At 41.5% G+C, this 57,671-nt stretch carries 58 protein-coding genes, 1 tRNA gene and 1 pseudogene (1 of these 60 running past the window's edge); 26 read left to right on the top strand and 34 right to left on the bottom strand.

All coding sequences use genetic code 11. From position 1 onward, the window contains the following. Positions 1-122: the 3' portion of a hypothetical protein gene (locus V7K79_RS13210; protein WP_335048269.1), read on the top strand. 16 nt of this gene lie to the left of the window's left edge; the window shows 122 of its 138 coding nt (coding positions 17-138); the start codon falls outside the window, past its left edge; its stop codon occupies positions 120-122. Positions 123-190: 68 nt separating this feature from the next. Here V7K79_RS13210 and V7K79_RS13205 read toward each other — a convergent pair whose 3' ends face one another. The 3 genes from V7K79_RS13205 to V7K79_RS13195 form a co-directional block, all read right to left on the bottom strand. Further along, positions 191-535, bottom strand: coding sequence for a DUF1815 family protein (locus tag V7K79_RS13205; RefSeq protein WP_335048267.1), 345 nt, complete (start codon positions 533-535; stop codon positions 191-193). Between the two features lie 1,157 nt (positions 536-1,692). Beyond that, positions 1,693-1,908 (bottom strand): DUF2839 domain-containing protein, encoded by a 216-nt coding sequence (locus tag V7K79_RS13200; protein ID WP_335048265.1) that lies wholly within the window; start codon positions 1,906-1,908, stop codon positions 1,693-1,695. Between the two features lie 220 nt (positions 1,909-2,128). Further along, positions 2,129-3,751: an ATP-dependent DNA helicase gene (locus tag V7K79_RS13195; RefSeq protein WP_335048264.1), complete on the bottom strand. Its 1,623-nt coding sequence runs from the start codon at positions 3,749-3,751 to the stop codon at positions 2,129-2,131. A 146-nt stretch (positions 3,752-3,897) separates the two neighbouring features. Between V7K79_RS13195 and V7K79_RS13190 the strand changes: the two genes are divergently transcribed. After that, a complete protein-coding gene (locus V7K79_RS13190; RefSeq protein ID WP_335048262.1) occupies positions 3,898-4,860 on the top strand; it encodes a M48 family metallopeptidase in 963 nt (320 codons plus the stop codon). 128 nt (positions 4,861-4,988) lie between these two features. Here V7K79_RS13190 and V7K79_RS13185 read toward each other — a convergent pair whose 3' ends face one another. Together V7K79_RS13185 and V7K79_RS13180 are read right to left on the bottom strand one after the other, a co-directional pair. After that, positions 4,989-5,864, bottom strand: a complete 876-nt coding sequence (locus V7K79_RS13185) for a CPBP family intramembrane glutamic endopeptidase (RefSeq protein ID WP_335048260.1) — start codon at positions 5,862-5,864, stop codon at positions 4,989-4,991. Between the two features lie 147 nt (positions 5,865-6,011). Continuing rightward, entirely contained in the window at positions 6,012-6,449 is a 438-nt protein-coding gene (locus V7K79_RS13180) for an AbrB family transcriptional regulator (protein WP_335048259.1), read from the bottom strand. Positions 6,450-6,597: 148 nt separating this feature from the next. Here V7K79_RS13180 and V7K79_RS13175 point away from each other — a divergent pair, with 148 nt between their 5' ends. Together V7K79_RS13175 and V7K79_RS13170 are read left to right on the top strand one after the other, a co-directional pair. Beyond that, complete coding sequence (locus V7K79_RS13175) at positions 6,598-6,759, top strand: hypothetical protein (RefSeq protein WP_335048257.1); 162 nt, start codon at positions 6,598-6,600, stop codon at positions 6,757-6,759. A 1,165-nt stretch (positions 6,760-7,924) separates the two neighbouring features. After that, positions 7,925-8,932 carry a succinate dehydrogenase/fumarate reductase iron-sulfur subunit gene (locus V7K79_RS13170; protein WP_335048302.1) on the top strand — a complete coding sequence of 336 codons (1,008 nt, stop codon included), beginning with the start codon at positions 7,925-7,927 and terminating at the stop codon, positions 8,930-8,932. Positions 8,933-9,057: 125 nt separating this feature from the next. On the opposite strand, the gene V7K79_RS13165 is transcribed toward V7K79_RS13170, so the two are convergent. The 4 genes from V7K79_RS13165 to psbX form a co-directional block, all read right to left on the bottom strand. Beyond that, entirely contained in the window at positions 9,058-9,582 is a 525-nt protein-coding gene (locus tag V7K79_RS13165) for a TolB family protein (protein ID WP_335048255.1), read from the bottom strand. Positions 9,583-9,675: 93 nt separating this feature from the next. Then, entirely contained in the window at positions 9,676-10,236 is a 561-nt protein-coding gene (locus V7K79_RS13160) for a TolB family protein (RefSeq protein WP_335048253.1), read from the bottom strand. A 47-nt stretch (positions 10,237-10,283) separates the two neighbouring features. Beyond that, positions 10,284-11,204, bottom strand: coding sequence for a Ycf66 family protein (locus V7K79_RS13155; protein WP_335048252.1), 921 nt, complete (start codon positions 11,202-11,204; stop codon positions 10,284-10,286). A gap of 248 nt (positions 11,205-11,452) precedes the next feature. Then, positions 11,453-11,572 carry a photosystem II reaction center X protein gene (psbX, locus tag V7K79_RS13150; RefSeq protein WP_335048250.1) on the bottom strand — a complete coding sequence of 40 codons (120 nt, stop codon included), beginning with the start codon at positions 11,570-11,572 and terminating at the stop codon, positions 11,453-11,455. 370 nt (positions 11,573-11,942) lie between these two features. On the opposite strand from psbX, the gene V7K79_RS13145 reads away from it, so the two are divergent. Continuing rightward, positions 11,943-12,236, top strand: a complete 294-nt coding sequence (locus V7K79_RS13145) for a YggT family protein (RefSeq protein ID WP_335048248.1) — start codon at positions 11,943-11,945, stop codon at positions 12,234-12,236. A 64-nt stretch (positions 12,237-12,300) separates the two neighbouring features. Here the strand turns inward: V7K79_RS13145 and accC are convergent, their stop codons facing one another. Beyond that, complete coding sequence (gene accC, locus V7K79_RS13140; RefSeq protein WP_335048246.1) at positions 12,301-13,644, bottom strand: acetyl-CoA carboxylase biotin carboxylase subunit; 1,344 nt, start codon at positions 13,642-13,644, stop codon at positions 12,301-12,303. A 488-nt stretch (positions 13,645-14,132) separates the two neighbouring features. Between accC and V7K79_RS13135 the strand changes: the two genes are divergently transcribed. From V7K79_RS13135 to V7K79_RS13110, 6 genes are all read left to right on the top strand, one after another. Beyond that, positions 14,133-14,213: transfer RNA gene (locus V7K79_RS13135), tRNA-Leu, on the top strand. A 199-nt stretch (positions 14,214-14,412) separates the two neighbouring features. Beyond that, complete coding sequence (locus tag V7K79_RS13130; RefSeq protein ID WP_335048245.1) at positions 14,413-15,042, top strand: chorismate lyase; 630 nt, start codon at positions 14,413-14,415, stop codon at positions 15,040-15,042. A gap of 489 nt (positions 15,043-15,531) precedes the next feature. Next, positions 15,532-17,301 carry a DUF3352 domain-containing protein gene (locus tag V7K79_RS13125; protein ID WP_335048243.1) on the top strand — a complete coding sequence of 590 codons (1,770 nt, stop codon included), beginning with the start codon at positions 15,532-15,534 and terminating at the stop codon, positions 17,299-17,301. 164 nt (positions 17,302-17,465) lie between these two features. Further along, positions 17,466-18,527 carry a c-type cytochrome biogenesis protein CcsB gene (gene ccsB / locus V7K79_RS13120; RefSeq protein ID WP_335048242.1) on the top strand — a complete coding sequence of 354 codons (1,062 nt, stop codon included), beginning with the start codon at positions 17,466-17,468 and terminating at the stop codon, positions 18,525-18,527. 284 nt (positions 18,528-18,811) lie between these two features. Further along, positions 18,812-19,120 (top strand): KGK domain-containing protein, encoded by a 309-nt coding sequence (locus tag V7K79_RS13115; protein WP_335048240.1) that lies wholly within the window; start codon positions 18,812-18,814, stop codon positions 19,118-19,120. 486 nt (positions 19,121-19,606) lie between these two features. After that, positions 19,607-22,189 carry a CHAT domain-containing protein gene (locus tag V7K79_RS13110; protein ID WP_335048238.1) on the top strand — a complete coding sequence of 861 codons (2,583 nt, stop codon included), beginning with the start codon at positions 19,607-19,609 and terminating at the stop codon, positions 22,187-22,189. Between the two features lie 66 nt (positions 22,190-22,255). Here the strand turns inward: V7K79_RS13110 and V7K79_RS13105 are convergent, their stop codons facing one another. Continuing rightward, the gene (locus tag V7K79_RS13105; RefSeq protein ID WP_335048237.1) at positions 22,256-22,459 is read right to left on the bottom strand and encodes a hypothetical protein; all 204 of its coding nucleotides are present in this window, start codon (positions 22,457-22,459) and stop codon (positions 22,256-22,258) included. A gap of 178 nt (positions 22,460-22,637) precedes the next feature. Between V7K79_RS13105 and V7K79_RS13100 the strand changes: the two genes are divergently transcribed. Then, a complete protein-coding gene (locus V7K79_RS13100; protein ID WP_335048235.1) occupies positions 22,638-25,934 on the top strand; it encodes a two-partner secretion domain-containing protein in 3,297 nt (1,098 codons plus the stop codon). An 82-nt stretch (positions 25,935-26,016) separates the two neighbouring features. Next, positions 26,017-26,919 (top strand): ABC transporter ATP-binding protein, encoded by a 903-nt coding sequence (locus tag V7K79_RS13095; RefSeq protein ID WP_335048233.1) that lies wholly within the window; start codon positions 26,017-26,019, stop codon positions 26,917-26,919. 2 nt (positions 26,920-26,921) lie between these two features. On the opposite strand, the gene V7K79_RS13090 is transcribed toward V7K79_RS13095, so the two are convergent. Further along, positions 26,922-27,602: a tetratricopeptide repeat protein gene (locus tag V7K79_RS13090; protein ID WP_335048231.1), complete on the bottom strand. Its 681-nt coding sequence runs from the start codon at positions 27,600-27,602 to the stop codon at positions 26,922-26,924. 640 nt (positions 27,603-28,242) lie between these two features. Here V7K79_RS13090 and V7K79_RS13085 point away from each other — a divergent pair. Both V7K79_RS13085 and V7K79_RS13080 read left to right on the top strand, forming a co-directional pair. Next, on the top strand, positions 28,243-28,569 hold the full coding sequence (locus V7K79_RS13085) for a YbjQ family protein (RefSeq protein WP_335048229.1): 327 nt from the start codon (positions 28,243-28,245) through the stop codon (positions 28,567-28,569). Positions 28,570-28,940: 371 nt separating this feature from the next. After that, on the top strand, positions 28,941-29,573 hold the full coding sequence (locus V7K79_RS13080) for a hypothetical protein (protein ID WP_335048228.1): 633 nt from the start codon (positions 28,941-28,943) through the stop codon (positions 29,571-29,573). Between the two features lie 587 nt (positions 29,574-30,160). Here V7K79_RS13080 and V7K79_RS13075 read toward each other — a convergent pair. Together V7K79_RS13075 and sufR are read right to left on the bottom strand one after the other, a co-directional pair. Further along, positions 30,161-30,421, bottom strand: coding sequence for a hypothetical protein (locus V7K79_RS13075; RefSeq protein ID WP_292867787.1), 261 nt, complete (start codon positions 30,419-30,421; stop codon positions 30,161-30,163). Positions 30,422-30,514: 93 nt separating this feature from the next. Next, positions 30,515-31,213: an iron-sulfur cluster biosynthesis transcriptional regulator SufR gene (sufR, locus tag V7K79_RS13070; RefSeq protein WP_335048226.1), complete on the bottom strand. Its 699-nt coding sequence runs from the start codon at positions 31,211-31,213 to the stop codon at positions 30,515-30,517. A gap of 250 nt (positions 31,214-31,463) precedes the next feature. On the opposite strand from sufR, the gene sufB reads away from it, so the two are divergent. From sufB to V7K79_RS13050, 4 genes are all read left to right on the top strand, one after another. Next, the gene (gene sufB, locus V7K79_RS13065) at positions 31,464-32,903 is read left to right on the top strand and encodes a Fe-S cluster assembly protein SufB (protein WP_335048224.1); all 1,440 of its coding nucleotides are present in this window, start codon (positions 31,464-31,466) and stop codon (positions 32,901-32,903) included. A 108-nt stretch (positions 32,904-33,011) separates the two neighbouring features. Then, positions 33,012-33,803, top strand: a complete 792-nt coding sequence (gene sufC, locus V7K79_RS13060) for a Fe-S cluster assembly ATPase SufC (protein WP_335048222.1) — start codon at positions 33,012-33,014, stop codon at positions 33,801-33,803. Next, positions 33,803-35,176 carry a Fe-S cluster assembly protein SufD gene (gene sufD / locus V7K79_RS13055; protein ID WP_335048220.1) on the top strand — a complete coding sequence of 458 codons (1,374 nt, stop codon included), beginning with the start codon at positions 33,803-33,805 and terminating at the stop codon, positions 35,174-35,176. Before sufC ends, sufD begins: the two co-directional genes overlap by 1 nt. A 93-nt stretch (positions 35,177-35,269) precedes the next feature. After that, entirely contained in the window at positions 35,270-36,532 is a 1,263-nt protein-coding gene (locus V7K79_RS13050; protein ID WP_335048218.1) for a cysteine desulfurase, read from the top strand. A gap of 149 nt (positions 36,533-36,681) precedes the next feature. Here V7K79_RS13050 and V7K79_RS13045 read toward each other — a convergent pair whose 3' ends face one another. Then, on the bottom strand, positions 36,682-36,816 hold the full coding sequence (locus V7K79_RS13045) for a hypothetical protein (protein ID WP_335048216.1): 135 nt from the start codon (positions 36,814-36,816) through the stop codon (positions 36,682-36,684). A 168-nt stretch (positions 36,817-36,984) separates the two neighbouring features. On the opposite strand from V7K79_RS13045, the gene V7K79_RS13040 reads away from it, so the two are divergent. The 3 genes and pseudogenes from V7K79_RS13040 to V7K79_RS29990 all read left to right on the top strand — a co-directional run. After that, positions 36,985-37,248 (top strand): hypothetical protein, encoded by a 264-nt coding sequence (locus V7K79_RS13040; protein WP_335048214.1) that lies wholly within the window; start codon positions 36,985-36,987, stop codon positions 37,246-37,248. Beyond that, positions 37,239-37,433, top strand: a complete 195-nt coding sequence (locus tag V7K79_RS13035; RefSeq protein ID WP_335048212.1) for a hypothetical protein — start codon at positions 37,239-37,241, stop codon at positions 37,431-37,433. Before V7K79_RS13040 ends, V7K79_RS13035 begins: the two co-directional genes overlap by 10 nt. A 21-nt stretch (positions 37,434-37,454) precedes the next feature. Beyond that, positions 37,455-37,658 (top strand): annotated as a pseudogene (locus V7K79_RS29990) (PIN domain-containing protein); the annotation flags it as partial. 103 nt (positions 37,659-37,761) lie between these two features. Here the strand turns inward: V7K79_RS29990 and V7K79_RS13030 are convergent. The 15 genes from V7K79_RS13030 to V7K79_RS12960 all read right to left on the bottom strand — a co-directional run bounded on the left by V7K79_RS13030 (position 37,762) and on the right by V7K79_RS12960 (position 53,565). Continuing rightward, a complete protein-coding gene (locus tag V7K79_RS13030) occupies positions 37,762-38,163 on the bottom strand; it encodes a hypothetical protein (protein WP_335048210.1) in 402 nt (133 codons plus the stop codon). Positions 38,164-38,301: 138 nt separating this feature from the next. Next, the gene (locus V7K79_RS13025) at positions 38,302-38,556 is read right to left on the bottom strand and encodes a GIY-YIG nuclease family protein (protein WP_335048208.1); all 255 of its coding nucleotides are present in this window, start codon (positions 38,554-38,556) and stop codon (positions 38,302-38,304) included. Between the two features lie 323 nt (positions 38,557-38,879). Further along, the gene (locus tag V7K79_RS13020; protein ID WP_335048206.1) at positions 38,880-42,866 is read right to left on the bottom strand and encodes a magnesium chelatase subunit H; all 3,987 of its coding nucleotides are present in this window, start codon (positions 42,864-42,866) and stop codon (positions 38,880-38,882) included. A 430-nt stretch (positions 42,867-43,296) separates the two neighbouring features. After that, positions 43,297-44,574, bottom strand: coding sequence for a hypothetical protein (locus V7K79_RS13015; RefSeq protein ID WP_335048204.1), 1,278 nt, complete (start codon positions 44,572-44,574; stop codon positions 43,297-43,299). Positions 44,575-44,633: 59 nt separating this feature from the next. Beyond that, on the bottom strand, positions 44,634-44,978 hold the full coding sequence (locus V7K79_RS13010) for a hypothetical protein (RefSeq protein WP_229462062.1): 345 nt from the start codon (positions 44,976-44,978) through the stop codon (positions 44,634-44,636). 229 nt (positions 44,979-45,207) lie between these two features. Then, complete coding sequence (locus tag V7K79_RS13005) at positions 45,208-45,333, bottom strand: hypothetical protein (protein WP_335048202.1); 126 nt, start codon at positions 45,331-45,333, stop codon at positions 45,208-45,210. A gap of 101 nt (positions 45,334-45,434) precedes the next feature. After that, positions 45,435-46,037: a hypothetical protein gene (locus V7K79_RS13000; RefSeq protein ID WP_335048201.1), complete on the bottom strand. Its 603-nt coding sequence runs from the start codon at positions 46,035-46,037 to the stop codon at positions 45,435-45,437. A 189-nt stretch (positions 46,038-46,226) separates the two neighbouring features. Continuing rightward, the gene (locus V7K79_RS12995) at positions 46,227-47,528 is read right to left on the bottom strand and encodes a sensor histidine kinase (RefSeq protein ID WP_335048199.1); all 1,302 of its coding nucleotides are present in this window, start codon (positions 47,526-47,528) and stop codon (positions 46,227-46,229) included. 111 nt (positions 47,529-47,639) lie between these two features. Further along, positions 47,640-50,060, bottom strand: coding sequence for a hybrid sensor histidine kinase/response regulator (locus tag V7K79_RS12990; protein ID WP_335048197.1), 2,421 nt, complete (start codon positions 50,058-50,060; stop codon positions 47,640-47,642). 292 nt (positions 50,061-50,352) lie between these two features. Continuing rightward, positions 50,353-51,723 carry an IS110 family transposase gene (locus V7K79_RS12985; protein WP_335048195.1) on the bottom strand — a complete coding sequence of 457 codons (1,371 nt, stop codon included), beginning with the start codon at positions 51,721-51,723 and terminating at the stop codon, positions 50,353-50,355. A 322-nt stretch (positions 51,724-52,045) separates the two neighbouring features. Continuing rightward, complete coding sequence (locus V7K79_RS12980; RefSeq protein WP_335048193.1) at positions 52,046-52,288, bottom strand: hypothetical protein; 243 nt, start codon at positions 52,286-52,288, stop codon at positions 52,046-52,048. A gap of 76 nt (positions 52,289-52,364) precedes the next feature. Beyond that, positions 52,365-52,571 (bottom strand): hypothetical protein, encoded by a 207-nt coding sequence (locus V7K79_RS12975; protein WP_335048192.1) that lies wholly within the window; start codon positions 52,569-52,571, stop codon positions 52,365-52,367. 90 nt (positions 52,572-52,661) lie between these two features. Continuing rightward, entirely contained in the window at positions 52,662-52,841 is a 180-nt protein-coding gene (locus V7K79_RS12970; RefSeq protein WP_335048190.1) for a hypothetical protein, read from the bottom strand. Positions 52,842-52,943: 102 nt separating this feature from the next. Continuing rightward, positions 52,944-53,351, bottom strand: a complete 408-nt coding sequence (locus V7K79_RS12965) for a hypothetical protein (protein WP_335048188.1) — start codon at positions 53,349-53,351, stop codon at positions 52,944-52,946. Between the two features lie 22 nt (positions 53,352-53,373). Then, positions 53,374-53,565, bottom strand: coding sequence for a hypothetical protein (locus tag V7K79_RS12960; RefSeq protein ID WP_335048186.1), 192 nt, complete (start codon positions 53,563-53,565; stop codon positions 53,374-53,376). 280 nt (positions 53,566-53,845) lie between these two features. Between V7K79_RS12960 and V7K79_RS12955 the strand changes: the two genes are divergently transcribed. The 4 genes from V7K79_RS12955 to V7K79_RS12940 all read left to right on the top strand — a co-directional run bounded on the left by V7K79_RS12955 (position 53,846) and on the right by V7K79_RS12940 (position 56,105). Beyond that, positions 53,846-54,247 carry a hypothetical protein gene (locus tag V7K79_RS12955; RefSeq protein ID WP_335048184.1) on the top strand — a complete coding sequence of 134 codons (402 nt, stop codon included), beginning with the start codon at positions 53,846-53,848 and terminating at the stop codon, positions 54,245-54,247. A gap of 130 nt (positions 54,248-54,377) precedes the next feature. Continuing rightward, positions 54,378-54,605 carry a hypothetical protein gene (locus V7K79_RS12950; protein ID WP_335048182.1) on the top strand — a complete coding sequence of 76 codons (228 nt, stop codon included), beginning with the start codon at positions 54,378-54,380 and terminating at the stop codon, positions 54,603-54,605. A gap of 68 nt (positions 54,606-54,673) precedes the next feature. After that, complete coding sequence (locus V7K79_RS12945; protein WP_335048180.1) at positions 54,674-55,414, top strand: hypothetical protein; 741 nt, start codon at positions 54,674-54,676, stop codon at positions 55,412-55,414. A gap of 61 nt (positions 55,415-55,475) precedes the next feature. Next, entirely contained in the window at positions 55,476-56,105 is a 630-nt protein-coding gene (locus V7K79_RS12940) for a hypothetical protein (protein ID WP_335048178.1), read from the top strand. A gap of 71 nt (positions 56,106-56,176) precedes the next feature. On the opposite strand, the gene V7K79_RS12935 is transcribed toward V7K79_RS12940, so the two are convergent. The 4 genes from V7K79_RS12935 to V7K79_RS12920 are packed head-to-tail and all read right to left on the bottom strand — an operon-like array spanning position 56,177 to position 57,435. Next, positions 56,177-56,503 (bottom strand): hypothetical protein, encoded by a 327-nt coding sequence (locus tag V7K79_RS12935; protein ID WP_335048176.1) that lies wholly within the window; start codon positions 56,501-56,503, stop codon positions 56,177-56,179. Beyond that, complete coding sequence (locus V7K79_RS12930; protein WP_335048174.1) at positions 56,440-56,709, bottom strand: hypothetical protein; 270 nt, start codon at positions 56,707-56,709, stop codon at positions 56,440-56,442. The genes V7K79_RS12935 and V7K79_RS12930 overlap by 64 nt, the downstream gene beginning before the upstream one ends. Further along, positions 56,678-56,830, bottom strand: coding sequence for a hypothetical protein (locus V7K79_RS12925; RefSeq protein ID WP_335048172.1), 153 nt, complete (start codon positions 56,828-56,830; stop codon positions 56,678-56,680). The genes V7K79_RS12930 and V7K79_RS12925 overlap by 32 nt, the downstream gene beginning before the upstream one ends. Further along, positions 56,827-57,435 carry a tyrosine-type recombinase/integrase gene (locus tag V7K79_RS12920; protein ID WP_335048170.1) on the bottom strand — a complete coding sequence of 203 codons (609 nt, stop codon included), beginning with the start codon at positions 57,433-57,435 and terminating at the stop codon, positions 56,827-56,829. The genes V7K79_RS12925 and V7K79_RS12920 overlap by 4 nt, the downstream gene beginning before the upstream one ends. Between the last annotated feature and the right edge of the window lie 236 nt (positions 57,436-57,671).

The following is a 57,671-nucleotide window of genomic DNA, read 5'->3' as shown; positions in this document are numbered from 1 at the left end:
CCTTCCAGCTAAAGACTGAAAATCCGGCTCATGAGGTTTTGGTAGATACAAAAAATATGCGATGGGCTAACCATAGCCAATCACTTAATGGTAATGGTGAAATAGCTAAGAGCGATCGCTAACTAAGCCACTATTACCGATTACCAGTTACCGATAATCAATTTCTAATTTCCCATTGACCTGTGAAAGCTTAATACTTCTTGGCAAGAGTTTTAGAGCTTGTATCACTTTGCACAGATTTCTTGACAAGATCGGCCAGTTCGTCTAACTGGTTAATTGCCTCTGCTCCTTCTAGTTTCATTAATTCGCGGTCATCCCGCATTTCCGTCCAAGTAATGCCGTAATCGGACACTAAAAACCGAATCAGATGGTTATCACCTAAGCTAACCATAAACGATGCACTATTCATTTGGTCGCCACAGGTATAGCAGGACGCAGGATAACCACGCCGCTCTAATACAATCGCCAAGGCTTGCAGGTTCATTACCAAGTCTTGAACGAATTGTCGATGTTGATGTGCTAGTCTCAGAAACACTTTTGTCCTCCAGACACCACAGTAATTTGAGTTTCTTTTATATTTTCTTTAGATTTTCTCATCCATTGGTATTGTAAACTATTCATTACAATTACCAGACAAATGATATTGAGTCGTTAATTGACTACCTTGTTTAGGGTAGTGGATCAGGGTTTTGAAGGCCGTATCAAACTATTCAGTTTGCAAATTCCAAATTTCGGACAGAATTGCTAAATTTAACTATATCTTTATACACTTCTGTCAGGGTAGATTCTTACAGTAATCGATCCGCTTTAAGATTAACTTAAATTTGGCACTAGTCAACTCCATAAAAGCTACATATTTGGTTTTTATTGGCTATTTACAGCAAAATACACTGTTAGTAGAGTCCATAACTTAGTTTTGCATCGTTATAGTGTATTTTTTAGATGTTTAATTTGTTTTTTTTCTTACGTAGATTTTGGTATAGACAAATGATTAGTTATACCAAATTTGTCCCTCCCATATATATAAAGTTAAGCAAATAACAGTGCAAATTAAATATTAAATAGTTAATGGAGAATAGAAGCAGTATTTTATACTAAGCAAGCGTAATTAGTATAAAGTATGAGTGTAGAACCCACAATCGGAAAACTTAACACTAACAATACCGAAACTCAGCAGAACAATGTTGCCATTTAGGCAATGTTTCCAGATATTTTGGGATTATTTTCAAAAAGTTGTACGAACCAAAGCACAGTAATTTAGAAGGATTCTTATCATAGTTTGGTTTTGCCAAATTTCATGCATATATAATATATTTCGATTATCTATTCAAAGTTAGTAATTATTTTTTATTAATAACTAAATTAACGCGATGTGCGACTTTTTTTATTCTTGTGGGATGGACATCTTGTCCGTCCTTTCTGGTATGGCAAGATGCCTACCCCACAATGGAATCAAGGTTTAACAAAATTAAGTTGCACACGGCGTGAGTTAACTAATTGCTAATTCGTCATAACGCTCTCGATGACAAGCTGCACCTAGCTTGCTTTCTCATAGAGGTACGCAAATGCGCCACCGTTGCGCTAATGTAATTCGTAATTATTTAGCGAAACACTCGCGCGTCATTGTCTTTTTTAGTGGTCTTGAATTAGTTGGAGTCTAGATATCCAACTAGTTCAATTATAAATTAGAAATTAATAGACTACTTGCCACCAACCGAAAGCTGGGCCGATAAAACGGATTGTTGCCCATCCTACAACCATAAGACCAATGCCTATCCAAGCACCACGAGTAGTCCAAGTGACAAATTGTTCGCCTTGAGTTTTTGTGATTGGAACCCAAGACAAGATCCGAGACTCTTGACCGTATGTTTTCTTTAGTGTGGTTTTACGACGTTTTGCTTCACCCATAATCAGCAACTCAAATTCTACTTAGGTTCTAAATTTATTTTGCCAGTAATCATGCCTAGATAGAGGCGATGAATTGCATCACTTTCTATAAGCTGATAATAGTGCTTGCTTCTTTGCGATCGCGCTTTGGTTGACAAAATTTAAATTGGGTATTGGGGAGCCACGTGCTCCACTTGGGGCCTCCCCAAGTGGAGCACGTGGCGTCACTGGTAACTGAATTTTAAGCAGAATTTTCCTCATCGGTATTGGAAAATAAGCTGGGATCGAGATAGTTTATGCGTGCTAGAGGACTTAAAGCTGCGAGAATTTGAGCGCCGTAGCTGCGGTTAACGACACGACTATCAAGCAAAGCCACAATCCCTTGACTTTCTCGTACTGGAGCGATCGCCCGTTGTAATTCATTTAAAGCTGCTGGCAACAAGTATAAACGGAACCAATCTTGATGCGATCGCTTATAAATAGCTACTCTACCAGCTACCAGGGGATTTTCCAAAGATGGTAGGGGCAAAGTCGCAATAATTAACAGATGGGGTGCTGGCAAGACTCGTTGATGTTCTCGCCAAAATTCCCAACCGCTAATCAAAATACCATTTTCATCTAAACAAGTTTTTTCTACTTGCACCCGCGAACCAAACTCTGAGGCCAGAATTGTTGCCACTTGAGACTTGAGTGGTACATCCCCTACCAAAATAACTGTCAACCCTGGTGCTGTCGCACTTAGACAAACTAGTGTGCGGACTTGGTGAATAAATGCCGTTTGAAATTCTGGCGTGTTGGGTAGGGGCAACTTATAGGGTACATACAGTTGAATTGCTTCTGCTTGATTCTCCGAGGAGAACTTCAGACAAGTTAAATCGTCCAAACCCAAGCGCTGGTGAAAAAGGGGAGCTTCGGTTTCCGGTTCGATAGCGCTGCCAATTAAAACTACTGGTTGTCGCTGCCAAATGGGCGAAAGTATTTCCCCTAATTCCATTGGGGCGTAGTGCAAAGAAAATAAACCTTGTCGATGGGCAATAGTCGCCCAGAAGAGAGTAGGGGGAGCAGGGGAAGCAGGGGAGGCAGTGCGGTCTTGGGGTTTCCCCAAGTGGAGCAACTGCCGTGAGGCAGGGGGGGAAAGATTTTCATTAAAGGTTTGAAATTGTTGCCAGAATTTTTTCCAAGGTTCTGGCAGTGCTTGTACTGACTCTAAAGCCAAATATAAACGGCCTAAAATTTCTATTTCTGGCTGGGAAATTAGATAACACTGATATGGATTAGCCGGATGCTGAAAAAGTTCGTGTGTTAGTTGTATCCGTGCTTCGCGAATTGCCTCAGCTTGGTTTGGACAAGCCAGCATCAGTTGATCCCAATCATCGGGTTGAATATCTTGAGTAAGTTGATGACGCACCCAATCTTCGAGATCGTCCACCCCATCAATAATTGTGGGAATGCCTTGGGGAAAGCGTGAGCCACCAGCCAATTGTCCTCTTAACCAAGCTTCTGGGGAGGTCAACAGTAGCCCTTGGAACTGGGCATCAGGCCAAGCGTCACCTGTTCTAATCGATTTATTGGCTGGTAGCCACTGCTGTAAACGGGGAATTTCCACCCGCAGCAGAAGTTGCTGAACTGCTTCTTGAGCAACAATAATTACAGGGCCATGCCACATTAGGGCTGATGCTACGAAACTAGTACGATACCGCCCTTGATAGCCACAAACTGCCCCAACTTGAATTAGGGCGCTACGTCCCAGGCGCAAGGCGCGTGCTACCAACCGTGCCATCGTCAAATGATGGGGCCAGGAAGGGAACCCCGCTTGCGATCGCAAAAAGTTATGTAGTGACAAATGAACTTCTGCCTCAATCACACGCTTTCAATTCCATACAAAGTGATTTTTACTTCCAATTGCCCCATTTCTATTATCTTGTCATTTGCCCTTTGTCCTTTGCCATCGATCCAAAACTAATGACCAATGACTAATGACCGATAACCAATCACCCAATACTCTAAATTATGCCAACTTACACAGGAATTTCCAGCGAAGCCTTCAGGCATCCACTAGATCGTCAAGCCGAGCAAGCTTTACGAAATTTACCAGGATTTGATTTAATCGCTCGTAAATTTGTGGAATTTATCTACGAACGCCCTCAATTAGTCTATCTAATGGGTAACGCCATCCAAGTCGGGCCGCGTCAATATTCCACTATTTACCAGATGTTTCGGGAATGCGTCCGAGATTTGGACATTTACCCAGAACCAACACTGTTTGTCTCGCAAAATCCCCAAGCAAATAGCTATGCGCTAGGGCAAGAGAATCCTTACATAGTCATAAATACAGGGATATTAGACCTACTAGACGAAACCGAGATTCGGGCAGTGCTAGCCCATGAATTGGGGCATATTAAATGTGGTCATACTATTTTAATTCAAATGGCGATGTGGGCGATGAGTGCTGCTTCTGCCTTGGGAGAATTGACCTTTGGCATCGGTAATATTGTCACACAAGGCTTGATTTACGCCTTTTTCGAGTGGCGGCGGAAAGCTGAGTTATCGTCAGATCGCGCTGCACTACTAGTAATGGATGATTTGAATCCAGTGATGTCAACGATGATGAAACTTTCTGGCGGTAGTAACAAATATGCCAATGAGTGTAGTTTACAAGAGTTTATCAAGCAGTCAGAGAATTATCAGGCATTGGATGAGGATGGACTGAATCAGATATATAAATTCTTGATCTACAATGGCGCTCAGGGTACGATGTTGAGTCATCCTTTCCCTGTTGAACGCTTACATTACTTACGATCGTGGGCAGTATCTGAAGAATATCAGCAAATTCGCCGAGGAAATTATCAGCGATCGCCTGCTTCCGGCTCGGTAAATGTTGCAGCAGAATCTTCCGTAAATGAAACAGAAACTTTACGCCGTCAAATTGAAGAATTACAACGAGAAATTGACAGAATGAAAAGGTCTGAATAGTTTTGAGTACTAAATAAAGATTAGTAGAGTGGAATAGTGCCTACTAAATCGTTGAATTTAGATCCCCGACTTCTCGAAAAAGTCAGGGATCTGCGTTAACATACATCTTCTATGGAAAATTAAAATACTTAAGAGTTGAACCAGATAATTACTCCAGTTGCCAATACACAAATAATTCCCGCCAAGCCAGCTAGGGGTTTTTTATTTTTACCTGTAAACCAGTCAGAGACTTTACCTGTGTAAGTAATTAGTTCTGCTGTATCTATAGTAGCGATCGCCCATACCCATCCTGCATGTAATCCCCAAGCTAAACCTAAATTACCACTTGCAGCAAAGCGTGCTAACACTAGCACCATTGCCATTAGCCATAATCCAGGAAGTTGGGGTGCAGTTTCGCGTTGCTCCCAAACCAAGTGTAACAAGGCAAAAATCAAGCTAGAAATTGCTGCTGCCACCCAAACTGGGTAATCCTGTGCTAATTCTGTAAACAAGAAACCGCGAAAAACTAATTCTTCTATCCCACTGACTAACATCGCTATCAAGAAAATTGGTAGCAAGATGGGTAATACTAACTTGAAATTGGACTTCTCAAAAGAACACCAACCCAATCCGAATTGCCCACTAAATACAATGGCTAGACTCAGCACTCCTAAACTAAAGCCTAGTGCTAAAAAACTAAGAGTTGAAAGATTGCCAACAAAGCCGTAATCAGAAAAAGATTTATTAGTCAACCAAACGACTCCCCAGAGAATCAGGGGAGCTAATAGGTAAAGTGACACCAATAACGGCATTTTTTGCTCTGGCTGTAAAGGTTTAGAGGGTTGCCAATTAAGCAATATTGCTAATACTATTGCTACTGGCAACCAGCAAACTATCCAGCAAACAAAAAATGCCATCACTATAACTAGTGCTGGTGCATTTTCTATAAACGCCACTAAGACGTTAACCGAAGACTCAAAGAAAGTTATCAAAATAAACAAAAAAACACGATAGACTTCTTGCATTATAGATTTCTTGCCGATTAATCAAGACTCTACTAAATTTGGTGAATTCTGCAAGGGGTCTAATCGTGTTTTTACCTGGCTACCAATTTGCTCTTAGGGTAAGGACAAGTTATCATCACCTGAAACTTATCCCTACCATCAGCAAATTTACTCTTCGTCTTCCAAATCTTCGTCTGATTCGTCAGAATCTATATCTTGTGAGCTTAGTTTTTTATCGCTTTCACCTAGTTGAATCAGGTGAATATGTTTGTATCCCAGCCTAATTTCAAATTCATCTCCAGCCTTCAAGCCCATTGCTTTGGTATATGTAGCACCAATTACAATCTGACCATTTTGATGGACACTAACCCGATATGTCGGTTCACGACCACGACCATCTTTAGGTGCTTCTGGACTTAGAGGAATTCCCCTAGCAGATAGCAAAGCGTCATAAAAATCGGTGAGATTGACACGAACTTGATTATTTTTAGTAACAGTGTAATAGCCGCACTGTTTAGCTCTTTCTCGGCGTGGTAATGTGGAAAGTTCTTTTACTTTCGCAAGTAGTGTTTTTCCGGTTAATGGCGCGGTTGCAGTTTCAGTCATTATGCTCAAATTTTCCTTACTCTCTCCAAACTGATAAACAATGTAGTCTTATGCCAGCATTTAATTTTTTAGCATTTGCATAGAGCTACTGAAGACCCTAGTGTAACGGGTGAATTTCTGCCGATAGGAGGCAAAAGCACTTTTATATATGGTTGTCCACAACCAATTAAAAGCCATAGTTGCCACATACACTAATTTTGGCGGTGTTACGGCACTTCTAATCATTATTCGCCATCAGAAAGAAAACTATTTTTTCCTTTGGCACTACCGTAGCGGTGTAACTTTCAGCCACCTTTACAAATGGGGTTAAGTTTTACTGCAAATAAGTCGTAGACCCAAAGAATTGCAGGTTTTTAACTTTCAGTGCTTGTCTTTCTTGCCAATGAGCAAGTAGAATTTTCTCTACTTGTCCTCTTAAGCTTAAGACAGCATAGTATTTGAATCGAGTCCTATGGGTATACACCCTTTTGTCCTACCAGTAGAGACATGAATTTTCTTGTCTCTACATTACGAATCAACAAAGCAGTATTAACCGCGCTGATACGGCTATTGATTCTGGTTTCGTTACTTCGTAATTTTATATTAAATACTAGCATGGACTAATAATAGCAAAATAGTTGTTTAATTTTGAATTAAAATTGCTAGTAAATTTTTATTTAAATTCCTGGACTTAAAGAATAAAAAGCAGTGACGATTTTCTTAACCCTTTATTGCAAGCGTGAGCATTGCTATCTGGCTTTTATAAAAATTTATATAATTGAGACGAGCCGTTTTGACCAATGAGTTCAATCCCATATTTACTTGATTGATAGCAAGCCGAAAAGCGAAAAGTCTCGTACCTCCGGGTTTGGCGGTGCTCTAACTTTTCTTGGAAAGTGGTGAGGATTTTTTCTTGGTTTATTATCTTCAGGTCAAAAGCGGTCAGAAGATTTTGCACGTCTGTCTATAGGAAGAACAAATCTCTTAACATCTGTTTAGTGCTTAATTGCCACTACTATATATTAAACATGGGCTTTCACACTTCTATATAATCAAAAAATTCTATCAAATGGTAGCGAAAGCGGAATTTTCCTGTCAGGACTGCTTGACTAAAGTTGACATTAAGACGTGTTGCTAACCTCACATGCATTTCATTTGGATACGCTTGTTAGGTCAAAGATCAACTTAAGTTACTTTTTAAGCAAACTCTCTTTCCCTTACATTCCCAAGTAGGTAAATTAATTCAATGCAAAGCTGTAATTACATTTTTGGCGTTTTCACTCAAAATTTGACAAAAATCTTGCCTACAACGCTACTACAAGTAAAATTTTAATGGTTATCCTTAAACTAGAAGTCAATCGCCCTTTAATCGTCAGCCTGTTAACACTAAAGTTTGAATTAGGGGCGAAAAAGTATAACTCACTTTTCGCAACTACCTGCATTAACTGATGATTGTTGAGGCTGGTGAAGTAATTTTAAAATTTTGGTTAGTGGTTATGGAAGTTATTTTTAAGATCATTCGACAGCAACAAAATTCCTCCCCTGTTGTACAAACCTACCTTGTGGAGGCCGAACCAGGTAATACAATCTTGGATTGCCTGAATCAGATTAAGTGGGAGCAAGATGGAACTTTGGCATTTCGCAAAAATTGCCGCAATACTATTTGTGGTAGCTGTGCTATGCGAATTAATGGGCGTTCAGCTTTAGCTTGTAAAGAAAATGTTGGCAGCGAACTTGCCAGATTACAACAAATACCATCATCCCAAAGTAAAGTAAATGCTATTAATGAAATTACGATCGCACCTCTGGGCAATATGCCTGTGATTAAAGATTTGGTTGTAGATATGAGCAGCTTTTGGAATAATCTAGAGGCAGTTGCCCCTTATGTGAGTACGGCAGCACGACAAGTACCAGAAAGAGAGTTTTTGCAAACACCACAAGAGCGATCGCGCCTCGATCAAACTGGCAACTGTATTATGTGCGGAGCTTGTTACTCTGAATGCAACGCTCGTGAAGTTAATCCAGACTTTGTAGGCCCCCATGCCCTTGCCAAAGCTTACCGAATGCTAGCAGACTCCCGCGATAGCGATACCGAAAATCGTTTAGAAAGCTACAACGAAGGTACTAAAGGCGTATGGGGTTGCACCCGTTGTTTGTACTGCGATTCTGTTTGTCCAATGGAAGTTGCACCATTAGAACAAATCACCAAAGTTAAACAAGAAATTCTTACCCAGAAACAAGCCAGTGATAGTCGCTCGATTCGTCACCGGAAAGTATTGGTGGATTTAGTTAAAGAAGGTGGTTGGATTGATGAGCGTCAATTTGGTTTACAAGTAGTCGGTAATTATTTTCAGGATTTAAAAGGATTACTCAGTCTTGCACCCCTTGGTTTGCGGATGATCCTGCGTGGTAAGTTTCCCCTATCATTTGAAGCTTCCGAGGGTACGCAACAAGTGCGATCGCTCATTGAATCTGTGCAACAAGTAGAAAAGAGTAGGGAATAGGGCATAGAGCATTGAAAAGAGGCAGAGGGGAAAACTCTTCTCCCTTGCTTTGTCCCCAATCCCCAGTCCCCAATCCCCAATCCCCAGTCCCCAATCCCCAATCCCCACTCCCCAATTCCCAATCTTCAACGCGGTTCTTGAGGTATATTTAACGGTTGTCCGTTACGGTCATATACTAAAACATCCCACTGACCATTGTTACTAGACTCAAAAGCAATCCTGCTACCATCAGCGCTAATTGTTGGGTTACGGACTTCTGATTGCAGATTATTAGTTAAACTCCGCGATTGGCGTGTTTCTCTGTCGTAAAGAAAAATAGCCGATCGCCCCTGACGGCTAGCTGCGAATACAATATAACGACCATCTTGTGAAACGCTAGGATGATTTGCGATCGCATCAAAGGAATTTAAACCTGGCAAATCAACCAAATCACGAGTTACCGTATCAAACATATAAACATCTTGGCTACCGCGTCTGTCAGTAATAAAAACAATGTATCTCCCAGAAATTTGGGGGTTTAATTCCGACGCTAAACTATTGAGACTCCGACCCCCCGGATCAAATGGATAACTCAAAATGCGAGGGTAGCCAAAACACCCAGTCAATAAATTTAAACAGAAAAATACAGGTATAAAAAAAACACGTTTCATATATTGACCATTGGGCATTGGGCACAAGAGGCAGAAATTCTTTAATTTTGAATTTTGAATTTTGAATTGATTTCTCCCCCTGCTTTCTGCCTTTTATGGAGGTGATCCCACAGTTGCACCGTTGGGAATATCTAACTCAATATTTGGCCCTCGGTCTAGAACTTCAATATCCCACTGACCACGAGTGGCGGTTTCAAAGACAACATAACGTCCATCTGGACTAATATTTGGTTTTCTGACCCAGCCCCGATAAATTGGTGTGACAATTTGCGACTGTTGCGTAGCGCGATCGTAAAGCGCTACCACTGGTCTACCTTGGTCGCTAGTAAGATAAGAAATATAACGCCCGGTGTAACTCAAACTAGGACTTTCGGCAATTGTCTCTTGTCGGTTTATGCCTGGTGTGCCAATAAACACTTGCCTCTCCAAATCGTACATTAGTAGCTGCTGATTACCATTCCGATTAGATACAAACGCTAAAAAGCGCCCATTTCCACTCAAAGCAGGTTGCTCTTCAGTGTAGCGACTGTTAAGAGAAGTAGGCCCTATGGGAATATCGTTAGAACCACAAGATACAAGCAAACTTGTTAAACCAAAAACCAGGCTCCAATGAATTGGTCTTTGGAGCCAAAATGTCGGCGTAAATTTTTCCACCTCAACTGTTTTCCGTCGCCTCTAAACCTAATTGCCCGCCAACTGTTTTAAACATTGTCATCAAAATCGCTCAAATTATCTGGTTCCTCATTTGGCTTTTCAATCGGGTTGTATGGCACATAATCAGTTGGGATCGCATCATCATCTTCGCGCGGTCTTCGAGAAGTTGAGTCAGTGGGCGGACGACGCCTTCTCGGTCTGGGAGCAACATCATCTTCACGAGTTTCGGGACGCTGTGACCCGTTATTACTACGGCGAGAAGGCTTTCTGATTTCTCCACTTGAATTTTCCCAATCATCAACTTGCCTACTAGATGAAGAACTCCAGTTCTCTTCTTCAAAGCTTTCAGAAGAACGATTCGCAGGACGCCCAGAAGTCCGCCGACGCGTTTTATCCGCCGGAGCCTGTCTTTCACTACTGCTGCTGTTGCGGCGTTCTGTACGACGGGGAGGTTGTTCCTGATAGTAGTCATCACGAGTTGAAATCTCATCCCTGCTACCGCGAATCCGGGCACGCACAGGGCGTTCTTCCTCGTCCTCATAAGGCAATGGATCTAAGTCTGCCTCCATCTCAGCCTGATAGTTTCTGCGATTCTTGTACGAATAGTTTCCGCTTACCTCCCGCTCATCGTCCACAATCGGAGTGTTGCGCTTTGCTTGCTGGGTAGCTATACTCCGCAGACGAATACTTTCAACTGCAAAAAACACAGTTGTGCCAACTAAAAGCAGTTGACCAAATTGTAAAATCGGGTCTAGCCGCCATCCTTGAAAGACAAGAATGAAGCCGCAAAGTAAGCCGACTGCCGCAAAAAAGATATCTTGATCTCGTGACAATTCTGGGCGCACAGTGCGGAGAAAATACAGTGCTGCCCCAGCCACAGCCAGGAAAATTCCTAGAATACTGGCTGAGTTTGCCCCAAAATTTACCTGAGCCAGAAAACTGGCTGAGTTCAGCCCAAAATTTATCATTGCTATTTTCCCAATATCAAATCTATGTTAGCGAGTCACAATTAAAATCACTACTCTAATTAGTCACAATACATTGAAGCTTCAAAGCCTCTGGCAAAGAAGCTCTGAAGCTATTCACCGAAAAGTAAAAACGTCTATGTCTATCATCTACAACTGCCACCAGCCACAGTTTATGCTGCTTTTGGTGAAATAAATGTAGAGAGCTGACAGACTATCGATTATGAGAGTTAATTTAACTCTCATAAGCATTATGAACGCTGTATTTTATCTCTCTGGCTAATGAAAACTAGACCAACTGTAACGGGTACTACCACAATTAGAGCACCCCATAGTAGACTCCAAAGAAAATTTGCTAAAGAAGGCGTCATACTTCTCAACCTTTTTTTTACACACTTCATCCTAATTTTAATAGTGTATTACTTTCTTGAGAAGCCTCTAACTATGAACTGCTAAACTTGGTAACTGCTTTCACCATTTGTTGAGTTAACCGCCTCAGTAAGTTCGCTTTTCTATTTAAGAAAGAAATGACAGCATTTAGTTAAAATGATCGTAAGAGTGCTTTACAAAGCTTAAAATTTTGTGGCGATGTCTACGCAAAGTGCGGTAAGCCAGCACTGTCTTCTTCCAAAGGAAGAGGCTAGCGCCAATGGAGTTCACCCCATGAGCAACTAAAGAAGCTGAAAGGCTTGCCCTTACCTAATTTTTTCTTTCTTTACAGATAGATAGTACCTGAAACCGATGACTGGTGTTAACCTGACTGCTTGGATTCTTGGCCCTGTGTTAGGGGTAATGACATTCTTATTTATATTTCGTATCATTCTCACTTGGTATCCGCAAGTGGATCTGAATCGTCTGCCGTTTAATTTAGTAGCTTGGCCCACTGAGCCATTTTTAATACCTTTGCGAAAACTGGTGCAACCTATAGGTGGGGTAGATATTACACCTATTATTTGGGTTGGTATCTTCAGCCTACTGCGAGAAATTCTGTTAGGTCAACAAGGATTACTGACTATGCTATCTCGTGTTAATTAAGATACAGGTTACAGGTTATAACTCTGTCTAGTGTAACCTGTAACCTTTTTCCTCCCTTACTCTCCTACCCGTTCATTTCTTGCACAAAATTTGTATAGACATTACCCTGTAAAAACTGTGGAATTTCCATAATTTTTTGATGAAACCCAATAGTGGTAGGTAGTCCGGTAATAGCACATTCCCGCAGTGCGCGTTTCATCCGGTTAATAGCAGTAGGTCGGTCTGGCGCCCAAACGATTAACTTGCCAATCAAGGAATCGTAGTAGGGTGGGATTTGATAATCTGTATAAACGTGGGAATCAATCCGCACACCAGGGCCTCCGGGGGGCAGATAGCTACTGATCCGTCCAGGAGAAGGGCGAAAGTCATGATCGGGATCTTCAGCGTTGATTCGGCATTCGATCGCATGACCTCTTAATACTACTTGCTCTTGGGTAAGCTTAAGTCTTTCACCTTGAGCAATGCGGATTTGTTCGGCAACTAAGTCTATCCCAGTAATCATTTCTGTAACAGGATGTTCTACTTGAATCCGGGTGTTCATTTCCATAAAGTAGAATTTACCGGATCTATCCAAGAGAAACTCAATAGTACCCGCCCCACTGTAGTTAATGAATTGGGCAGCTTTGATCGCAGCTTGCCCCATTTTCTCACGTAGCTCTTGGTCGAGAGCTGGACTAGGAGCTTCTTCTAACAGCTTTTGATTCCGGCGCTGAATTGAGCAATCCCGTTCGCCCAAGTGGATAACATTACCGTAGTTATCGGCTAGAATTTGAAATTCGATGTGGCGGGGACGTTCAATAAATTTTTCTATGTAAACGCCAGAATTCCCAAAAGCTGCTCCTGCTTCGCCTTGGGCCGCAAGAAAAAGTTTAACAAATTCGTCTTCAGAACGAACTAGGCGCATACCCCTTCCACCGCCACCTGCTGTAGCTTTGATCATCACTGGATAACCGATATCCTTGGCGAATCCTAATCCTTCTTGCTCGGATTCTACCAATCCCTCACTACCTGGTATCGTCGGTACTCCAGCTTTTTGCATGGTTTCTTTAGCAGTGGATTTATCCCCCATTAGTTTGATAGCTTCTGGAGTTGGGCCGATAAAAGCAATATGATGGTCGGCACAAATTTCCGCAAACCGGGCATTTTCTGCCAAAAAACCATAGCCTGGATGAATGGCAGTTGCATTGCGCGTCAGTGCAGCAGCAATAATATTGGGAATATTCAAATAACTTTTACCGCTAGCAGGTTCGCCAATGCAAACTGCTTCATCAGCAAGTTGGACGTGCAGAGCATTACGGTCAACGGTGGAGTGAACCGCAACTGTGGCAATTCCCATTTCTTCACAGGCGCGGAGAATGCGAAGGGCGATTTCTCCCCGATTGGCAATTAATATTTTGTCAAACTTCATTTTTTAGTTTCGATATCATTACCAGTAGATTGACATTTTCTCTGATCCAACTTGAAACAAAGCTTCCGCATTATTTCAAATTATTACAGGAGATTCGCCACCCTGATTCTAAGCAAACGCAAAATTGCAGGCTTTTTGTCTCTACGGGTCTTACTACACTAACAACATTGCTGCTGTAAGTCTTGGCTAGACTACCAAGCTGGGCTTTTGCGACGCGGATAGCGAGTCAGACGCTTTTGCATCGCTAATGCTGCGCTATTGAGCGTGCGTCATAGCGGGTCGTAGATAATCACCTACAGCAGACGGATACGCCATTGCGCTCCGCCGAACACAGTAGCTCTACCCTTTTCAATATCACTTATAGAGCTGCTAAATTTCTGTCAGTCTGATACCGCCTTGAGAAAATTTATATTTTTGAGCAACTGAATTTAGATATCACCTTACTATAATTATTTTCTTATGTTATAGTCTATGTTTAGACAAACCATGCGGATGTGGCGGAATTGGTATACGCGCACGCTTGAGGTGCGTGTGGCTTTGCCTTGCGAGTTCGAGTCTCGCCATCCGCATTTTTGCTTGTTTAAGCATAGGGTCAATAGTCAAAGGTCAAAAACCTTATGCTCTTGACCCTTAAATATAAGTTTGCAGTAATGACTTTAGTCTTTTTCAAAGACACTTCACTTTTTACTACATACTAAGCAAAGTCGCCTTGTCAAAGTACTAGTTATTTATGCTTTTATAGAAATAGGTGAAGTTTTGTAAAAAGCATTGACTATTACTTTTACGCCGACAAACAATCTAACATCGCCACTAGGTTGGCATCGCCTCACTCCGATTTGGCAAGGAGGGGAGGAAATAATTCAACAAAGTTTACCTCACACTCAGCTAGCACCTGCATGGCAGCTAATGCTTTTGGGTGACGGCTCTCCAACACGTCACTTAGAATTGCTCACAGGAGAGCCTGTAGAAGTAGATGTTATTGATATGTCATTGATTGGCACTGACTTGGATGCTGCTCCTGAGTTAATCCAAGCTGTCCCAGAACCGCGATTACGGCGACAAGTATGGCTGCGTACCGCTTCTGGTCAACGATTAGCCTATGCTACTTCGTGGTGGGAAGCCAGTCATGTTGATGAGTATTTACAAAACCGTTCATTACCAATTTGGGCAAGTTTAGCTCGTCTTCGCACAGAATTGTATCGGGATGTTCGAGGAATTTATTACGGTGACTCGTTGGCACTAGAGTCCGGTTTTGGTGAAACTGGGCCTTTTTGGGGTCGCCACTACTTGTTTTGGCATCATGGGCAGCCACTGACATTAATTTATGAGGTTTTTTCACCTTATTTAACCAAATATTTAGGGCCTATGCAGTTGAGTGCTATTAACGCTGAGGCATAGTATTATTTAAAAGTTTTTTATCATTTACAGTACGCTTTAGAGTATGGGAATTTTACACTAATGACCTTGAAGATAGGTAATCTATGTAAAATCCCAGACACTGAATTGAGCTTGCTAAAATCGAGTCAATATTACAGATGGAACCTATGTAAATAAAAGGTAGTTTAAATTACAGATTACTTGCAGCTTTTTCAAGTTAGTTATATCCTCGAAATGCTTGAAATGAAGGATGTTAACTTTTGGAGACTTTCCGAAATAGACAGCCTCTAAAGGGAATGTCCTGCGAAATTCAACAAAGCGTGTTAAAAAAGGTAACTAACCGTTAAAACACCGCTTTGAAACATTAGAGAAAGTTGATTACGGAAATATTATCAATGTCTATAGGTGGAGAAATTTATGAAATTAACTACCTTAAATCACAAGAAACTTTTTGGTTGACTTGACCAATTCAGCAAGTAATGAGTTTGCAAAAATGAGGTACAGGTTTCAATGGCACCGCCTCTTGTGTCTGTTCAGATGAAGAAAAATAAGAAATCGTCTCTGGTGCTGACGCTCTCGGCTGCTGGGTTATTGATTGGTGCGGGAAGTGTAGCCTACTGGTTGTTAGCCCAGAGACAAACATCTTCTAGCGATTTGCTATTAGGTGCAAATATTATTCCTGGTGATGCCCTGTTTGCGGTTTCCTTAACAACAGATCCCCAGCAGTGGCAAAAATTGCGGCAGTTTGGGACAAATGAAACCCAAACAGAACTGGACAAAAATTTAGTCCAGTTACGCGATCGCTTTCTGACTAATAATGGTTACGACTTCCAAAAAGATATCGCTCCTTGGGTAGGTGAGGACGTGACGATCGCAATTCTTGCCCCAGCAACACAAAATAAACCTGCACCCAAACCAGTTACCACCAATGAAAATGGTGCTAGCGATCAGCAATCGATGGTAATGGTATTGCCAGTCAAAAACCCAGAAATCGCCAAAAGTATTTTGACACAACCCAAAATTTTTAAACAAGGCAAATGGAGCGATCGCACTTATCAAGGAATCGCCATTAAACAAAGTCAGGGACAAGCAGGGCAAAACTTCTCGGCTACATTACTAGATGGGCGTTTTTTAGTCATAACTGATAGTGCCAAAGCCACAGAACGAGCAATCGACGCTTACAAAAACAAAACATCCCTAGTCACAACAGGCGGCTTTACTGAGAATTTCCCGAAAATTGCCAACTACCAACCCTTTGCTCAGTTTTATGTAAATGTGCCAACAGCTGCGAAAATAGCCGCTGCTTCCCCAAACCGACCTTTACCTGCTCAAGTTTTGGCTCAACTGCAAAATAACCAAGGTTTAGCAGGGACAATAACCTTAGAGTCAGAAGGAATCCGCTTCAAGGGCGTTTCTTGGTTAAATCCTAATAGTCAACGTGTGTTGGCGGTGGAAAACCAAGCTGGGAAGATGCAAAACCGCATACCAGCAGAAACCTTAATGATGCTTACTGGTAGTAACTTACAGAGGTTGTGGAGAGACTATGTTTTAACATCTCAAGGAAATCCTTTATCACCGATCGCACCAGAACAGATTAGAGGTGCGGTAAAATCTCTTACCGACCTCGATTTAGATAAAGATTTGCTCAGTTGGATGAAAGGGGAGTTTTCATTATCAGTGATTCCTGCTACTCCAAAAGAAGGTTCGCCAAATAATTTTCGGGCAGGTTTGCTGTTCATGATACAGACAAACGATGACTACAGTGGGCAAAGCCTACGCAAATCAGCTGAAGCATCCATCAGTCAACTGGATGAAGTGATGAAAAATCAATACCAGTTTCAAGTGCAACCGGGGAAAGTGGCGGGTCAACCCGTTGTTAACTGGATATCACCTTATGGTACGTTAACTGCAACCCACGGTTGGTTAGATGGAGATGTCGCTTTTCTGATAGTGGGCGCTCCGATCACGGATAAAATTGTTCCCAAACCCAACTACACACTAGCTGGCACTCTTCCCTTCCAACAAACAGTTCCTACAGAACCCAATCCGACGAATGGTCAATTTTTCCTGGATGTGGAACGAACTGTGAAAAATTTCCCTTTACCAACTCTAATTCCCAATCAAGAAACTTTGCTAGATGCAACGCGCACAATTGGGATGACATCTGCTGTCAACGACAATCGCAGTAACCGTTACGATATTTTTATCGAACTTAAAAAAGTTACCAACGCGACTACATTGCCTAGTCCAGAAAAGAGTAAGAGTAATTCTGTTAGATAGGGAGCAGGGGAGAAATCAATTCAAAATTCAAAATTCAAAATTCAAAATTGAAGATTCAATCCCAATACCCAATCCCCAATGCCCCATTCCCGATTCCCTTCTAAACATATAGGATCAAAACAGTCAGAATCGATATTTTAAATTATCCACGGAGAGAACACTTTATGAATTTGGTTGTACTCCAGAACTGGTTGGACAATGCGTCCTTTGCCATATTATTCCTGACAATGCTGGTGTATTGGGGAGGAGCGGCTTTTCCAAATCTGCCTTATCTAGCCGCTTTGGGGACAGCTGGGATGGCGATCGCAAATTTGTGTATAGCTACTCTATTAGGGGCACGATGGATCGAAGCTGGTTATTTTCCCTTAAGTAATCTCTATGAATCTCTGTTTTTCTTAACTTGGGGAATTACCGCCGTCCATCTGATTGCCGAAAATAGTAGCCGTAGCCGCTTAGTAGGAGTTGCAACAGCTCCGGTGGCAATGGCGATCGCAGCTTTTGCTACCATGACACTACCATCCCAGATGCAAGCGTCAGAACCCCTAGTACCTGCCTTGAAGTCAAATTGGCTGATGATGCATGTCAGCGTCATGATGTTGAGTTATTCTGCTTTGATGGTGGGTTCATTATTAGCGATCGCTTTTTTAATTGTCACTCGCGGTCAAAACATCCAACTACAAGGCAGTTCTGTTGGTACTGGTGGCTATCGCAGCAACGGCTACCGCTTGCACAAAGCATCTGAACTAATTTCTCAACCTCCAACCCCTGCTGTTGAAAATAACGGCTTTGCCCGTTTTGAAACTAGTAGCAACGGCAACGGTAACGGAAACACTGCTGTTTTGAATTTAGTAACTACGCCTGAATCTCAAGCTGTTGCATCTGCTGAACCTCTTTCACCCCAACGCCTTAGCCTTGCTGAAACCCTTGATAACATCAGCTATCGGATCATTGGATTAGGATTTCCCCTGCTGACAATTGGCATCATTGCTGGTGGCGTTTGGGCTAACGAAGCCTGGGGTTCCTACTGGAGTTGGGATCCGAAAGAAACTTGGGCATTAATTACTTGGTTAGTGTTCGCCGCCTACCTTCACGCCAGAATTACTCGCGGTTGGCAAGGGCGTCGTCCGGCAATTTTAGCCTCCGCTGGCTTGCTTGTTGTTTGGGTTTGCTATCTCGGTGTGAATCTTTTGGGTAAAGGTTTGCATTCTTACGGTTGGTTTTTCTAAAAATCTCACTAAGACAGTACTGAGTATTGAGTATTTTACTTTTACTCATAACTCAGGACTTGGTAAAGTCTTGCGTCAAATTATGGTGAGTTAAGTATTTAAGTTGAAAGGCACAGGAGGGCAGAGTTTTTCTTTGCCCCTACTCTTACTAAATTGCTAAGAGCGATCGCGCCAGACAAAAATTATTACTGATAATGACCAATGACCAATGACTAAATTATCATTTTATTTCGGATGAACTGTCATATCTCTGGAAAATATAGATTTATTGACAGGAGATTTTTATGGAAGATGGATTCGAGATACTAAACCATGATGAAGTTGTGTCTATAGAACCAGACACTTTTAATAAGTTAAATATTGCTAAAACCTTTAAAGTCCGTGATTTGATTACAGCAATTAAGGAATATGTTGGAGTAGAAGAAACAGACGAAGTAAATTTGTATACCCAAGGATTAAATTGTGAAGTTTTACAATTTAGTACTATGGGATGGAAAAAAGGAAAAGTTAGACTTGCTTTAGAATTTTGTCCTGATGAATCTGAGTCACCACTTGATGAAATTTTTCAAAAACTCAAACAAGTAGAAAACTAATTAATACTCAATGAGCAAAATAACCCCGCTTCTTTAAGAGGTGGGGTTATTTTACTCTTTATATTTGCAAATAAAATAGGCTGTGCTAAATTACTATCAAAATGAATTAATAAAATAAAGATGTACTACAGCCGTAGTCATACATGTTAGGACATAAGGATGGGGTGAAAGAAAAGAGTTAGCAATAGTTTTACCTCCAGCAAGAACTGCCCTCTGCCTCCTGCCTCCTGCTATAACAATCAGAAAACGGTAAACCTATCATGCTAAATTACGATCCATTAGCTTGTTTACCCTCATCTGAGGAACTGCCCGACTCTGACGATACCCCATTCATTACAAATAAATAGCCTGAAATAATTACCAGATAAATTATTTCAGGCTTTGTATTATTATAATTCATAATTATTTAATCTGCTTCAATATTTGCAAAATGTGCGTGAAACTGTCTATTTTTAATCAAAACGTGGTGCGAGTGGGGACAAAAACATGGCAAGAAAAAAATCTAGATTACGGAAAATCAAACGTTTTTTAAGTGTATTGCTGCTTTTGTCTATCTTCTTATGCGCTCTTTTATTGCCCCCTACTTTCGCACATATAACTGCGGAAAACTCCATTGTTCAAAAGTTACCTGATGCCCAAAACTTGCTGGAACAGGGCAGTAAATTTTATGAAACCGAACGGTTTGCTGAAGCTGCTACTTCTTGGCAACAGGCTATCTCTGCATTACAAAGCAATGGGGATGAACTGAGGCAAGCGATCGCACTGGGTAATCTTTCATTAGCTTATCAACAATTGGGACAGTGGTCAGAGGCAGAAACTGCGATCGCTCAAAGTCTTAATCTATTACAAACTACTCAAAATATAGATACTAAAGAGCAAATTCTAGCCCAAGTCTTAGATATCAAAGGTCGCCTGCAATTGGCTCAAGGCAAAGCTGAAGATGCTCTGGATACTTGGCGAGTATCACTTGACATTTATACCAAAATCAGCGATCAGAGGGCGGTTATTCAAAATCGGATTAACCAAGCGCAAGCTTTGCAAGCTTTAGGGTTTTATCGTCAAGCCGAGAAGACCTTAAGAGAAAGTACCCAGATTCTCCAAAGTCAACCCAGCTCACCTATTAAAGTTGCAGCCTTGCATAGTCTCGGTAATGTCGTACAAGTCACTGGTGATTTAGAAACATCTCGGCAGATATTGCAGCAAAGTTTAGAAGTAGCTTCATCGTTGCCAGATCAAGAAGCGATCGCTGATATTCTCCTCAGTCTTGGTAATACAGCCCGTGTTCAGCAAGACACGCAAACAGCGATAAAATATTATCAACAAACTATCAAAACTGCAACCTCACCCACTACACGCATCCAAGCTCAAGCCAATCAATTAAGACTACTGCTGAAAACTGAGCAATTGGCAGCTTTCCAAACATTGTCCTCCCAAATTCAAACTCAGCTTCACGACTTACCCATTAGTCGGACAGCAATTTCTGCCCGGATTAACTTTGCCCAAAGTCTAATACAATTCCGAAAAGAAAACCCCTTAGATACTTCCTCATGGCTGGACATTGCCCAATTACTGGCAACGGCTATTGAGCAAGCAAAAAGTTTGCAAGATAGACGCACAGAATCTTATGCTGTTGGTGTTTTAGGGCAAGTCTACGAAGAAACTCAACAGTGGTCTGATGCCCAAAACCTCACCCAACAAGCCTTGCTCATCGCTCAAGATATTGATGCTAAAGACATTGGCTATCAATGGCAATGGCAACTGGGACGTTTGCTTAAAGCTAAGAAAGATATTAAAGGAGCAGTAGCAGCTTACACAGAAGCAGTTAATAACCTTCAAGCCCTCCGCAGTGATTTAGTTGCTGTCAATTCTGCGGTGAAATTTTCCTTTCGAGAGGAAGTTGAACCAGTTTATCGAGAGTTAGTTGATTTAATTTTGCAATCTCAGGGTAACTCGCAACTGAGCTTTGAAAATCTCGCCAAAGCCAGCAATACAATCGAATTACTCCAAATAGCAGAACTAGAAAACTTCTTTCGCAACAACTGTTTGAATGCTCAAATCCGTAATCCCAAAAAAGATCCAACGGCAGCAATTATTTATCCATTTATTTTACCAGACCGACTAGAGGTGATTGTTGAGTTGCCTCAACAGCGTTGGTTGCACTACACTACCCCTGTAGTTGAAAATGAAGTGAAAACTACTTTAGCGCAACTACAGGAAAATCTACCCAAACCACAAACGCGGCGACAGGTTCAATCTTTATCCCAAAAGGTTTACAAATGGCTGATTCAACCTGCTGAAGCTGCCTTAGCTGAAAGTAAAATTCCTACTTTAGTGTTTGTGCTGGATGGCTGGTTGCGAAATATTCCGATGGCAGTTCTCTACGATGGCAAACAATATCTAGTTGAGAAGTATAACATTGCACTCACTCCCAGTCTGCAACTGATTGAACCCAAACCATTAGAGAAGAAATTAAAGGCAATAGTCGCAGGATTGAGTGAAGCAAGTTCGGGATTTTCTGCACTACCCAACGTCAAACTCGAATTAGAAAAAATCCGCTCTCAAGTCCCTAGTAGCATCCTTCTGAATCAAGAATTTACCAGCAAAACTTTGCAAAACCGGATTAATTCTTTACCTTTCCCGATTGTTCATCTTGCAACTCATGGTCAGTTTAGCTCTAAGGCTGAAGAGACATTTATTGTCGCTTGGAATGAGCGTATTTATGTCAAAAAGTTAAATGAGTTAGTGCGAACACTAGAGCAAAATAGACCCGAAGCAATTGAATTACTTATTCTTAGTGCCTGTCAAACAGCTGCTGGGGACGAACAAGCCGCATTGGGAATTGCTGGTGTGGCTTTTCAGGCAGGAGCACGGAGTACTATCGCTTCTTTGTGGAATTTGGATGATGAGTCTACTGCTGTGTTGATGAGTAAATTTTACCAAGAGTTAGGCAACAAAAACCTGACTAAAGCTGAAGTACTCCGCCGCGCCCAGCTCGCTCTTTTGCAAAATCCCAAATACAAACGTCCCAGATATTGGGCCCCCTATGTTCTTTTGGGTAATTGGCTTTGAGCCACTCTCATAACTTCAAGCGATGGAATTTAGCTAGGAGTTGGAGTTAAGTTTTTGTCTACTGACTTACGCAGATGCGATCGCATCGACTGACAATGCCATTGTTTCAGCTAACAATGCCATTGTATCGACTGACAATGCGATTGTATTGGGTGACAATGCCATTGTTTTGACTAACAATTCGATTGTATCGGCTGACAATGCGATTGTATCGCCTGACAATGCCATTGTTTTGACTAACAATGCGATTGCATCGACTGACAATGCCATTGTTTTGACTAATGAATTATGTTGTTTAAATTTCTGTAAAGAAATTAGCAAGTTTTGCGTAAAACTAAGGCGATCGCAATAGAGAATTATCCAGAGGTGACTTCAATCACCGTAAACCCACATTAGTGGTGTGACATAACTAAAAGTTTTGCAACTGCTGTTTGCTTAGAGGGGTGCAATGTCCAAGATAAATATTTGTTGGGGCTGGTTTATCGGAATTGCAATATGTGGTTCAAGTATTTGGAGTACGAATTGCGCTTTTGCCCAAATTATCCCGGATGGCACTTTGCCTAATAACTCTAGTGTCAAATTAGAAGGTAACAACAGCATCATTGAAGGAGGAACCCAAGCAGGTGGCAATTTGTTCCACAGCTTTCGGGAATTTTCTGTCCCGACTAACGGCGCTGCTTTGTTTAATAATGCAGTGGATATTCAAAATATTATCAGTCGCGTAACGGGTGGATCAGTCTCTAATATTGATGGCTTAATTGGCGCTAAGGGCACAGCTAATTTGTTTTTGATAAATCCTAACGGAATTATTTTTGGTCAAGGTGCGAGGCTGGATATTGGTGGTTCTTTTGTCGGGACGACAGCTAATGCACTTGGATTTGGCAATCAAGGTTTTTTTAGTGCCTCAAATCCAGAAACTTCTTCATCACTGTTAACAGTCAATCCTTCCGCTTTACTATTTAATCAAATCAAAACTGCGTCTATCCAAAATAACTCAGTTGCTCCCTCCGGTTTAAATCCATCTTCTGAATTTATCGCAATGGGTTTGCGCGTACCAGATGGCAAGAGTTTGCTGCTAGTTGGCGGTGATATCAATATAAATGGTGGAGGATTGTTTGCTTTTGGTGGACGAGTCGAGTTAGGCGGGTTAGCAGGTGCAGGAACAGTTGGGTTGAATGAGGATGGTAATAATCTGAGCTTGAGTTTTCCCGATGGTGTAGAGAGAAGCGATGTTTCTTTGAGCAATGGCGCTCAAGTGAATGTACGCGCTGGTGATAGCGGTAGTATTGCCATTAATGCTCAAAACTTCAATATGGCGGCAGGTGAAAGAAGTTTATTGCTAGCAGGAATAGATTCAGGGTTAGGATCTGCTGACTCTCAGGCGGGAGATATAGATATTAGTGTACCAGAGACAATAAATCTTACCAATGAGAGCTTAATTGCTAATACGGTGCGCTCAAGATCTGTGGGCAAGGGTGGCAACATCAATATCACCACTGGATCACTTTCGCTGACAAACGGTGCACAACTGCAATCGCGGACTAGAGGACAAGGTGATGGGGGAAATGTAAATATAAATGCCCGCAATACAGTTTCTTTTGATGGGGTAAATAGTGATGGCTCCACTAGTGGGGTAACTGCTTGGGTGGAACCTCAAGCCGTAGGTAACGGTGGTAACATCAATATCATAGCTGGCTCATTCTCAGTGAAGAATGGCGCTGGACTAACTACTAGTACCTTCGGACAGGGAAATGCCGGTAATGTGAATATCAATGCCCGCAATTCCGTCTCCTTGCAGGATGGTGCACAGATAAGGACTGGCACTTATGGTGTCGGAAATGCTGGAGATTTGACAATTCAAACGCGGCTGTTGAGTGTCCAAAATGGGTCATTAGTGCTAGGTGGTACTACTTCTAGTGGAAGTTCTGGAGCTGGGGGAAAATTTAGCGTTAATGCCTCGGAATCCATAGAAATCGCAGACTCCATATTTTCTAATCAGACGGAAGGTACTGGCTCCATCAAAGGCATGACGATTCAAACGGGGCAGTTGAGTGTCCGAGATGGTGCACACATATCTACTAGTACTTATGGTGCCGGAGATGCCGGAGACTTAACGATTCAAACGGGGCAGTTAAGTGTCCAAGATGGTGCACAGATATCTACTGGTGCTTTTCCTGGTAGCTCGGGATTAGGAGGGAACTTAAGCGTGACTGCCTTAGAATCTATAAAACTCATTGGCTCCTCACCATATACTCTGGTTCCTAGCGGCTTGTTTACTGGAACAGCTGGTACCAAAGCTGCCGGAAACTTGACGATTCAAACGCGGCAGTTAAGTATTCGGGATGGCGCAGAGTTATCTGCTAGTACTTTTAGCTCAGGAATGGGGGGAAACTTGAGCGTGACTGCTTTAGAATCCATAGAACTGGTTGGAATTGGTGGTCGATTATCTGGTGGTGGCTTGTATGCTAGTACTTACGGTAGTGGATCTGCTGGAAACTTGACAATTCAAACGCAGCGATTGAGTATCCGAGATGGCGCACAGGTATCTGCTGGAACTTTTCCTAGTAGTTCGGGAGCGGGAGGAAGTTTGAGCGTGGCTGCCTCGGATTCCATAGAACTTATTGGTACTTCAGCAAACGGGTATTCTAGCGGCTTGTATACTCAGACAGATGGTACCGGATCTGCTGGAAACTTGACAGTTCAAACACGGCAGTTGAGTGTCCGGGATGGTGCAGTGATATCTGCTAGTACTTTGAAATCGGGGTTAGGAGGGAGCTTGAATGTGACTGCCTTGGATTCCATAGAACTTATTGGAGGTCAATTGTTGGGTGGTGGCTTGTTTGCTTCCACAGACGCAAACTCAACAGGAAATGCAGGCGATTTAACTGTTAAAACTAATAACTTACTAGTGCGAGATGGAGCCGCAATAACTGTGCAGAGTTTGGGAACAGGAACAGCAGGCAACATGACATTAAATGCTCGCTCTATCCGTTTAAACAACAACGCCTTACTTAGCGGTAACACACAAAGCGCTAAAGTTGACTCCAATAGAGAGCAGGCGACAATTAACATTAACTCACAAGATTTGTTAATGAGTCGCAATAGCAATATCAGAACCAATGCCAGGGGCGAAAACGTCATCGGCGGCAACATCAATATTGACACCGATTTCCTCATTGGTTTTGAAAATAGTGACATCACAACCGATTCTGCTAACTTCCGTGGGGGAAATGTACGAATCAATGCCCAAAGTATTTTTGGTATACAGTTCCGAGATATAGGGTCTGATAAAACAACTGACATTACTGCTACTGGGGCAAGTTCTCAGTTAAGTGGTAATGTAGAAATCAACACACCTGATGTAGACCTTAACAGTGGCTTAGTCAACCTGCCAACAATACCAGTTGACACCGAAGTAGCACAGACCTGTCAAGCTAGTAGAACTTTAGCTAAGAGCAGTTTTACAATAACTGGACGTGGCGGCTTGCCTCCTAATCCAGGCGAAGCTCTTAACGCTGATGCAGTGCAAGTAGATTTGGTGAGTCTCAATCCAAACCGTGATAACCGCGATCGCTCCTTTGTTCCCAGCAAAATAACTACCCACGCACCAGAACCGATCATAGAAGCTACTGCTTTGGCGCTAAACGAAAAAGGGGAAGTCGTTCTGAGAGCAAATTTTCCCACCACTACGCCCCATAGTCCTTGGTTGAAGCCTGCATCTTGCAGAGCAATTCGTAATTCGTAATTTTAGAGGATGTCTGAAAAATTTAGTTTGATGTAATCACAATGGTAGTGTTGATTATGAACTAGTGTGAGCAAATTTATCCATGACTGCTGCTGTCTTTTTAGAAAACGTCTACAAGTTTTACAACAATGTATCTGTAGTCAATGACTTGTCATTCCAAATTGAAGCGGGGGAAATATTTGCTCTACTTGGCCCGAACGGTGCGGGTAAATCAACCACAATTCGGATGCTGACCACACTCACCAAACCGTCCCAAGGACGGATAGAAGTAGGTGGGTATGATGTTATTAACCAAGCAATGTTGGCAAAACAGAGTATTGGCGTAGTCTTGCAACAAGTCAGTGTGGATAACGATTTAACCGTCTGGGAAAATATGGAACTGCACGGGAGACTACATCACATTAATAACCCGCAGCGACAAAAATTGATAAATCAATGGCTAGAGTATGTTGAGCTAGCAGAAAAACGTAATGATTTGGTAAAAACCCTGTCTGGGGGTATGAAACGACGGTTGCAAATTGCCAGAGCTTTATTGCATCAACCGCAAATTTTGTTTTTGGATGAACCAACAGTAGGATTAGACCCCCAGACTAGGCGACGCCTCTGGGAAATTATTCGGGATTTAAATAAACAAGGGATGACGATGCTACTAACAACCCATTATATGGATGAGGTCGAATTTTTGTGCAATGCCTTTAACTCTGCCAAGCCAGGACGCATCGGTATTATGGATAACGGTAAGCTAATTTCTTTGGGAACTTTACAACAGCTGCGTTCTGCTCACGGTGAAGGTTTGGTGATGAAACAATTAGGTGCGTCTAATGTCGGAAGTGATAGCGTTCGTAATTGGGAATATCTGTTTTTTCCATCTTTGGAAGCAGCAAATATCTACTTGAATGAACAGCCCGATAAAACCGGAATGATGGTGCGTCCCTCTAATCTGGAAGATATTTTTGTGGAATTAACGGGACGCCAGTTAGATTAATCTCATCCTCCTAACTGCCGCAGCAAGGCTTCTACCCTTTCTACGCCATCTGAGTCATTGCGCCGCTTGTACAAGTCACGGGCTTTCTGAAGCAAGCTGTTTGCTTGTTTAGCTTGTCGTCGCTGTTTATACATTGAACCCATCAACTCATAAGTCTGGGCGTTGTTTTTATCCAAATCGATTGCTTGTTGGTATGCCCAAGTAGCTGCATTATAGTCTCCCATACGCGATTGCGTCACAGCCAATCCTAAATAGGCGTTAACGTTGTTACGGTTTAGCTGTATGGCACGACGATAGCCTTCCTTTGCCCCACGTGTATCGCCCAAATTGGCTTTGATGTAACCCACAGCATAGTAAAAATCACTGTTGTTAGGATTGATAGCGATCGCCCGACGATAAGCTGTTAATGCTGCCTGGTAATTTCCCTGTTGCGCGTATAAATACCCAATACCTGAATGAATTTTAGCATTCTTGGGATCTATACTTGCTGCTTGCTGATAAACAGCGATCGCACCACCATAATCACCACCATTCACTAATCTCCGTCCTTCCTCTAGTAATTGCTTTAACTCTGGGTTTTTACCCTGCGCCACTAATACCTGAGCCTGAGCTACTGAAGGTATGGTGAAAGTAAAACATCCTAGTAACACCACACTAAACACGAATGATGTTGGTTTGTACACAGTAAATTTCCTGAAATTTTAGGGGACTTTTTTCTTGTACATTAAAACAAAAATATGGGCTTTTGAAAACTGTATTTTTTCGTATTGATTAAGATGTTAATAGTTCATTCTCCTTTCCTTTACATTTAACACTACATAACAGAATTTTTACTGAAAGATGAAGTGTCAGCGAGGGAGGAGCAGGTGAAAATACCATACATATAAACCAGTACTATAGCAAAACAACACATCTTTTCATCAGTAGTTATACGTGTTACTCAAAAAAACTCAATAGGCATCTGACTTAATCCTAGATTCTGATACAGCAAGCTTCTAGCCTTTAATATTTATTTCTATTTTTATTTTATTTAATAATTTGCTGACTCTGTATCCAAGTTTTCTGACATTTTTAATCCTTGATAGTAACCCTTGAGAAGTTCTCATTTAGGCATTTACATCCTTTTTTGCTCATTCAAAGGTAAAATAAATTTAAATTGTAAAATGTTCCATTAATCTGTTTAGGAGAATACTAAAACCCAAAGCGCAATCTAAAATTGTGTGAGTGGATGTTTATCAAAACTGTATTCTGTAATAATAATTACAATTGCTCAAGCACTTTGATAATAAATATCAAGATATATCCCATCTAGAAGGTTAATTTATGATTATAACTACCACTGATGTAATTCAAGGAGCCGTGATTGAGTCATATTTAGGCATTGTGACAGCAGAAGTAGTCTACGGCAGCAATTTCTTACGGGATTTTTTGGCTAGTATTCGAGATATTATCGGTGGACGCACTGCTAGCTATGAGCGTTTATTTGAGCAGGGTCAACGCAAGGCACTAGAAGAATTAGAACAACGCGCCCAACGCTTAGGAGCAAATGCTGTAATTGGGATTGAAATTGATACTGGCACAATAAATATTGACCAGTCAGGAGTGCTTTTGCTGATTACTGCCACAGGCACCGCAGTCAAGATGCGTTAATATTTTATTGGTTGTCTAATTAGTCTTTTTAATATATTTTGATTGGGTTTACAAACTTTTATCTTAAGTTGAATTTTCTAGAGAATAAAAGCTGATTCACGATAGCAGCTAATAACTGTATTGTCATTTAAAGTTTTTTATTTATTTTATATGGATAATCTCTAAAAAACTATTAAAAAATATATAAAAAATAGACCATAAAATTTATTAAAATTTGTTAGTTTAGTCTATTTTTTACCACTAAAGATAGACTTATTAAATATTTCTATTGATAGATATAAAAGTAGATAATCTAGCTATTTAATTCTAAATATAAACATGAATTTACCTGAGCAGCAATTTTGCTGAAACAGCACTGGAGAACATAAGCTATGTCATACGTAAATCGGACAGGTGATGAGGCTATTCCTACTGGGCCGGTGGTAGCAGGCCGAGTAACTGAATATCACGATCTTGTTCGCTGGGGCCCAATTATCTCTGGTTTGTTGGTTTCCTTAGCTACCCAATTAATTTTGAGCGCTATCATTGGTGCGGTTGCAGCAGGCACAGTTGAAGGTTCAGCTGCACCTAGAACAATTGCCCCCAACGCTGCGGGTAATGCAGGGCTTTGGTCAACTATTGCTTTGCTAATTTCCCTCTTTACTGGTGGTTGGGTTACAGCCCGTGCTTGTGGGCCGATGAACCGCAATACAGCTCTTCTTAACGGCGCAATTCTTTGGGCAACGACTTTGGCAGTTAGCTCATGGCTTTTAGCAAGTGGAGTATCTGGTGCTTTTGGTGTTGCTGCTTCTAACGCTGGGGAAGTCATAAATCAGGTACAACAGCAAGGTGGTGTTAATGTACCACAAGCAAACATAAGTGCCCAACAAGCTCGTGAAACGGCAGCTAATGTACGTTCGGGATTGTGGTGGTTTGTGTTTGGTTCTTTGTTAGGTTTAATAGCCTCAATGATTGGAGCCGTAACTGGCGCTCGTAGTCCTCGGACTAACACTTACAATGCTTAAATAATTGTTTGAAAAATCAAATGTTATTTATTTTTAAATAAAAACACCTTGAAAAAGGTGTTTTTTGTTTATTATTTATGGTTGGCGTTTGTAGCGTCCAATTAATTTTACTGTTGCTAAAATATTTGTCTTAGTGCATCAGGGTCATCAACCAACTGGCAATTATAGCAGGAGGCAGGAGGCAGCTATGCTGGAGGCAGGAGGTAGAACTATTACTATTCCTAGCATTCACGCTTGTCATTACGTCCTAACCTATGTGACTACGGCTATAATACTATGTTTTATATTGCGAAGTACTTAAGACTTTAGGCAAAATTGCTTATCTGTGAATATCACGCTTCTAACACCAATTCTTTGTGAAGATGCTCTTTATTTTTAAAACGAACTGCCTTCTCTGCCAGAGGCTTTTGCCAACGCGCAGCGTCTCGTTAGAGAAGAACGCCAAGAAAAGAGCAACAAGAGAGATTAAATTATTTAGTGCAAGTTTACAGAGAATTGGTATAAGAAATATTTCTGTTTTTTAAAAGCGCAATATTTTTATGGTTATTTTTTCTAAGTAAATGCAAGGAAAATTTTACTCTTGCAAATCACCATTTCAGATATGAACCTTCAATTCCCTGCTCGCGTCGAATTTTACCATCCTTTTCAAACCAGGCAATTACTTGCTGTGCCGTCAAATCTTCAATATCAACACCGTACTCTTGAGCAATATGCTTCAAAAGTTTCAGTGATGAAATTGTCAATCTTGTTAAAAACTTTTCTGGAGAAGATAACAAGGCAGCATCTACTTTTGCGGACTCTTCCAGAGTTAAAAATTGTGCTGATGGTTGCTGTGGTGGTACGTCCATAAACGCTATCTCAAACTTAATTGATTATTGATTGGAAATGAATAGTTACTATTCAGTTATTATCCATTACCGCAGCTAGATGTAAAATCGAATTTATTGATGAGAATTGGGCTGGCGAACTTGTACTAAATAGCCACAACGATGTTCGCCATCAATAATCCAGTGAGTGCGTTTTACGGTACAATCAGGTAAGACGGCAGCAAACATTTCTAATTCGTGACCACAAATGCTGGGGAAAGACTCGGCAACGTTGGAAATAGCGCAGTTATGCTCCATTAAGATAAAGCGATCGCTCTCAAAGGAGTCTTTCACATCAACAGGATGATACTCTGCCATGAAGCCTTCCGCTTTTCTCAACTCTACTAACTTGGCTACACGTTCTCGTAGTGAACCATTACCCACGCGATCACGATATTCTTGGGCTTTACGTTGCCACTGTTTCTCTAAAATCGATTTAAATTGATCGTGTCCTACTGTTTCGGCTAAGGTGTCTAGTAGCGAAACCGCAAAATTTCCGTGGCCATCACCAAAGCGATCGCTCATTGCGCGGTGCAAGCAATCGCGTCCTTGGCGACTCAGTTGATAAAGGTGCTGCGGACGCCCCATCCCCGCCGCCTGCGCTGATGTCGAATACAAAACTAGCCCTTCCGTCTCCAAATCCTTGAGATGGCGACGAATCGCTTGCGGGGTAACGTCTAAAAGTTCAGCTAGCTCCAAAGCCGTTGCTTTTTGGTGTTTGTGCAGATACTCTAGGATATCTTGCTTGGTTGAGGACTGGTGGGTAGTCGCCATCTTATAGTTGCTGCAAGACGTTCAGCGAACGTCCCAAAAATTTCTTTGAAAATTTGACTTTGACAACATTGTTGTTGTTAATTTAGCGTAAAATGAAGATACATTAAACAACAAAGCTGTTGTTTTACTCTCCACCACTATTCTAGCAGCCGTGTAACCATTCCGTAATGCGAGATGGGAATCGGCTAAACAAAAGCCCAACTCCCATCCTTATAAAGATTCAAGTTCCGAACACTAGAGATTATTACCGATGAGTGCCACTGTCAAATCCTTAGTCAACCAACCCTACAAGTACGGCTTTGTCACAGACATTGAGACCGACACAATTGAGCGTGGACTAAACGAGGACGTTATCCGCTTGATCTCCTCTAAGAAGAACGAGCCGCAGTTTATGCTGGACTTTCGCCTTAAGGCTTATCGCCAGTGGCAAAAAATGACGGAACCAACTTGGCCGAATGTCAAGTATCCGCCAATAAATTATCAGAATATCATTTACTACTCAGCGCCAAAACGCAAGAAGGAAAAACTAAACAGCTTGGATGAAGTCGATCCAACTCTTTTAGAAACCTTTGAGAAGTTAGGCATTTCCCTCTCTGAACAAAAGCGACTGGCAAACGTCGCTGTCGATGCGATTTTCGATAGCGTTTCTGTCGCCACTACATTTAAAGAAAAGCTAGCGGAAGATGGTGTTATTTTCTGCTCGATTTCGGAAGCGTTGCAAGAACATCCAGAACTAATCAAAAAATATCTGGGTAGCGTTGTTCCTATAGCTGATAACTACTTTGCCGCATTAAATGCTGCCGTATTTAGCGATGGTTCCTTTGTCTATATTCCTAAAGGCGTGAAATGTCCAATGGAACTGTCTACCTACTTCCGCATCAACTCTGGTGATACGGGACAATTTGAGCGGACTTTGATTGTCGCTGAAGAAGGTAGTTATGTTTCTTACCTGGAAGGTTGTACTGCACCGATGTATGACAGCAACCAGTTACACGCCGCCGTTGTGGAACTTGTCGCTCTCGACAACGCCGAAATTAAATATTCCACCGTGCAAAACTGGTACGCTGGCGATGCTAACGGTAAAGGCGGTATTTACAACTTTGTTACCAAGCGCGGTTTGTGTCAGGGCGTAAATTCCAAAATTTCCTGGACTCAAGTAGAAACAGGTTCAGCAATTACTTGGAAATATCCTAGCTGTGTATTGGTGGGTGATAACTCTGTAGGTGAGTTTTACTCGGTGGCGCTGACAAATAATATGCAGCAGGCCGATACTGGTACAAAGATGATTCATGTTGGTAAAAATACCCGCAGTACAATTATTTCTAAAGGAATTTCCGCAGGTAAATCTAGCAATAGCTACCGGGGTTTGGTGAAAGTCAACCCGACTGCGAAAGGGGCGAGAAATTATTCTCAGTGCGACTCAATGCTGATTGGGGATAATGCCCATGCCAACACTTTCCCTTATATCCAGGTGCAGAATAACAGTGGGAAGGTGGAGCATGAAGCTTCTACTTCTAAAATTGGGGAAGATCAGTTATTCTACTTCGCTCAACGAGGTATTTCAGCAGAAGATGCGATTTCGATGATGGTTAGCGGTTTCTGTAAGGATGTTTTCAATCAGTTACCGATGGAGTTTGCGGTGGAAGCTGATAAGTTGTTGAGTTTGAAGTTGGAAGGCAGTGTTGGATAAATGGAGGCAAGGATAAACACAGAGACATCCGCGTTCTGTGTTTATCTTTAGAAAGCAATAAGGAACCGCCAAGACGCCAAGAGCGCAGAGAATGAGAAGGGAGAGAAGATGATTATTGAAAATAGCGAAGTTGTGCTGTCGGTACGGAATCTGACGGCTAATGTTGATGGGACACCGATTTTGAAAGGTGTGAATCTGGAGGTGCGATCGGGTGAAATTCATGCGATTATGGGGCCAAATGGTTCTGGTAAGAGTACTTTTTCTAAGGTGTTAGCTGGGCATCCGGCGTATGAGGTGACTGGCGGTGAGATAATTTTTCAGGGACAAAATTTGTTGGAGTTGGAGCCGGAGGAACGCGCCAGAAGTGGTGTCTTTTTGGCGTTTCAGTATCCGTTAGAAATTCCGGGTGTGAGCAATTTGGATTTCTTGCGGGTGGCGTACAATTCTCGTCGCAAGGCGCAAGGTTTAGAGGAAATAGACGCCTTTGATTTTGACGATTTGATTGAGGAAAAGCTGGATGTAGTGAAGATGAATTCCAGTTTTCTCAGTCGGAGTTTGAATGAAGGGTTTTCTGGTGGTGAGAAGAAGCGGAATGAAATTCTGCAAATGGCGCTGCTGGAACCAAAGTTAGGAATTTTGGACGAGACTGATTCGGGTTTGGATATTGACGCGCTTAGAATTGTGGCGAATGGGGTAAATCAACTGGCAAGTCCAGAAAATTCTACAATTTTGATTACTCACTACCAACGGTTACTCGATTATATTGTGCCTGATTTCGTGCATGTGATGGCACAAGGGCAGATTATTACGAGCGGTGGTAAGGAACTGGCACTAGAATTAGAGTCTCGTGGTTATGACTGGGTACTGGCAGAATTTGCAGCTGCTGAGGTGAGTGTGTAATGAGCATTCAAGTATCTCCTAGTACAATTCCTAATTCAAATGAAGTTAGTTTGACATCAACTCTGTTGGATAGAGATGATTATCTGACTGGGTTGTTAAATCAAGTAACGGCAACGAAAACAGAAGGTTGGTTGCAAGAATTACGCCAAAGTGCTGCTAATTGGGTACGTCACTCGATTATCCCCACTACCCGTGAGGAAGAATGGCGATTTACTGATTTGTCGTCTCTGCGAAAGGTGCAATTTAATCTAGAGACGGGAAATTTTACATCTCTAGAATTTGATATTTTGCCAGAAGCGGCTAACAGTCGTTTGGTATTTGTTAATGGCGTTTTTGCGCCGGAGTTATCCGCAGTTTCAGATTTACCATCTGGAATTGTGGTGAGTAATTTGGCTGCTTTGTCTGCGGTTGAGCAGGAAGGTGTACGGCAGTATTTAGCTCAAGCTGAGGGAGCGCAGGAGGTTTTTACTGCTCTGAATACGGCTGGAATAACTGATGCTGCTGTGGTGTGGGTGAAGAAGAATGTAGTAGTTGAAACGCCAATTCATTTGGTGTTTATTTCGGTTGCGGGTGAGACGGCGACGATTTCGCAGCCGCGTTGTTTGGTGGTGGCGGAAAGTGGTTCGCAGGTGACGTTGGTTGAAGAGTATACGAACCGCCAAGGCGCAGAGAGCGCAGAGGAAGGAGTTTACTTAACTAACGCGGTTACGGAAGTTTGGGTGGGTGACAATGCTGAGGTGAGTCACACTAGGATTGAGTGGGAAGGTGCAGAGGCTTTTCATATTGGGAAAACTGCGATCGCCCAAGCTCGTGATAGTCGATATACAAGTCATGCCATAACTTTAGGTGCGAAGTTGTCACGGCACAATTTGGAAATTTTGCAAACTGGTGAGCAGACACAAACTACTCTCAATGGTTTGACGGTGATTACTGGTAAGCAGTTGTCTGATACTCACAGTGCGATCGCACTTAACTATCCCCACGGTACAAGTGAGCAATTGCATAAATGTATTGTCGGCGATCGCGCTCATGCGGTGTTCAATGGTAAAGTTTTTGTACCCAAACCAGCCCAGTTGACAAATGCAGCCCAGTTGAATCGCAATTTGCTACTATCATCAAAAGCCAGAGTTGATACCAAACCCCAATTGGAAATTACAGCCGATAATGTAAAATGCGCTCACGGTGCTACCGTTAGCCAATTGGAAGATGATGAAATATTTTATCTGCAAAGTCGGGGAATTGATGAAAATGATGCTCGGAAGTTATTAATTAACGCCTTCGCTGCCGAAATCATCAACCAAATACCAGTTCCTTCTCTGCGAGAAATCCTGTTAAACACAGTCAATAATCTTAAGTCTCTGACTAATGACTAATGATCATTGTACAGATGCGATTAATCGCGTCTCTAATAACCATTGTACAGACGCGATTAATCGCGTCTCTACTGACTAATAACTAATCTACCAATGACTTTTACCTCTACCAAAACCCTTGCTGATAAAGTTCGCGCTGATTTCCCGATCTTGCATCAGAAAGTCAACGATAAACCCCTGGTTTATCTCGATAATGCTGCGACATCACAAAAACCCTTGTTCGTATTAAATACCCTACAAGATTATTACGAGCAATATAATGCTAATGTACATCGCGGCGCTCATACTTTAAGTGCTAAAGCTACTGATGCTTATGAAGGTGCGCGAGATAAAGTTGCCAAATTCATCAATGCTGCATCGCGTCAGGAAATTGTCTACACCCGCAACGCAAGTGAGGCGATTAACTTAGTAGCTTATAGCTGGGGGATGAATAATTTACAGCCGGGAGATGAGATTATTCTTTCGGTGATGGAACACCACAGTAATATTGTGCCTTGGCAATTGGTGGCGCAAAAAACGGGTGCAGTACTGAAATTTGTGGAATTGACATCAGAAGAAACTTTTGACTTGGAACAGTTTCAAAAGCTGATTTCTGAAAAAACAAAGTTGGTGTCAGTAGTGCATATTTCTAACACTTTGGGTTGTCTTAATCCAGTAAAAGAAATTGGTGCGATCGCTCACAAATACGGTGCTAAATTCTTAGTTGATGCTTGCCAAAGTGTTCCCCACTATCCTATCGATGTGCAGCAGATAGATTGTGATTGGTTGGTAGCATCCGGTCATAAGATGTGCGCCCCAACTGGGATAGGATTTTTGTATGGCAAGTTGGAATTGCTAGAATCAATGCCACCATTTTTTGGTGGTGGTGAGATGATTGCAGAGGTGTATTTAGACCATTCGACATACGCAGAATTACCGCATAAATTTGAAGCTGGTACACCTGCTATTGGAGAAGCGATCGCACTTGGTGCTGCAATAGATTATCTTAGCAGTATTGGCATGGATAAAATCCACGCTTACGAAGCAGAATTAACAGCTTATTTGTTCCAACAATTAGAGCAAATTCCCCAAATTAGAATTTACGGCCCCAAACCAAATGCTAACGGGGAAGGTAGAGCCGCTCTTGCGTCATTCACTACCGGGGAAGTCCACGCCAACGACTTATCTACATTATTAGATCAAGAAGGCGTTGCTATCCGTTCTGGACACCACTGCACTCAACCATTACACCGTTACTTAGGTCTTGCTGCAACCGCACGAGCAAGTTTATCTTTCTACAACACCCGCGAAGAAATTGATATTTTCATCAAAGCACTGAAAGAAAGTCTGGAATTTTTTGCGGGTTTTCTTGCTTAAAGTTACAAAATATTCAAATCCTAATTGTGCCAAATATCAGCAACATAACTTGCTAATACTTGGCACAATTTAATTATTTAGATTTTTAGTTCTTTTATCCCTCTTCTAAGAAACCGTATTTGCTTGGGGGTAAAGAGTAAGCTCAAAACCTAAAGCGATCGCCTGTTGTGAAAAAGGAGCGATCGCTTTGCAAAAAATCTCAAAAACAAAGCGATCGCTGATTGTATGATGGCATTGTGGGCGATCGCGTTGTAGAAAACCTCAAAAATAAAGCGTAGACGCATAGCAGCTTGTCGTCATACATCGCCTATTGTGGAAAAGTAGTACGTTAGCGTAACTTACCGTAAGTATCGCTGTGTATATTTGACTTAAAGATAAAAAATTATAACAGTGAGTATCAAACCCCTATTTGTTAGAATATTTTTTATTACTAAAGAGAGAGAAGTTATCTGGTGGACTCTACATTTAACTGGAAGCTGGAACAGACTTTACTAGAAAAAGTCATAAATCTGGCTAGTAAACGAGGGCAATCTCCTGAATCAATTATCAGCGAAGCTGTTAGGCTATATCTTGAAACCCAATTGTTAGAAACAGTTGATAATACTGTGTCTGACCCATTAATTGGCTTATTTGCAGGAACACCTGATTTAGCTATAAAGTCGGAAGATATTCTCCAACAAGAGATTACTGAAAAATCTGGTTGGACGTGGAAATAACTTTAGCAGTAGCTGATACGGGTTTTGTTGTAGCATTGTTGAACTGTTCGGATGCAATGCACAGTATTGCTGGAATAGTATATACACAACAAAAACAAATTCTGTTACCACAAACAGTATTGGCAGAATTAGCTTATTTGGTAGGACGTAATGCAGGTGTAGCTATAGTTGTAGCTTTTTTGTAAGGACTATCTGCAAGTCGATTTAGTTTAGTAGCTTTAACAGACCAAGATGTAATTCGTGTGGCGGAAATCTTGAATGAGTATGCAGATAGTCGGATTGATTTTGTAGATGCAAGCGTTATGGCTATAGCTGAACGCTATGGTATTAAAAAAATATTTACTTTAGATCAGCGAGATTTCAGATTATATCGACCTCAGCACTGCGATAGCTTTGAAATTTTGCCTTAAAGAAAAATAGTTAACAAAAGAGCGATCGCCTTGCAGAAAACCTCAAAAACAAAGCGATCGCCTGTTGTTGAAGAGTGATGCATTTTACTATCAAGATCAAACGTTAAGCTCGTCGCTGTACTTCAAGTGGTTTTGGCTCAAGTTTGTATTCACGTAGGATTTCCTTTGCTACTTTTCTAGAAAACGTTTTTAGTTTAAATTGTTCAAGAACTTTACTAGCTGATGTCATTGATCGCATTAGCAAAATACCAAAGGCTTCTTTCTTCTGCTCTTCACTAAGGAATTTAACTTGCTCTATCTTTAAAAATGCTGTAGCAATGTGTTCCCAAATATAAATCTCTGTTTCTGGATTATGATCCCGTGAAAAGTCCATAATCCAAGCGTCTAAGTTATCTCGAAAAATATTTGCAAAGATTTCTGCAATAATCTCCACCCTTGCTTTCTGCTCATCACTCAGCAAACTTGTTCCCAGAGGAGAAGAAACTATACTATTTATACTAAGCATAACAACTTCGGGTGGGTCATCAGCACAGTCCTCTAGACTATCAGTTATTTGGTTTTCAATAACAATTAGCTCATCATTCGAGTAACCAAACAGTTTATTAACTTCTTGACAGACACTAATAATAACTTTTTTTGCAATTTAAATAGGAATAATGAAGAATTCTCTAACCTTATTACTTCTATATGCATTGAATCTTCGATGAATTTTCTTCTCTGCTACTTCACAATCAGCAACCTTACAGGCGAAAGCAATGTCAAATGGTTCAGGCACTCCTGATGCACCATGATAAATCTCCTTTGCATGAACGTCTGGTTTTCGCGTTGTCATGCCAATCTTAATGATGTTACTACCGAATGACCTGTTTTTTAGGGCGTATATGTAGCCAGAATTCACTCAAAACCTCACAAAGCCTTGCAAAATTATTATTCTTAATATAGTTCATTTGTTCTATTTTATCAATTACTAGAGCAATATTTGGCTGTCAAACTACACCAAATAAGCTGATAACCGCACCATATAAAAAACTTATATTTACTGCTACTAGATTTGGTGTTATGTACTTTTCATAATAAGCAGCATCGTAAAAAATAGGTTAACAGAACAGTTTTTGATTAGCTGGCGCTAACCATTTTCTTTTTCTACATCTGGTGAAAACTCAGATAAATGCAGAAGGCACGGTATTACCGTGCCCCTGTCTCATTGGTTATGTATTAAACCTACTCAATTCCTTCAATCCGGTCTTCAACTTCTTGGTACAACTCACGTAGGCGGTCTAAATTTTCTTCGCTAGTCTCCCAATAACCGCGTCCATTCACTTCCAATAAAGTTGATACAACCTTGCGGAAAGAATGGGGATTAAGGTTCATCAATCGTTTCTGCATTTCTTCATCTTTGATGAAGGTTTCGTTAGTATCCTCGTAAATCCAGTTATCTACAGCGCCGGCTGTCGCACTCCAACCCATTGTGTTTACCAATCGCTTGGAGAGTTCGCGTACACCTTCGTAACCGTGATTCAGCATCCCCTCATACCATTTGGGATTTAACAATTTAGTACGCGCATCTAAGCGCACGGTTTCTGTTAATGTCCGCACTTGAGCGTTAGCTGTGGTTGTATCTGCAATATAAGATGCTGGTTTTTTACCATCACCCCGCAGATTTGCCACAAGCTTTGTGGGATCGGAATCAAAGTAATGAGAAACATCCGTTAAGCTAATCTCGGAAGAATCGAGATTTTGGAAAGTTGCATCAGCAGTTTTCAATGTGCTTTCAAAAATCTGCCGGGATTCGTCCATGATTCCGGGGTTATCGGAATTGAAGGAGAAAGATTTCCGGTTGAGATACATTTCCTGCAACTCGGCTTCGCTATCCCAAGTGCTGTTTTCCACCGCCAAGTTGATATTTGACGAATAAGAACCAGAAGCATTGGAGAAGACGCGCGTTGCTGCTTGACGTAGATTAATCCCTATTTCCTCAGCTTGTTGCAAAGCGTGTTTGCGAACAAAGTTCATTTCTAAGGGTTCATCCGCCTCAGCCGCCATCTTCACGCCTTGGTCTAGTAGGTTCATTTGGTTGATGAACAAGTCGCGGAATACACCAGAACAGTTGATTACCACGTCAATTCTGGGGCGTTCTAACTCTTCTAAAGGTATCAATTCCAACTTGTTCACCCGTCCCAAGGCATCGGGAACCGGACGCACACCCACCATCCACATAATTTGGGCGAGGGATTCACCGTAAGTTTTGATGTTATCAGTTCCCCAAAGGACACAGGCGATGGTTTCTGGCCATTTTCCTTCGTTTTCTGCCTTGTTACGTGCTAAAAGCCGATCTACGACGATTTTAGCTGATTGTACTGCCGCTGTTGTAGGGATGGATTGCGGATCTAAAGCATGAATATTCTTACCCGTGGGTAATACATCCGGGTTACGGATGGGATCACCACCAGGACCAGGTAGGATGTATTCACCTTCTAAGCCTCTAAGTAATGCTCCAAGTTCATTGTCGGCACAAACTTGCTGGAGACAGAATTCCAAATACTCAAATAGGGGTTTGAGGGCTGTACCATCGACTTTGGGATAACCTGCTTTATGCAATGCTTCTACCCAAGGTTCTTTTTTGCCCATGTTGAAAAAATTCAACCGGGAAACTAGAGAAACTCGTCCTTCTGCGTCGATTTGCTCTTGTACAAGGGCAGTAACTGCTGCACGCGTTGCCAAGGTGATATCTTGCAATAACTGGACATCTTCTAAAATGCCTCGATCGCTATTTTGGTAAATATCATCAATGTTACGCCCAATGCTGTTAGCGATAATTCCCGGTAAGCCTTGAAGTTCTTCTTCTTGACGATCTAGACTGGCAATATTGACGAGAGTTGCGATCGCTTCTTCTGCACTTGGCGGTTTACCAATGACGTGCAACCCACAAGGCAACAACCGAGACTCGATTTCCATCAACTTGCGGTAGACGTTGCCAACAATATGATCGCGATCGTCGGCACTCATATCTCTAGCATCGGTTTCTGGTAGGTTAATATCCTTATCCAGATTCACGATCCGGCATTTATCCATGATGCTGTTGACAATGGGAATGCCGCGTCCACTATCTTTCAAGGTTTGGTAGGAAGCAATCAATTCGCTGAGTTCTTTCAAACCTTTATACAACCCAGCATTTTCTGCTGGCGGTGTCAAGTAAGAAATTGTTTCGGCATAACTCCGACGTTTGGCAATTGTTGCTTCACTAGGATTATTGGCTGCGTAGTAATACAGATTAGGAATTGAGCCAATCAAGTTATCTGGATAACAGTCACCAGACATCCCCATCTGTTTACCTGGCATGAATTCCAAAGAACCGTGTGTACCAAAGTGCAGTACAGCATCAGCTTTCCAAACTTGCTCTAGGTAAGTGTAGTAGGCAGCAAAACCGTGGTGAGGACTAGCTGAACGAGAGAACAACAGTCGCATCGGGTCGCCTTCATAACCAAATGTGGGTTGGACACCAATGAAGACATTACCGAATTGCTTACCATAAATCAGCAAGTTTTGCCCATCGCTGTTGAGATGTCCGGGAGGCGGGCCCCAGTTTTCCTCTAAACGTTGAGAGTAAGGTGTCAGCGCCTCATACTCAGGAACGGACATTTTGTAAGCAACGTTTAGTTCTGGGCTGTTGTACTGCGCTTGTGCATCATGGATGACTTCTTGCATCAACGCTTCGGCTGATTCTGGCAATTGCGGTAAGTCGTAACCGTTATTTTTCAGGGCTTTCATTACCTCGTAGATGGAGCCGAATACATCTAAGTACGCGGCGGTTCCTACGTTGCCTTTATCTGGCGGGAAGCTGAAAACGGTGATGGCAACTTTTTTATCCAGCTTCGGCTTGCGGCGGAGGCTAGCCCATTTTAAGGCGCGTTCGGCTACAGCTTCAACCCGATCGCGCAGGGCGATCGCTTTGCCGGTAGTCCCATCTCTACCCGATAATATAATCGGCTCAATTGCCCCATCCAATTCTGGAATTGCAATTTGCAAAGCTACTTGAATTGGATGTAACCCTAAATCGCTATCCATCCACTCTTCTGTGGTTTGAAAAACTAAGGGTAACGCCACCATATAAGGACGGTTTAAACGTTTGAGTGACTCAATTGCTTTGGGATGGTCTTGTCTGGCTGGGCCACCCACTAAAGCAAAACCAGTCAACGATATTACTGCATCTACCAACTGTATATTAGTATTCGGTTCATAAAAGTATGCATCCACAGGCTTGGAGAAGTCCAAACCACCAGCAAATACAGGTAGTACCCGTGCGCCTAGTGCTTCCAACTCCTGTACCATCGCTACATAATGGGCATCATCCCCTGTAACTAGGTGAGTGCGTTGCAATACTAATCCAACACAAGGAGCTAGGGGATCTTTTAGATCGCTAGAAATATCCTTACGAGCTGTATACCAATTGAGGTACTCTCTGACATCTTCAAACATACTGGGAGCCAAAGGGTGCCAAATCCCTAAATCGGGATAAACCACCGGTTGTTCGTATGTAGAAGGTGCAAAATTTTGTTTGTCTAAACCTTTAAATACATATTTATCAGCTAGCATCAGTAAGAAGTTTTCCAGGTTGTCTGGTGAACCACCTAGCCAATACTGAAAACTGAGCATGAAATTTCGGGCATCTTGTGCCTTGTCCATCGGTAAAAACTTCAGCACTTGCGGCAGCGTTCGCAAAAGCTTCAGCATCCCATCTTGGAATCCCGCACCGGATTTTTCTTTGCGTTTCCGCATGAATTGGGCGATCGCACTTTTTGACTGACCTAACTGTGCCAAGGAAAAACTGCCCATTTTACTCAGGCGCATTACCTCTGGCATCGAGGGAAAGACAACGGAAACGTCTAGGCGATCGCGGTGTGGTTCTACTGCTGCTACTACTTTCTGTGCTAAATCTTCAATGAAAATAAGGGAAGCGATGAAGATATTTGCAGTCTCAATTTCTCGTTTGAACTCTTCGTAATTCTCTGGGTCGCGGAGTTCCTCAATCAAGTACCCGCTGATTTCAATCGCCAAGTTGGGATTGTTCGCGTTAATCGTGCGAACTGCTTGCGATAATGCACTCTGGTACTGGGACTCAAGCACGACATAGACCACCTTGATTAAATTACGTCCGCGTAAGTCATCAGGCGCAATGTGTCTAATGGTGGACTTGACGTGTGTGAACATGCTTCTTCGGCTCCTTTGATGCGTGTTCTCTGAAGGAAGTTCCTAGCGGCATCATTCGCCACAGGTAACTTGTGATCTCTAAGCAATATGTGTTTTTTATCAGAAAACGCTTACCCACTGGGCATTTTATGGTCTATATGATACAAATCGATATAAAAAACGAAATATTTCTTTGTAATTGTTGACTTTCAATAAAAGTGTTGACCAACTTTTTGTAAACTTTTTGCAACACTTATTTTTAATGGTTAAATAGCTATTTGGCTATATTATTGCATTGCAAAATAAAACTAGTCTCTACTGACTAAAAAATATTTAGTCAGCAGAGACAGACTTTAATATATAGTTGCTAGTTCTACTAACTAGCAGAAAGACACTGTGTTATCCACACAAAATAATAAAAACTTTGTCTCTGCTAACAAATAAGCAAATTTTATTTAGCTAATATTGGCTTTCTATTTAAAACATTTAGAATTCCATCATGGAATTTATTCACTGAAGACAAAATTCCATTTTCTTCATCATTCAGTAATGAGTCTTTTACTTCATCTAAATAATTATTGAGATTTTCTCTTAGAATCGGTCTTTCTACTTTAACTGTATGATAATGATCCCAGATATCCCATGCTAAAACTCCTAAACCAGCAAGAGGATTAAGTAATTCTAACCCTAAAAGTCCAGCAGCAATTTCACCTGTTCCTTCTGTTGCTACCTTTGTTGCAGTTTTAGTTGCTATCTTAGCAACTACTTTAGAAGTTCCTTTACTCACAATTCCTGTAGCAATTTTCTTAGTACCAATAACACTAACAGCTTTCATCATTGCACTGGCAGCTACATAACCTGTACCACGCGAAAGTGCGCGAATAGAGAGATTTTGCTCTTTGCCACCTATATTATATGTTGTACTTCCTAAACCTTCTATAAATTCTTCCCAAACAGGTCTGGGAATTTGATACTGACTTTGGATTCCTGCTAACTTTTGATTGGCTTCAGATACATATTTATCAATTGCTTCTCTTGTAAAACGTTCCATTTCAAGTTGCATTGATGATGGTTGCAAAACCTTTTTAGCAAATTCAGTTTGGAAATTACCAATTAATTTTTCAGCTTTCTTTTCTTCTGAAGTGGCACTAATGTTTACCCAAATAGCTTCTACACCAACACCCCACTGAGTAAAATAATTGTAGTACCAATCGAGAAAAGGATGGTCTACACGTTGCATTACCTCATCATGCCATCTTTCCAGATTATTCGATGCAGATGCTCTGGCACTAACTAATGCCTTACCAAGAGCATTTGCAATATCATCAGACATTTGAAATAGCTTTTGCTCAGGAATAGTAATGGTGACAGTATTTAATTTACGTTTAGATGTATTGCTGATGTGATTGAGCGAAAAATTACCCCATAATTGAATAATGATTATGAAAACAACACCAATCCAAATGAATTTGGACGCAGATTTAATAAAATCACTATAGGCATGAATACGCTCTGTTTTTTGAGAAAAGGTTCCTTCATCAAGCTTGGACGGGAAATTAGTTTTAAATAGGGTAGCATACAGCTTGTTCAAGCCTAATGATATAGATTGTAAAAATGAAATTATCTTTTTATAAAACTCTTCTTTTTGTACTCCTTCAATCATTTGATTATTTTCACCTGATTGAGATACAGGATTTTGAGTTAGTTCTTTTTCTTGATTAGTATTCATAATCAATTTTATTGTTTAAAGTATCGATTCGATTAATAAGATATGAAATAGTATCTCAACTATGCAAGCTTTCTCAAATAATCCTTTATTTTCAACTTTAAATCGCTTGAAATAGGATAGGATTCAATCTCGCGTTCTATATCTGATTTAGATTTACCTCTTGTTCTAAGTTGATCTACGGTAGATTTAAAAATTGCTTCAAATCCGTATTCAGCTAATCCTTGTGACATTAGAGCGAGTAAGCCAAGTACAGCGATTCCTCCAAGCATTCCGAATGGGCCACCAAGCACTGCTAAAGCTGTAGTTATTGCAGCGGCTCCAGCCCATCCCGTGACAGCCATAGCAACCAAAAGTACAAGACCAGGCACACCTAATGCCGCGATTTTGTCAACCAGCTTATCCATAATAGATCACTAAAATAAATGTAATTTTTATTGCTTTAATCTCAGTATCTTGCAATTAAAAGCTAATTATCCCCTAGCTGGCATCAGTAATAATGCTAAGATTACATCAGGAAATTTAAAACAATCTAATTAGAAAATTGGCAAAATATTTCTGAATGACTTGATGATACAGGGTATAAAAAGAATGCTATGGATGCATTTGTAATGGTGAGGTTCCCTGTTTTTTATGTCACTCAGCTTGATTATCCTTCGTTTGAGCCTGTAATTGTTGAACTTGCTCGACAGTCCAACCTGTGAGATAGACAATTAATGCGATGGCGTAACCGCCCGCCATAGGCGATCGCAACTTCTTCATTCAGTATATTTGTTACAATATCCTGAGCTTTTCGTTCAAAACTTTCCCAAGCGACTGGCTTTACTTTCTGCTTAATTTCCCAGTAATTGATTCTGAATTCTTCACCCTTCCCGCACCATCCAAACCAACATTCCCAATAGTATTTCCACTGGTGGAACGGGATAATCATTCAAATCAATACTCAATGTTTGCCCTTCTAATTTCAAAAATCGCCAAGCCGTACCGCTGCTAACGCTGCCATAAATTGTTTTAATCGGTATATTATTAGTTTCATTAAATTTTTGTGCGGCAATCATTTCTGCTGCACATTGCCCCAAACCAGGTTTTAAATCACCTTTTTTTGCTTCAATAATCACGATCGCAGGAGCTTCAATAAATATTTGTTCGGGTGAGCGGCTAATTAAAAAATCACATACTCCACTTAAGCCAAGCTCCGGTAAAACGGTAAAATCTTCACCTGAAAAAAAGCTGATTCTGCGTTCAAGAATTTTCCTAACTTCTACAAGTATAGGACTAATAATTAACTCTGAGCGAGCTTTTTCTGAACCAGTTGCTGTTGCTAGTGGTAGTCCTTCGCTTAATGCTTCTTTGAGATAAAAACTAGGTTCTATGGACTGCGTTTCGGGTAAAAACTGTCCATTTTCAATTGTAGTTAAGTTAAAGTCGCGTTTTACCTTGAACAGCGAAAAGTCACTATAAGACATTATAAATATGATTAAATATTAATCTACTAATATTAATTTTATCACGTTTATAGTTTTATTCTGAGAATCAGAGCGACAAGAGCGATCGCTCCTTTAATTTGAATAACCCTCATTGCTCTTGTAACCGATAATTCAGCAATTGCAGGTATTTTCTGAATGCTGATGCAGGTTACAATTTAGGATTCTAATTTATCGGATAGGTAATTCAATCACAAACTCTGTACCATCACTCTGTTTTGAATGGCAACTGAGCTTACCGCGATGATTATTAACTACAATTTGGTAAGCAATAGATAAACCAAGTCCTGTTCCTTTACCGATGACTTTTGTAGTGTAGAAAGCATCGAATATCTTTGTCCGGTTTGCTTCGCTGATTCCTGAGCCATTGTCTGCAATTCTGAGAATAACTCGCTCTCCAATTACTTCAGTTTTAATCCAAATCATCCCAATGTGTCTAAAATTATCATCAAAATATTGATTTTTTTGTATTTCTTCAACTGCATCGATTGCATTACCAATCAAATTCATAAAAACCTGATTCAGTTCACCTGGATAGCACTCAATAAGTGGCAAGACTCCATATTCTTTGATTAATTTAATTGGCTGGCGATGAGCATTTGCTTTAAGTCGATGTCCAAGAATGAGTAGCGTAGTTTCTAATCCTTCATGCAGGTTAGCTAGTTTTTTTCCTGCTTCTCCATGTCGAGAAAACTTATTCAACGATGACACAATTTCTGTAACACGATCTGTACCTAGTCGCATAGAACAAATAATTTTAGATAAATCATTTAATAAATAATTTATATCTTTAGTTTTAATAGCATTTTGAATTTCAGTCGGTAGTTCAGGCAGATATTTTTGATAAAGTTCGAGTAAATTAACAATCTCTTGAAAATACTCTTCAATAAAATTCAAGTTACCAGCGATAAAATTGATGGGATTATTTACTTCATGGGCAATTCCTGCTGTCATTTGACCCAAGGTTGCTACCTTTTCTGCTTGAATCAGTTGGGTTTGAGTCTGTTGTAATTCGGCGTTTTTGGCTGTCAGGGTTTTCATCAAATTTCTGAGCTTCAATTGATGCTCTATTCGCACTAATACCTCTTCATACTGAAAAGGTTTAGTAATATAATCTACGGCTCCCAATTGCAATCCTTTTACCTTATCGGCAGTATCTGAAAGAGCAGTCATAAAAATGATCGGAATATCCTGGACACGAGAATTGCTTTCACTTTTTAAGTATTTACAAGTTTCAAAACCATCGATACCCGGCATCATAATATCAAGCAATATCAAATCAGGTAAATTATCATTGCCTAATCTATGAATGGCTTTTTCACCACTGCGAGCTGCCCAAACTTCAAATCTAGACTGATCCAAAAAGCTCGATAAAACTTGTAAGTTCGCAGGATTGTCATCAACGATTAAAATAATTCCTCTGCTAGGATCGCTATTTAAGGGATTTTTCTGCTCGTTTATAGTTGCTGTCATAATATTTCTACTTTATATTGATTTACGTTGCTTATTTGCGAGATACCAAAGGCGATAGCTCAAAATTAAAACACGCATTACAATTACCATAAATAAATTTATTTATGGTAATTACTCCTTTGATTTTTTACTCAAAAAGTTGAGGATTAAATCTTCGTCAAACTGCCTCGCTAGCTGCCGCAATTGGTTAGCAAAGTAAGCGAGTTTTGTGTCTGTTTCTTCTAGTTTATCTGCCCATTTGAGAATATCATTGAAGTTACCTTTACTGGCTAAATTCATCAGTTCTTGTAATACATCGGAAGAAGGAAGAGTCAATTTATCTGATGAACCATCAACTGTTGTAGCCGAAGAATTAATTTTTTGTTCCTCAGACTGCTGGTAAATCCATGTCAAACCTAAATGGCACTCTAATTGATGCAGTAATTCATCTGCCTGTATCGGTTTGCTCAAAAAAGTGTCACTTCCTGCTTGCAAACTGCGGTGTTGGTCGGCTTCAAAGACACTAGCGGAAGAAACGATAATCTTGACATCCTCGATATCTGGGGTATGACGCAGGTGTTTAATCAATTCAAACCCATCCATTTCTGGCATCAGCAAATCTGTAATCACCAGGTCTGGTTTCAGGGCGATCGCTTTTTCTAAACCATCTTTACCGTTATTAGCTTCAATCACATTGAAACCCAGTGGTTGTAATAAGTTTGTAATTACTGTACGATTCTCCCAGCGATCGTCCACCATCAAAATAGTGCAGGGGCTACCTGCAAAGCCAATGATTTGTCTCTTGGATGCAGCCATAGCAGACTGTACCCATTCACTGGCTTGGGCGATCGCAATTTCAAACCAGAAAGTACTACCCTCACCAAGCTGACTTTTAACCTGAATATCGCTACCCATCATCTGCACCAACTGCCGAGTAATAGCTAAACCCAGCCCTGTGCCTTCTATCTGATGCTTTTTTTCACCTACTTGTTCAAATGGCAAAAAAATGTTGCCCAATTGAGTTGGATTTATGCCAATTCCTGTATCTTTTACACTAAAGTGAATGCGATATTTCTCCGTCTGCCCATCAGTAGGAAGTCGATTGATTACCTCAACCTTGAAGCTAACCTTACCCTCATCGGTAAATTTAATCGCATTTCCCAGCAGATTCAACAGAACCTGACGTAACCTTTTGACATCAACATGAACCCCTGTGGGTAAGTTGCTGGCGAATTCGTAGACAAACAAAATACCTTTTTGTTCTGCCCGAATTTGGCAAATTTCGACAATACCCTGTAAAAAAGACGCAAAATGCACATCTTGAGGATGCAATTCTAGTTTTCGGGCTTCAATTTTGGAAAGATCCAAAATGTCATTAATTAAAGTCAGTAGATGAGAGCCACACTGTTCAATGATATTTAGATGATATTGCTCTGGCTCGGGCAAACCTTTAGAACGCAGCAAAATTTGAGCGCAACCCAAAATACCATTCAAGGGCGTTCGCAGTTCGTGGCTCATATTGGCTAAAAATTCGCTCTTAGCCCGATTTGCGCTATCAGCCGCTACTTTAGACTTTTTCAGTTGAGCTTGTTCAAAGGCTTGTATCTGCCACAAGACAGCGATCATTGTTACTGTCAATCCGCCCACAATTAGGGCGATCAGATCGAGGAATTGTAGCCGAGATTCAATATTTTGGCGCGGAATTACCAAAGCCACAGACCAATTAGCTTCTCGCAATGGCAGATAAGCAACATACTTTTTAGTGCCGTCAATTTCCATCAACTGAATTCCCCGTTGTTTGTTTACCATTCGCTGCGCGATCGCATTTAAATTGCGATCTGAAATTTTCAACAGGCTGGGTGCAGGTTTTTCTAGCGTTGACATTAACGTTGAGTTGGGATGGACGATCGCTTCTCCTTGGGAATTGAGGGCGAACGCATAGCTGTTCTTGCCGTAGCGCAGCGAGTTGACTACCTTAGCAATGCGATCGACTTTAACATTGCCGTGGAAAACCCCAATCGGTGAATGATTGGTAGGAGAATTTGACCAGATTGGGGTGGCGATCGCAATTAAAGGAATGCCTGTGGAACGGCTGATAAAGGGATCGGAAATGTTGCTTTTTCCGGCTAGTGCTTTTTTAAAGTAGTCTCGATCCTTAATATTCTTATTTGACCGACCAACCTTAGTATTAAAATATGAACCATCCGGGGTAGCCATGAGGAAAAAGAAAAATTCATCGATCCGCTCAATTTCTGACTTTAAATAAGGTTCTGCCACAGACCAGTCTAAGGAGCGTACAGCAGAAGTATGAGCAATGGTTTCCACCTCCACTTTCCGAACATGCAACCATTCTTCAATTTCATCAACCCCTTTCTGTACCTCTAGAAAAGCTTTTCCTCTCAAGTCTTCTAGCGTTATTTCCCGAGCTGCTTGATAGCTAAAATAAGCAGAAATACTTACAATAAAAGTAGTGCCACTAAGAATAAATCGGAGCAGTATATTGCGCGAGGAATATATTTTGGGAGCGGATGGGCTGGAGTTGCCTTTGATCACAGGATTCACTCTCTAAACAATGGGTTTGGTAAGCAAAAAAAGGGCTATATATATTTAGATTGCCCAAAAAATTATTGATAATCGCAGCTATGATTGTTATCTATAGCTACGATTATCAAGACTCTAAATTTTGCTGACCATCAAGCCCACATCAAACAGACAAAAGCGCGAGTCAAACTTCCTGAAAAACTTACTATTAGTAATAACAAATTAAATCTGCAACAGATTATCAATTCAGGGTAATTGAAAGTTTAGACTTAAAAGCCCTTCAAAAGTATGAAGGGCGATCGCATCAGGTCAGAGGAATTATTTTACACAATTCCCCAAACAGCAAATTTACCACTTTACTCATCAGCTTTCCTTGGATGTGCTTACCACCTAGCAGTTTCTCGCCTTGTTCGGTAACGTTAGCTTTAAGTGAGTCGCGGTAGTTGGTGAGTTCCTTGGTCAGTTCATTTTCTGGGAGCCTGCCAGTTTCCACACCGGTTAAGACGTACTGCCACAGGCTGATCCGGCATAGGGATGAACCGCTAGCTTTCTCAACCAAACCATCACCGGATTGCTCCAGGACTGTACCCATTCCCAAACGCATTTTGAAAGTGTCGCGGCTACGGTTGCGTTTAATGCGTTTGGTATCGCCGGCTAAACGTCGAACTGTGGTTTCTCCATTTTTACGATCGCGCTCAGTTTTTTTCACCTCCCGCACTTCGTATTCAATAACGGGCCTGCCATTGACACCCAAAAACGACTCAAAAGGATAAATCCTGGTGAGCAATCGCGATCGCACTCGCAAGCCAAAGCCAAACTTATCAAACACACTCATGTAAGGCTTAAATTCACTCAGATACAGCATTTGAGTGATTCTCGCTTCTAGGTTCTGCTCAAAAAGTGAAATATCGCACATCCAATTAGCGTGTAGTTCTAGAATTGGGTCAAACTCAATGTCATAGTCCTTGGCAATGGAGATTTTATAGCGATTTTCAATTCGGGTTTTCCCGGCGGGCGAAATCTCCAACCTCTTAGCTAACCATGCCCAAAGGGGCGGTAAAAATCCTGCTTTAGTAGATACACTCTTGGTGTGAGCGACTTCTGGGAACTGCCAAGCCAACAGTTGACGGGCGTAATTCACAATTGGCGATTGTACTCGGTTGAGGTGTTCAAGCTGTTGGCAAAGGTCGCGCAGCTCATCAATTGGCTCTGGCCGATGCATGAGGAAATACCTCATGTTTAACTCCCCAGTCTCCAGTTGGTGATCTGGATCGTGACCGTAAGCGGCCATTGCTAAAGCATCAGCTGGATCGCTTTTGTTCGGGAGGTTTTTACCTCCCCGGTAACGCCGCAATTCGACGTGACCAACCCAGAGAATTTTAATTGACAACTTTTTAAGGATGGATGCCCACAGTCTTGAATAGTGGTTTCCGGTTGGTTCTAAGATTGCATAATCTGCTTTTGTTTCTGTCAGATAATCTGCGAAATCAAAGGCTGACTTTTGCTTTTTCTTAGCATCAGGATTGGAGTAAAAAGCCGGATATAAGCTTGATGCTTTATTTCTTGTTTTATTCCAATATGCTTGTAATCCGCCCTTTGGGTATTGTGTTAAAATATGGCAAGTTACGCTTGATTTACTAACATCAATTCCCAAAATAGTTAATTCTGTTTTCATGGTTCTGCGAAGCTTATGGTGGTTTTCAAGGACTGGCATCCTTTGATTAGCCCGAAATTAAGAGCGCACGAATCACCCTAACGCCCCACCTGTTGAGGGGCGCGATTCAGGAGTAAACGCATTCGGGAGAATTAATTCAAGAAGTGTTGCGCATGAATTGATGAACGCCACAATTGAGGGGCGCAATTCTCATTGAACGCTGCACTTTCTTGAGTTAACTTACGGGTGCTTTGGACACAACCCGCGACGGTGGTACTAAGAAGCCACCGTTTCGGCTAGTGTGTCAGCTAGTCTCATCAGGCGGGGTGATGTTGGTGAAAATTCATGATTTCCTCTGACTGTTACACCGCTTGTTAATTGAATTGGCGGCATTTTCCCAGGCTTTGAGCAGCGCAACAGCATCCTCACCGAAAAATGGTTGATTGTCTCCGTTTTGCCAGGTGACGACGATAGTGCGACTGGGTAAGTCTTCAAATTGAATTTGGCGAATTTGGGCTAGGTTTATCCAGCCAGCCGCCGGTAGTTTGCAGCTAAACACTACGGGTGTGTTGATTATGGTGTGCATTGTGATAGTGTAATTTTGGTATCTATATATGGCGATCGCATTCATTGCAAGGGAGGCGATCGCCTAAAAATTTCAGTTAAAAATCAGCAGTTTCAGTGGCAACTTCAGTGGGAGCCGACACAGGTGTTGGTGGGAAAAGTTGATTGTTTACCAGTTCCCTCAGTTGCTCACTAACTTGACTTGCTTGGTCATATTGGTCTAAGACTGCGGTGACTTCCATCGTTTCACTCTGGAAATTCCCCAAGTTTTTGACCCGCTTGTAAGTAATAGTTTCAATTTTCATAGGCACGTGCTATTTTTTACTTGTTTGAATTTATTTTGTTTTAGCTGCGATCGCGCCATCCCAAAAGCGCGATCGCAATTCAAATTTCAGCTATCCTTGACCAACGAGCTGCTGATCAAAAACTACCTCAAAATTCCCACCTCCTTGACGCAAAAGACTTGTATAAGCATCAGCATCAGTTCGGGTACGAAGTCGAGCAACACAAACATTTTCACCATTGGGCAAATATCGGAAAATTGCCCAAGGTCTTAATTCGTCGCGGTAAGTCATAATTGAGAATTCCTAATTTGTTTTCAAAAAAAGACCAGCGTAAACTTCCCAGCCCACGCTGGTGCAACCTATAAATTTGGAGTTTTTGTATGTTGATGGGGTTTATCTCATAGGCAATACCTCCGCGACGACCGAAAGGCTTTGCCCGTAACGAACTTGATCAATCAGCGCTTCGATTAATCCTTCTCTGTCAGCTACAGGCAATGAGCTATTGATTTGATGTCCGACTACGTAGATTTCATCCCGGCAGCGCCCTGGTGCTTGGTCACAAAGTTGGGTTGCGATCGCACTAATCAAAAACAGCTTCTCGCGTCTGGTCATCTGCTCAAAACTTGGGCCGTACTGCTCTTGCAGCGATTCCAGTAAGGAACCGTCGTTTAGGGTGTAACTGGTAAAGTGTCCGATTGGTTTACTCATTGGTACAATTTCCTCAATACAAATAAATCGTAGAGTTGGCGATCGCCCCAAATCAAGGATGGTAGGCGATGCCTGCGGCGGGGCAAAGCCCAACGCTTTTTCAATAGCTTTTCAATTAGATTTCTTCCTCGTCCTCCTCATCTGAGTCAGAGTCTACTTTTTCGCCGATGACGATGGTCACGCCGTTATCTTCTTTGCAGAAATCAACGATGGCAAATTCCACATCATCAACGTCTTTGATGGTTAGCTTTGTCTCGTCAGGGTAGTACTTCAGGTTCTTAATCAGTTCTAAAACGGTGGAAGTCATGTTGTTTTTAAAAGTAAGTGTGCAGACATCAAAATATCACCGCGCAGACAACGCGTGTTTGCGCTCAGTTCTTGGTGATTGAGGGTGTTTCCGCGCACGGTGGCGCGGGTGCTTGCTCCTGAATATGCCCTCACAGGCTCTATGGCAAAGGTGAGAGGGGAGCTTAAAAAAGTATTTTGCTAATGCAGAATACATAATGTATATTAAGCATGAGCAGAATTTTTGTCAAGCATTTTGCTCATGCTTAATTATTCTGCTCATGTAAAATGGAGGGAAATTCATGGATTCTATAAATGGGAAGAACGAAGAAATCGGCGGAAGACGTAACGACAGTGGGACTCAAACTAAGTCAGAGTGCATGGGAGGAGTTGCAGAAAAAAGCCAAAGCAATGGGACTATCGAGATCAGCGTTAATAGAGAAGATAGCTACAGGGGAAATACAGATTGGAGGCTCGTCTCAATCAGGGACACAACTGCTGGGAAAATCATAGAGCGTCTGGAAGCCTTAGAGAAACGTCATTTAGAATACGTTCATGCTCATCAAGCTCGGCTAAAGGCGCGGCTGGGAGAAAGTGAAGAAGCTGAAAATGAATTCAAGGAAGAGACAAGCCAGATAAAAAGCGACATTTATCATCTGGTAACTCAGGAAGAGAACAAAGATGACGTAATAAAAGTTAAATAAACCGTCCTGCCGTTGAGGTGTGGGCGGTTTTGTTTTAGCGATCGCGCTTTTGGGTTGGGGTGCAGGGGTGCAGCTTCCTTGATGTGAATTGCGATCGCGCAGTTGACCAATAACTAATAACTAATGACCAATGACAACAGACGAAGCCCTAGAACTAATATCCCTTGGAAAACCCTGCTTTTACACAGGAGATATTCTCAAACAGTTTAAAAACAGAGAACTTTACATTATGCAGCTAACCGACTCCACCAGTACATTACAAGCTGCCAGAGTTGGTCATTACCCAGATAGTAAACAGTATCACACGACTATATGGGTGAAGCTAACCGAGTTATCAGTGACACAAAAGCAGTGTTAAAAAAACCAAAAAGCCGCCAAGAGAATTAGCGTTCAAGGGCGGCTCTCTGAGAAATAACCAATAGTATTATGCCAGAAAATACATATAAAAACAATTTTTCGTGGACGGAAGCACACGACGCATACTGTTACCAACACCATATTCCACCTGCTGCAAAAACACTCTGGCAATGGCTAATCAGACAAGGACAAGTAGCCAGCGAGATTGAGCCAGATTTATCAGAATTTAATGCTTGGGTAGCCAAGGTAAGAGGTAAACCTTATGCTCACAATTACCTCAAAAAGATATTTTCAATACTGGTATCATGTCGTGTTTTACAAGTAATCAAACAATATTCTTGGAAGATAACCAAGTTACTTGTAAGACCTCTGTCATGGTTAAATCCACCCAAAAAGCGCTCTGAAAAAAAGTTACATAACCATAACTCTAGTTACGATTTAGACTGCTCAAATGATATCTCAGCCGAGCAGGAGTCTAACAGCAGCAGCAATAATCTTACTCCGACAACAGCCGAATTTATAGAGTTAGAAAGGCAACACGAAATACTGACGGCTTGCGCTGAGTATGAAATATACTTTGACCCAAATAAACGAACAACCAGACATCTCTTTGAGTTTGATATTCAAGATGTTCGATTAGCTCTTAATCACTTTGTTAAAAGTGGTGGACATCAAACAGTTCGCAAGCCTCAAGGATGGTTAATTGACTGTTTACGTGAGTGTTATTGGCAGGATGAAACGCTTGGTTTGTCCAATTTCATCCAAGTTTTAAAATCTTGGTTCCCTACTTCTCTTCCCAGGGATTACTAGGGAATAACTCCATATAAAAACTGCCCCCGAAGGAGCAGCGACCATAATAACCAGCCTAATTATGAACCAACCCACACTTTTTGATTTAGAAGCTTTTGCTAATTCCTCATTTCCCATTCCCCTTTCTGATCCGGCTTGGGATGAAATCGAAACTGCGCCCCAACATTCCCAACCAGAAACCAGATGGAATCCTGCCCACTTTGGGGAAGTTGACCGCCTTGTTGAGGAGAACGGACAAGTTTCTATTTTTTACGATGACATCGATGAGCTACCAGACCCAGACGACTATTTAAACCTAGATGATTACTCGCTTGCCTGGGGTGCATGGGAGCTACGTGTTGGGGCGCAAGTTACATCTAGCACAACCGTAGAATCATGTGTTGGGGCGCAGGTATCATGTGTTACCCAAAAAATTGCGCCCCAACACGATACTCACTGGTTAGAAAAATACTGGGTCAAGCGCTCAGGTAATAAATATTGGTATTATCGCTATTGCTGGATGACCAAGAGGAAGAAAAACCGTTGCTACATCGGCAGTGTGGACAGTATCATCGCCAAACGTAAAAAGGCAGATGTAGAAATTGCGATCGCAGATGGTAAGCTTCCATCTGAAATTGAGAAATTAATCCGAGGCTGGAAAAATGAGCCGTCCACCATGCCCAAGATGCCACGAGGAAAAACTAATTTTTAAAAACGGTAGCTACAAACTATCTGACAATACCCTAGTTCAAAGATACTACTGTCAAAAATGCCGCAAAACCTTCAGTCCCGCAACAATTCTGGAGATTCTTGTAACAGCTGGCGCAGCTTCCGCAATTCATCCCAGGTACGAGCGGTAATGTCTGGTTTCATAGAAAGCTCTGTAGAGCGATAATTCTTGCTTCTCCAAGCGATATAGCGGTCAATTACCTGTAAAAAATCCCCTATCAGCACGGGGATTTTTTCAGATTCATCGAATATCAGTTTGGAGTCAACAGCCCTAGCGTAATCTAAAGTCTCCTTTTTCAGCACAATCGGTACGCGAATCAAAGTTGTCTTCCCACTGTGCCAAGTGCTGCCTGATTTCCAGGTTGTACGATTTCGTCCCATAAACTCAAAAATGCCGTGTAACACGGCAATCTTACCACTCTCTCTAATACCCAATGCCTAATGCCCAATAAAATGCGATCGCACCGTAATGGGGAGAGTGTGATCGCAAATAAATCCAATGCAGTGAGGTTAGGTGTTAACCAAGTCCAGCCTATCCGCTCCAAGTTTTGTTTGTCACAGATTTGGGTAGATTTGGTCAACCTCATCCCATGCCTGGTTAGCGAGATTCTCCAGTGCCATAGCTAAATACAAAGGATGGTCATATTCTCCTTTCTGCAAGCGGTCGAAGAAGATTTCGATTTGGAGGAATAGGAGCTTGGCGTTCATAAAGTTGCGATCGCGCCCTCAAGGTCTTGGTCATTGACATCGATGTAAACCGTCAACATCTTCAAATCCGTATATCCCAACAGCTTTTGAATAATTCGTAAGGAAACACCGTTTCTGGCCAAATGAGTTACAAAGCTGCGGCGGCTGGAATGAGTGCTTAGTCCTCGGCTCTCTAAACCAGCTTTTTGTACAGCCTCTCGAAACACCAAATCCGCATATCTGAGAGTGATGTGCTTAGAAATTTCCCCTTCGGTGTAGTCTCTTTTGGAAGGAAATAACCACTCAATATCTGGATCTTCTGGAGTGTATGCCTTCAAAACTTCATAAAGAGTTGGGTGTACTGGCACTTGTCTAGTTTTCTGAATTTTCTTTTTCCCGCCCACAGCTTTGCGAGTACGAGCGCGAAAAGTAATAAATTTAAGTGGATTGCCTTGGGCATCGTAAAGATCCGCAATCTTCACTTGTACCAGTGCCCCCCACCTTTCACCTGTGAACCATGCCAGGTCTAACAGCAATTTGTATTTTTGACTTTGGATGTGACTACGGATTCGAGAATATTCCTTGGCCGTAAAAACAGCCGCTTGTCCATTGCGGTTATTTTTCATAGAATTATTTTGATGTTACGGCTTCCGGATTAACCTTTATAAAGTGTTAATCTGGAAGTTTTTATTTTTCAGGTATTACCGTGAAGTGCATTAATCGTAATCACTGCAATAGTTTTACGTCGTCAGTAATACTTCCGGTTTTACATAAAAGTGGAACATTTACACAAAGAGTGATTAAGCCATACAACGGATTTATTCACCTCATTAAATCTGCTATATGGCACAAGTCACCGACC

It is taken from the genome of Nostoc sp., from assembly GCF_036917575.1.
Lineage (GTDB): Bacteria > Cyanobacteriota > Cyanobacteriia > Cyanobacteriales > Nostocaceae > Nostoc.
Note: the sequence above shows the minus strand (reverse complement) of the source record. Positions and strands in the feature narration are given on the sequence as shown.

What these genes read in the sequence shown, in the direction of transcription:
- V7K79_RS13200 (WP_335048265.1), bottom strand. Translation starts at nt 1,908, where the DNA reads ATGGGTGAAGCAAAACGTCGTAAAACCACACTAAAGAAAACATACGGT.
- V7K79_RS13190 (WP_335048262.1), top strand. Translation starts at nt 3,898, where the DNA reads ATGCCAACTTACACAGGAATTTCCAGCGAAGCCTTCAGGCATCCACTA.
- V7K79_RS13185 (WP_335048260.1), bottom strand. Translation starts at nt 5,864, where the DNA reads ATGCAAGAAGTCTATCGTGTTTTTTTGTTTATTTTGATAACTTTCTTT.
- V7K79_RS13180 (WP_335048259.1), bottom strand. Translation starts at nt 6,449, where the DNA reads ATGACTGAAACTGCAACCGCGCCATTAACCGGAAAAACACTACTTGCG.
- V7K79_RS13175 (WP_335048257.1), top strand. Translation starts at nt 6,598, where the DNA reads ATGGTTGTCCACAACCAATTAAAAGCCATAGTTGCCACATACACTAAT.
- V7K79_RS13170 (WP_335048302.1), top strand. Translation starts at nt 7,925, where the DNA reads ATGGAAGTTATTTTTAAGATCATTCGACAGCAACAAAATTCCTCCCCT.
- V7K79_RS13165 (WP_335048255.1), bottom strand. Translation starts at nt 9,582, where the DNA reads ATGAAACGTGTTTTTTTTATACCTGTATTTTTCTGTTTAAATTTATTG.
- V7K79_RS13155 (WP_335048252.1), bottom strand. Translation starts at nt 11,204, where the DNA reads ATGATAAATTTTGGGCTGAACTCAGCCAGTTTTCTGGCTCAGGTAAAT.
- psbX (WP_335048250.1), bottom strand. Translation starts at nt 11,572, where the DNA reads ATGACGCCTTCTTTAGCAAATTTTCTTTGGAGTCTACTATGGGGTGCT.
- V7K79_RS13145 (WP_335048248.1), top strand. Translation starts at nt 11,943, where the DNA reads ATGACTGGTGTTAACCTGACTGCTTGGATTCTTGGCCCTGTGTTAGGG.
- accC (WP_335048246.1), bottom strand. Translation starts at nt 13,644, where the DNA reads ATGAAGTTTGACAAAATATTAATTGCCAATCGGGGAGAAATCGCCCTT.
- V7K79_RS13125 (WP_335048243.1), top strand. Translation starts at nt 15,532, where the DNA reads ATGGCACCGCCTCTTGTGTCTGTTCAGATGAAGAAAAATAAGAAATCG.
- ccsB (WP_335048242.1), top strand. Translation starts at nt 17,466, where the DNA reads ATGAATTTGGTTGTACTCCAGAACTGGTTGGACAATGCGTCCTTTGCC.
- V7K79_RS13115 (WP_335048240.1), top strand. Translation starts at nt 18,812, where the DNA reads ATGGAAGATGGATTCGAGATACTAAACCATGATGAAGTTGTGTCTATA.
- V7K79_RS13110 (WP_335048238.1), top strand. Translation starts at nt 19,607, where the DNA reads ATGGCAAGAAAAAAATCTAGATTACGGAAAATCAAACGTTTTTTAAGT.
- V7K79_RS13105 (WP_335048237.1), bottom strand. Translation starts at nt 22,459, where the DNA reads ATGGCATTGTCAGTCGATGCAATCGCATTGTTAGTCAAAACAATGGCA.
- V7K79_RS13100 (WP_335048235.1), top strand. Translation starts at nt 22,638, where the DNA reads ATGTCCAAGATAAATATTTGTTGGGGCTGGTTTATCGGAATTGCAATA.
- V7K79_RS13095 (WP_335048233.1), top strand. Translation starts at nt 26,017, where the DNA reads ATGACTGCTGCTGTCTTTTTAGAAAACGTCTACAAGTTTTACAACAAT.
- V7K79_RS13085 (WP_335048229.1), top strand. Translation starts at nt 28,243, where the DNA reads ATGATTATAACTACCACTGATGTAATTCAAGGAGCCGTGATTGAGTCA.
- V7K79_RS13080 (WP_335048228.1), top strand. Translation starts at nt 28,941, where the DNA reads ATGTCATACGTAAATCGGACAGGTGATGAGGCTATTCCTACTGGGCCG.
- V7K79_RS13075 (WP_292867787.1), bottom strand. Translation starts at nt 30,421, where the DNA reads ATGGACGTACCACCACAGCAACCATCAGCACAATTTTTAACTCTGGAA.
- sufR (WP_335048226.1), bottom strand. Translation starts at nt 31,213, where the DNA reads ATGGCGACTACCCACCAGTCCTCAACCAAGCAAGATATCCTAGAGTAT.
- sufB (WP_335048224.1), top strand. Translation starts at nt 31,464, where the DNA reads ATGAGTGCCACTGTCAAATCCTTAGTCAACCAACCCTACAAGTACGGC.
- sufC (WP_335048222.1), top strand. Translation starts at nt 33,012, where the DNA reads ATGATTATTGAAAATAGCGAAGTTGTGCTGTCGGTACGGAATCTGACG.
- sufD (WP_335048220.1), top strand. Translation starts at nt 33,803, where the DNA reads ATGAGCATTCAAGTATCTCCTAGTACAATTCCTAATTCAAATGAAGTT.
- V7K79_RS13050 (WP_335048218.1), top strand. Translation starts at nt 35,270, where the DNA reads ATGACTTTTACCTCTACCAAAACCCTTGCTGATAAAGTTCGCGCTGAT.
- V7K79_RS13045 (WP_335048216.1), bottom strand. Translation starts at nt 36,816, where the DNA reads ATGCGTCTACGCTTTATTTTTGAGGTTTTCTACAACGCGATCGCCCAC.
- V7K79_RS13030 (WP_335048210.1), bottom strand. Translation starts at nt 38,163, where the DNA reads ATGCTTAGTATAAATAGTATAGTTTCTTCTCCTCTGGGAACAAGTTTG.
- V7K79_RS13020 (WP_335048206.1), bottom strand. Translation starts at nt 42,866, where the DNA reads ATGTTCACACACGTCAAGTCCACCATTAGACACATTGCGCCTGATGAC.
- V7K79_RS13015 (WP_335048204.1), bottom strand. Translation starts at nt 44,574, where the DNA reads ATGAATACTAATCAAGAAAAAGAACTAACTCAAAATCCTGTATCTCAA.
- V7K79_RS13010 (WP_229462062.1), bottom strand. Translation starts at nt 44,978, where the DNA reads ATGGATAAGCTGGTTGACAAAATCGCGGCATTAGGTGTGCCTGGTCTT.
- V7K79_RS13005 (WP_335048202.1), bottom strand. Translation starts at nt 45,333, where the DNA reads ATGAAGAAGTTGCGATCGCCTATGGCGGGCGGTTACGCCATCGCATTA.
- V7K79_RS13000 (WP_335048201.1), bottom strand. Translation starts at nt 46,037, where the DNA reads ATGTCTTATAGTGACTTTTCGCTGTTCAAGGTAAAACGCGACTTTAAC.
- V7K79_RS12995 (WP_335048199.1), bottom strand. Translation starts at nt 47,528, where the DNA reads ATGACAGCAACTATAAACGAGCAGAAAAATCCCTTAAATAGCGATCCT.
- V7K79_RS12985 (WP_335048195.1), bottom strand. Translation starts at nt 51,723, where the DNA reads ATGAAAACAGAATTAACTATTTTGGGAATTGATGTTAGTAAATCAAGC.
- V7K79_RS12980 (WP_335048193.1), bottom strand. Translation starts at nt 52,288, where the DNA reads ATGCACACCATAATCAACACACCCGTAGTGTTTAGCTGCAAACTACCG.
- V7K79_RS12975 (WP_335048192.1), bottom strand. Translation starts at nt 52,571, where the DNA reads ATGAAAATTGAAACTATTACTTACAAGCGGGTCAAAAACTTGGGGAAT.
- V7K79_RS12970 (WP_335048190.1), bottom strand. Translation starts at nt 52,841, where the DNA reads ATGACTTACCGCGACGAATTAAGACCTTGGGCAATTTTCCGATATTTG.
- V7K79_RS12960 (WP_335048186.1), bottom strand. Translation starts at nt 53,565, where the DNA reads ATGACTTCCACCGTTTTAGAACTGATTAAGAACCTGAAGTACTACCCT.
- V7K79_RS12955 (WP_335048184.1), top strand. Translation starts at nt 53,846, where the DNA reads ATGGATTCTATAAATGGGAAGAACGAAGAAATCGGCGGAAGACGTAAC.
- V7K79_RS12950 (WP_335048182.1), top strand. Translation starts at nt 54,378, where the DNA reads ATGACAACAGACGAAGCCCTAGAACTAATATCCCTTGGAAAACCCTGC.
- V7K79_RS12945 (WP_335048180.1), top strand. Translation starts at nt 54,674, where the DNA reads ATGCCAGAAAATACATATAAAAACAATTTTTCGTGGACGGAAGCACAC.
- V7K79_RS12940 (WP_335048178.1), top strand. Translation starts at nt 55,476, where the DNA reads ATGAACCAACCCACACTTTTTGATTTAGAAGCTTTTGCTAATTCCTCA.
- V7K79_RS12935 (WP_335048176.1), bottom strand. Translation starts at nt 56,503, where the DNA reads ATGGGACGAAATCGTACAACCTGGAAATCAGGCAGCACTTGGCACAGT.
- V7K79_RS12930 (WP_335048174.1), bottom strand. Translation starts at nt 56,709, where the DNA reads ATGAGGTTGACCAAATCTACCCAAATCTGTGACAAACAAAACTTGGAG.
- V7K79_RS12925 (WP_335048172.1), bottom strand. Translation starts at nt 56,830, where the DNA reads ATGAACGCCAAGCTCCTATTCCTCCAAATCGAAATCTTCTTCGACCGC.
- V7K79_RS12920 (WP_335048170.1), bottom strand. Translation starts at nt 57,435, where the DNA reads ATGAAAAATAACCGCAATGGACAAGCGGCTGTTTTTACGGCCAAGGAA.